The organism is Ruegeria sp. BF10 (assembly GCF_056538725.1).
The window spans coordinates 1-53144 of record NZ_JBQFTR010000003.1 but is presented as its reverse complement, the minus strand read 5'-3'; the positions used below and the strand labels follow the sequence as shown (position 1 = coordinate 53144).

The following is a 53144-nucleotide window of genomic DNA, read 5'->3' as shown; positions in this document are numbered from 1 at the left end:
CGAGGCATATCGGGCCGCAAAAACCCGTTTGCCGTCCGACCAGCAGGCGGCAAACCGAAGATAGGGTGATGCTCCGCGGTGCCTGGAAAGGGCTTCGACCCGACCGACCGCACGGGCCATTGCACCAACAGGATCGGCGTCCAGCCCTTCGCCATGAGCGATGAGAAAGATCGCCTCGCTCTCGGTTGCGCCCATACGATGTTGGTACAGGTGCGCCGGGATCATGGCATCAAGCTCTTGCCGGATTCGTTCATGACCCCCGGCCTGACCGTTATGCATGAAACTCCACCTGCCGACGCCGAAAGGGTGACAGTTGTTGCGTGAGGTCGCCGTACCCGTCGAGGCCCGTACATGGGCCAGAAACAGCCGGGATTTCGTGTGATGCGCCAATTGCTTCAGATTGGCATCAGACCACGCTGGATGGGTGTCCTTGTAAAAGCACGGCATGTCACGATCAGAATACCATGCCAGACCGAACCCATCGGCATTTACCGGTGTTTTCCCAATCAATGCGTTTCGGCTTTGAATAACAAGCGATTGTTCTTGCTCAAGGACCAGTTCGTCCAGGTATCGCTGCTGACCAACCCAAGCCAAAAAACGGCACATTTTTTTTCCCGTACATCAAATAAGATTCTCCGGGACGATACCGCCTTGGTTGTCAGGTTTCCTCCCTTACATCATCTTGATTGTCGATTTTTGTCTATCAAATGAGCTGGAATCACGAAAATTTCAGATCATTTTATTCACTGCGCACCGGATACCGGTCGCCTTTTTCGTCAATCAGGATCAACCTCTCCCCCCTGCGCACGTACAAATCGCACCGGCTGAACCCGTTGCGGTAGGCGATGCAGACACTGCCATCCTCGGCAATGGAATAGGTGCCAAAAGCAGAATCTCCGCTCGCGTATGTGTAGGAATAGGCCCCGCCCGCTGAGAATTTCGCTTGCCCATCGTCGTAAAAGGTCAGCGTCTGCCCCGCCAAAGCACCAAGCTCTGCGGCCGTAAGGGGCGTGTCCCCGGTCTTGACGGGCCAGTCGGCTGCGAAGACAGGGCCGGCGGCGATGAGGGCGGGGATCAGAAAGCGCGTCATGCACCCAGACTAGCGCGAAAAAATCCCACCCGTCATAAACTTGCAGTGAGCGAGGTCACGCGACCATCTGTTCGGCCTTCTTCAGATCGACCGAAACCAGCTGGCTGACGCCCTGTTCCTGCATGGTGACACCGAACAGGCGATCCATGCGCGCCATGGTCACCGCGTGGTGGGTGATGATCAGGAAACGCGTGTCGGTCTGGCGGCACATTTCGTCCAGCAGATCACAGAAGCGCGTTACGTTTGCGTCGTCCAGTGGCGCATCAACCTCGTCCAGCACACAGATCGGGGCTGGATTGGCGAGGAAGACGCCGAAGATCAGCGCGGTCGCCGTCAGGGTCTGCTCACCGCCCGACAACAGGCTGAGAGTCGAGAGCTTCTTGCCCGGCGGCTGGCACATGATCTCCAGACCCGCGTCCAGCGGGTCGTCACTTTCGACCATCACAAGATTGGCCTCGCCGCCACCAAAGAGATGCTTGAACAACATGGCGAAGTTGGAATTCACCTGTTCAAACGCGGTCAGCAAACGCTCGCGCCCTTCGCGGTTGAGGCTGGCGATCCCGCTGCGCAGCGCCTTGATCGCCTCTTCCAGATCGGCTTTTTCGCTGCTGAGCGTATCGAATTCTTCCTGAACTTCCTTGCTGTCTTCCTCGGCCCTCAGGTTCACGGCCCCCATCGCATCGCGCTGACGTTTGTGACGGTTCACTTCGGATTCCAGAACGTCCGCAGCTGGCATCTGGTCGGGGTTCACGTCCAGCTGGTTCAGCAATTGGTTCGGGGTCAGTTGCTGATCCTCGGCAATCCGTTCGGCCGCCGCGACAACACTTTCCTTAGCCGCGTCACAGCGCGCCTCGGCCGCGGCACGGCTTTCGCGCGCTTCTGATGCCAGACGCTCGGCTTCCCGTTCGGCCAGAACGATTTCACGGTGCATGGCCTCGGCCTCGGCCAATTTGTCGGCGGCTTCGGCGCGCCGTGCTTCGGCGGCTTCGATCAGTTCGTTCAGTTCCTCACGCGCCTCGGCGATTTCGCCGGGTACGGCCATGGCCTCGGTCAGTTCTTCTTCCGAGCTTTCCTTGCGCTCGGCAAGTTCGGAAATCCGCTTTTCAGCCGTTTCCAAGCGGTGGCGCCATCCGCTGAGATCTTTCGCAACCTCCTGGGTACGACGCGTGCGGGCGTCCCCTTCGCGGCGCAATTCGTCATGGGTCGAGCGGTGGGTCAGCATGGTGATCCGCGCCGCCTCGACGGTCTGCTTGATGTCTTCGACCTGTGCGCGGGCGCTGTCGAGATCGCCCAGACCGGCCAAAGCCGCTTCGGCCTCGCGCAGTTGCGCACGGGCGGCCATGGCATCGTCCTTGTGGCGATCAACGGCGAGGGTCAGGGTTTCCAGCTTGCCCTGCGCCAGATTGCGGTCGGCCTCGGCCCGCGACAGTGCGCGCGCGGTTTCGGCCATGCGCTGATCAGCAGCACGGCGGGCTTCTCGCGCACGGCGGTCTGCCTCGGTCACATCCGCCAATTGCTGAGACAGTGCTTCATGTGCGGCACGGGCACCGTCAGCCTGTGCTTCGGCAAGGGCAAGGTCCTGTTTCAGCGCTTCCAGCCTGTTGAGCTGCTCCAACCGCAGAGCAGCAGCACTTGGCGCGTCTTCTGCCCAGGCACGGAACCCATCCCAGCGCCACAGGTCGCCCGAGCGCGACACCAGACGCTGGCCGGGTTTCAACGACGCCTGCAACCGTGCGCCCTGATCCGCATCCACCAACCCGATCTGGGCAATTCGGCGGCTGAGACGATCCGGCCCCGACACATGAAGCGCCAGTGGTTCAGCCCCTTCAGGCAACGGCTGGTCGCTGTCATATCCAGCCACCTGCACCCAGCCGGACGGGCCGTCGCCCTCGACCAGCGGTGCGCGCAGATCGTCAGCCAGAGCAGCACCCAGAGCCTTTTCATAGCCGGGTTCGACGCGCAGCAGATCCAGCACCTGACCACCTTCCGCCGTGTCGCGTTCCACCAGCTTGGCCAGCGCCGTGGTTTCGGCCCGGATCGCCCCCAGCTCGCCTTCCGCTTCGGAACGTCGCGCCCGGGCCTCGGCTTCGCGCCCTTGTGTTTCGTTGCGCAGTTCATCCGCCGCGGCAAGTGCCTCTTCAGCGGCTTCGACCGCTTCTCGGGCTTCTTCCTCGCCCATTTGGGCTTCTGCAAACGCCTCGCTGGCGCGGATCAGGGCGGTTTTCGCCTCGTCCACGGCCTGCCGGGCTTTTTCCTCTTCACCCTCGGATCGGGCCAGCGTCTTGCGACTGTCTTCGACCAGACGCTGGGCTGACTGGTGCCGGGCGACCAGGCGGGCCATATCCTCGGTTTGCTGCGACAGGTTGTCTTCGCGTTCCTGTAGGATCGAGGCCGCCTCGCGGGCGATTTCCGCCGCCTCGGCCACTTTTTCATCGTGACCTTCAGCTGCCTTGGCCAACTCGCGCGCTTCCCATTCCAGCCGTTCAATCATTTGTCCCGCATCGCGGTTCAGACCGGCTTCGCGTTCGATATCGTTGCCCAGCTGCTGGATTCGGTTGGTCAGTGTTTCGATCGTCTGACGCGCGCGGGATTCCTGATCGGACAATTGATCGCGCTGCACCTGCTGGCGTTGCAGCACGGCGGCGGCAATGGCCTCTTCCTCGCGCAGCGGCGGAAGGGTTTCCTCGATCTCGGCACGTTTCGCGGCAGCAGCGCGGGCTTCAGCCTCGGCACGGGACGCTTCGGTGATCCGCTCACGCAGTTTTTCTTCGGCCTGCTGGCGGGCCATGTCGGCCTCTTTCCAGCGTCGATAAAGCAGCATCCCCTCGGCCTGACGCAGCTGTTCGCCAATTTCCCGATAGCGGGCCGCCTGACGGGCCTGACGCGCAAGCTGGGCCAGTTGTCCTCCCAACTGCTCCAGCACGTCATCGACGCGGGTCAGGTTGGCTTCGGTGCCTTTCAGCTTGAGCTCGGCCTCATGGCGACGCTGATACAGGCCCGAGATCCCGGCGGCCTCTTCCAGAATGCGGCGACGGGCGCGCGGCTTGGCGTTGATCAACTCGGCAATGCGGTTCTGTCCGACCAACGCGGGCGAATGCGCACCGGTCGAAGCATCGGCAAACAGCATCTGCACATCGCGCGCCCGAACGTCTTTACCATTGGTCTTGTAGGCACTGCCCACATCGCGGGTGATGCGGCGTACGATTTCCAGTTGATCGCTGTCGTTGAACCCCGACGGTGCCAGCCTTTCCGAGTTGTCCAAGGTCAGAACGACTTCGGCAAAATTGCGCGCCGGGCGTGTCGCCGCACCGGCAAAGATCACGTCTTCCATCGCGCCGCCGCGCATGGATTTGGGGCGGTTTTCCCCCATCACCCAGCGCAACGCTTCCAGAAGGTTGGATTTGCCGCAGCCATTCGGACCCACCACACCGGTCAACCCGTCCGCGATGATCAGATCGGTCGGATCAACAAAGCTTTTGAAGCCGGTCAGTTTGAGCTTGCTGAAACGCAATGGCTGCGTGTCCCATGATTCCTGTGCATTGGAAGTCTGCGCAAGGGATGGGGTCTGAGTCAACGGAGTTGCGCAGGATATGGGATATCACCCCGAGTTATCCACAACATCTTGCCGAAATGCGCAAGAATGCGCGTGTTTTAATAAGGGGTGCATTCAAAGACCTGGTAACCGAAGTCGTCACCGACATTTTCATAGGTACCATAGTCGATGCACTCGTAGTTCGGGGTCGAGACGGCCGTCAGCAACAGCCGTTCACCCGCTTCCCGGTCACACCCCAGAACGCCAACCGTGACCGCCGCATCACCCAGAACATCCAGGATCGGACAGCCTGAAACCTGCGCCATCGCCAACCCGGCCCGATCCCGGACCGGTCCCAGCCGAGGGGCGTATTGTGCGTTGATCCGCACAGCCTCGGCCAGATCGCCGCGCACGCGCACGTCGAACACACTGCCGTTTACGGCCACGCGTGTGGCAGGAACATCGCGAAAATGCGGAGTGCCGGCGGCACAGGCGGCCAGAAAGAGAGGTGCGAGAAACCTGATCATGCCGCAGAATTGCAGCATTTTGGTTAACAGAACCTTTCCGGACGTCAGGCCCGCAGCACCTCTCCCAGTCGGCGAATGCCTTCGCGGATCGTCGCCTCGTCGGAATTTGAAAAACTGAGACGGATCGTGTTTGCACCGCTGCTATCCGGGAAAAACGCCTGGCCCGGAACAAATGCCACTTTGACGGTGTCCAGCGCACGCGCCAGCAGGTCAGAGCCAATCATCCCCTCGGGCAACGTGACCCAGATGAACATTCCACCCTCGGGACGTGTCCAATCCACCCCCTCCGGCATATGCTGTTCCAACGCGTTCAGCATCACATCACGACGGGCGCGATAGACGTTTCGTACTTTCGGAATATGGGTGTCAAAACAGGCCTGCGCCACCTGATGCACGGCCATCTGGTTGATGGTCGCGGAATGAAGGTCGGCTGCCTGTTTCAGCAGTACCATCTGAGAAATGACTGGCTTGGATGCAACGACCCATCCCATGCGCAAACCCGGCGACAGCGTTTTCGAGAAACTGCCGCAATAGATCGTCCGGCAGTCCTCGATCGACCCTTTGCGGGCCTGCTCCAATGACAGTATTGGGGGGATCGGGTCCCCGTCGTAGCGCAGCGCCTGATAGGCTCCGTCCTCGATCAACGCGCAGTCCAGTTCCTCGGCCAGATCCAGCAGAGCCTCCCTGCCCTGCAAATCCACGGTTTCTCCTGTCGGGTTTGCAAAATCCGCCGACAGATAGGCAAATTTAACTGCGCCTTCGCCTGCTGCGGCCTTGTATTCCTTGGCCCCCTGATTGCCATTGAGCCGGTCAAAGCGCGGCTCATAAGCGTTGAATGCCGCCAGCGCACCCAGGTAAGTGGGCCACCCAACCAGGGCCGTATCGCCGGGGGACAGGAACAGCTTTCCCAGATAGTCCAGCGCCTGCTGCGAGCCCGAGGTGATCAGGATGTTGTCGATGTCACACTCCACCCCGATTTCGTGCATGTGCTGCACCAGCCATTGCCGCAAGGGGACATAGCCTTCGCTGACCGAGTATTGCAGCGCCTGCGCTTGCATATCCGGCCCCAGGGCCTGCTGAAACGCCTGTGCAAATGCATCGGCGGGAAACAGGGCGGGATCAGGAATCCCACCGGCAAAGGAAATGATGCCGGGTTGGTCGAGCAGCTTCAGCAATTCGCGAATCTCTGACGCTTTCATCCGCGAAGTCCGGGTGGCAAACAAAGGGTGTTGGGACATGAGGCTCCTCCGATCTCAATTCGACGCAGCTTATGCCCTCTTGTATTAAAGTCAACATTGCTGACCTTATTTTTCAGCGGATATGAACGGGGTTTCTTGAACAGCACCGGCGTCCATGGTCAAATGAATTGACCAATTTCGGAAGATGAGATGCCCTTTCACAAAGTTCAGACGGAAAAGCTGTCGCTTGCGGTCGTTCGCCAGATCGAGCTTCTGATCCTGCGTGGCATCCTGCGCCCCGGCGAGCGCCTGCCATCAGAGCGGGAGTTGGCAGAGCGCATGGGCGTTTCGCGCCCGTCCTTGCGTGATGCAATTTCCGAACTTCAGGAACAGGGGCTTTTGACCGCGAAAGCCGGATCCGGGATCTATGTGGCCGAGGTTCTGGGCTCTGCCTTTTCCCCGGCGCTGATCCGTTTGTTCGGCAGCCACGAGGAAGCGGTATTCGATTACCTGTCCTTTCGCCGTGACATGGAAGGGCTGGCGGCAGAACGGGCCGCGCGGTTGGGATCAGACAGCGACCTGAAAGTCGTTCAGGCGATCTTTGACAAGATGCAGGCGGCCCACAACCGAAACGCCGCGAATGACGAGGCGCAGCTGGACGCCGAGTTCCACATGGCCATCATCGAAGCCAGCCACAATGTGGTGATGCTGCACATGATGCGGTCGATGTATGACCTTCTGGTGCAGGGGGTGTTCTACAACCGTCAGACCATGTTCCGTCAGCGCGCCACCCGCGAGGCCATCCTGGATCAGCACCGCGCCATCAATGTGGCGCTGCAAGAGCGTGATCCTTTGGCTGCACGAAATGCAATTGAACGCCATTTGGACTTTGTGGAACGCTGTATGGCGGACCAGCAAAAGGCCGATCGAAACGAAGCTATTGCGCAACAAAGGCTGCAACACGAAACCGGGCGGACCTAAAGGCCATCCCGATTTTTAAGACAGTGCAGCGCAAGGCCGGGACTAGGCAGCCCCTGACGCGGCTGGCAGCAGATGTCGGGGGAACGGAGCGCCGCTGCCTTCTCCCAGACGGTCCTCGGTGGCCAGAGTTGTCAGCGCCGGGTCGATGAACAGCCTTGCGCCGCGATCCCTCAGACGTTTGTGCAGCATAACATGTTCGCACACCTGTTGGCCTTTTTCGTCCCGGCAAGAATAGCGCACCCCCCGCAGCGCGCGGGATTTATACAACCCGGCGCCGCCGAATGCGCTGTCGACCGGGATCAGGGGCGTGTCGGCAGGAATGTGAAACTGGCGGTCGAAAACTGCGGACTTCATGACAGACCGGCGCCACTTGCGACGCCCGAACAGCGGCCTGCGTGTGCTTTGAATGCGTTGCCACACGTCTTCATCACACCAACCCGAACACCGCAGAGCGTAGATATCGTCATACGCTGGTTTGGGGTTGGCGAAAACGCCCTCCCACAAAGGGGCGACCCGCTGCGCTGCTGTCAGAACCGCCTGAGCATCCAGGCAGGTATTCGGGCCATCCAGATCCAACACCAGCGTCAACTCCAGGTCCCTGTCCTGATCCTCGAGTTTTTTGAGAACCGCGTTTCTGGCCGCCGTGATACGCTCGACCCGGTTTGGCAATTCTGACGCCAGACCATCCAGTCGCATGATATCGACATGCCGGCTTTGGCCCGCATAGTCGGACAACACTTGATCCGTGCCATCCGTGTTGTCGTTCGTGGCAATGGTGACGGTGAACCGATGCAACTGCGCAGACAGGTTTTCGATCCTGTTGATCGTGTCGATCAGCGCCGACCCGCCATTTCGGACGACACCGACAATATTCATCGAAACTGCGTTGCCTGACACCGCCTGTCTTTCCCTGTAAATGTCACGCCCCCATCAGGGCGCTCCTATCAACCTGATCCCCGGCAGGTCGTAGGATTCGGAGTGTTTGAAACAACAGAAACAGAAGCACGACAAAAACAAAAGACCCGACAGCCAAAAGCTCTCGGGTCGTCTGTATCACTTGTCTGTCGGGGTCACCCGTCAGTGCAGCTTGGCATCCACGTCTGCAATCGATGCATCGATCAGCTTGTTGGCCTGCGCTGCGGTCATTTGCTTTGCCAGAACCGAGCTGGCCGCCGAAACCGCAACCGAAACGGCCTGATCGCGCACTTCCTTCAGTGCAGACGCTTCGGCCGAAGCGATCTGGTCCTGAGCTGCGGCAAGACGACGCTCGATCGACTTTTCCAAGTCAGCTTTCGCCTGTTCTGCCGCCAAGGCTGCGTCTTCCTTCGCTGCCGCGACAATCGCATCGGCCTGCCCCTGAACTTCACGCTGCTTGCGCTCGTACGAGGCCAGCAAACTGCGTGCTTCTTCATGCAGAGCACGGGCTTCGTCCAGTTCGGATTTGATGCCTTCGGCACGGTTGTCCAGCGCGCCGCCGATCATACCGGGGACCTTGAAGTAGAACAGGACCGCGATGAAGACGATAAAGCCCAGCAGGACGACAAAGTCGGTATTGCCAAGCGAAAAGAACGGGCCGCTTGCCGCCAGCGCGGGGCTGGCTGCACCAACGGTCAGGATAAGGGCAAGAGTGTTCCGCATGTCACTTATCCTTTCGTCTGTGCGTCTACTGCACTGTTGATGGCTTTGGCATCTGCCTCGCCGCCCAGTGCGGTGACCAGTTCAGCCGCCGTATCCTTGGCAACCACTTGAATGCTTTCCAGTGCACCGGCACGGATTTCGGCGATTGCCTTTTCCGATTCAGCCGCCTTGGCAGCGATTTCCGCATCCGCCTTGGCAATCGCGTCATCCAGTCCAGCCTGAATTTCAGCGCGTGCTTCGGCAGCGATCCGCTGCGCTTCGGCACGGGCATCGGCCAGCGCCTTGTTATAGGCCTCTTCGGCCTCGACCGCCTTGGCCTTCAGATCTTCGGCCGCAGCCAGGTCATTTGTAATGGTCCCCTGACGTTCAGCCAGGATTGCCGCGATGCGCGGCAGGGCCACGCGGGACAGGACCAGAAAGATGACGACCAGCGTAATGACCAGCCAGAAAATCTGGTTGGGGAACCAATCGAAGCAGAGCTGCGGCATCCCGATGGCAGAGCCATGCGAGTCGACGCACGAGCCAACCACTTCTTCGCTAATGGGTTCAGTCGCCATGATGTCCTCCGTCGGAACGTTGTCTTTACAACAGGTGGGCCGCTATGGCTTGGGCCCACCTGCGCGTAAGGATCAGGTTCCGCAGATCAGACGGCGAACATCAGCAGCAGCGAGACCAGGAATGCGAAGATGCCCAGCGCTTCTGCGAATGCGATACCGATGAACAGGGTCGCGGTCTGCGAAGCAGCCGCCGAAGGGTTGCGCAGGGCGCCGGCCAGGAAGTTGCCTGCTACGTTGCCCACCCCGATTGCGGCTGCGCCGGAACCGATTGCTGCCAGGCCTGCGCCGATGTGTGCGAGATCGCCTTCCATGATGTTTCTCCTTACGAATTGGAAGTTTCGATGTTGGGGTATCGGACCTTAGTGCGACGGATGCAGCGCATCTTTCAGATAAACACAGGTCAGAATGGTGAATACGTAGGCCTGAATGAAGGCCACCAGGACCTCAAGACCATACATAGCGGTGATCGCCAGAACCGACACGGGCGAGATCACGGCAATCGCGGCGAAGCCTGCGAAAACCTTGATAACCGCGTGGCCTGCCATGACGTTGCCGGCAAGACGAATGGAGTGGCTGACCGGCCGCACGAAGTACGAGATCAGCTCGATGATCGCCAGGATCGGACGCAGCGCCAGCGGCGCGCTGGACACCCAGAACAGACCCAGGAACGCGGCGCCGTTCTTGACGAAACCCAGAATGGTCACGGTCAGGAACACGGCCAGTGCCAGCGGGATGGTCACGGCGAAATGCGATGTGGTGGTGAACGAGGTCGGGATCAGACCCAGGAAGTTCGCCACGACAATGAACATGAACAGGGTCATGACATAAGGGAAGTACTTGACGCCTTCCTTGCCGCAGATGTCTTCCAGCATCTTGTAGATGAAGCCATAGGCCAGCTCGGCCACCGACTGCATACGCGTCGGCACAATGGCACGTTTGGATGTGGGCAGAACCAGCAGAGCTGTTACGGCCAGCACCGCAAAGAACAACCACAGAGTCACGTTGGTGACCGTGAACATGCCTACCGCACCGTCGCCGAACAGCGGCTTGACGATGAACTGATCCATCGGGTGGAATACCAGGCTGCTGCCTTCTGCTGCGGTGGTCTCAGTTGCCACGTTCAGTCCCTCTCGTCCTTCTCGGCAGCCGATGCCGCCGTTTGTTTATCTTGAGCCTCTTTCGCGCTGCGGAGCATAACCTTCACGCCCGCGACAAGGCCCAGCAGTGTGAACAGCACCAGAAAGATCGGGATCGTCCCGAGCAGGCTGTCCAGCCCGTATCCGATGCCAAATCCGATCCCAAGACCGGAAACCATTTCGATGACCATCCGCCAGGCAAGCTCGCCCCCGGACACGTCAGCGTCCGCACGAGGTTTTGGCGCCTTGGCCTTTTTCGCCGCCTCGATCTTGGCCTCCAGCTGCGCCATACGCTGCTTTTGGTCATCATCGGTCACGGGCGTTTCCCTCGTACAGTCTTGGGCATGGTGCTAAGGCGCGGCGCGCGCAGAGTCAACGACCTTGAATGCCCTCGTTGACGCAGCCTAAAATATTGAATTTGTTATGATTTTCACAATACCCAAGACGCGCCATTCGTTTCGATGACCGCCGTTGCACCGCCAAAGCCCTGAATCCGCATATTCAACCAAATGGTTGACCAATCCCGACGGCTATGGTTGAGCGGTCACATGTCCAACGATCTCGACACAGTCTTTGCGGCCCTCGCCGACCCCACCCGCCGCGCCATTCTGGCGATGCTGCTGGAGGATGACATGGCGGTGACGGATGTGGCCGAACCGTTCGAGATGTCGCTGGCCGCGATCTCCAAACACCTGGTCATCCTGACCAAGGCCGGTCTGATCAGTCAGGAAAAACGCGGGCGGGTAAAATGGTGCAAGCTGGAACCTGACGCCTTGCGCGCCGCCTCGGTCTGGATGCAGGGGTTCGGACAATTCGAGCCCGTCAATCTGGACGCGTTCGAGCGGTTTCTGGAAGCTGAACTGCCAAAGTCGGGCGAGGCCTAGCGCACCACAAAAACCGACATGCTGGCGTGTTTCGCCAGATACCCGGCGTGGCTGGAAAAAATATAGTCGGTGATCCGGGGCGCGTGGGTGCCGACAATGACCAGATCTGCGCCGATCTCCTCGGCAGCGCGGGTCAGATCACTGTCCACTTCCGCGGCAACGTCGACCGAATGGATTTTGCGCATGGAAACGTCGGATCCACTTTCAGCAGCCAACTGTTCGGTGAACTCTGCCAGTTCCTTGTCAATCTCGGCTTCGGTTTCCGAGGATTCGCCCATATGGGCCCCGGTGACGCTGACCAGAGTGATTTTGGCCCCCTGCCATTTCGCAACTTGTGCAGCGACATCGGCCGCTTTGCGAACCTCGGGCGGTAGATGCCGGTCAACCGGCAACATGATGTGTTTGAACATGATCTCCTCCTTTAGCCTGCTGACGAAGCTAATGGAGGTGCCGCAGGGGCGCCTTGATCTGGCTCAACAAATTCCACCTCTGGAATGCATCTTGGATCTGCCATGTATTTCCAGCGCAGATGTGGCTTATTCCCTGGCGCGACGAACTGGAACCGAGGGCGGGACTTCCTCTTTCAACAACATCAGCAGGGCGATGATTGTCAGCGCCACACCACCCAGGATCAAACCGGTTGGCACGCCTTTGCCCAGCGCAATCTCCCACAGAATGACCCAGCTGGGTACCAGATAGGTATAGGCCATGACCTTGGCCGACGGCAGCCGGAGTGAGGAAAACTGCACCAGCACGAAACTGGCTGCCGTGGCAAAGAACGAAATATAGAACAGGCCGATCCAGACAATAGCCGGAAGCGCAGCCCAATCGGTGGCCATCAGGTCGGACCAGCCGAACACGACCAACAACAGGCACCCGGCGACCAGCGTTCCGAAGGTGAACACCACGGCGGGCTCTCCTCGGTTCAGTTTGCGGATCATGGGCGTGTAGATCGCATGGGCGACGCAGCCCCAGAAATAGATGATTTCTCCGCCACCGATTTCAAAGGCGCGGAACATCTGCCAGTCGGCCCGAAAGATCACCCATAGCGCGCCCACAGCGCCAATGCTCAGGGCCAGCGCCATGCGCGGCGTGGTGATCTGACGCAACAAGACCCACCCCGCCATGGCAGAGACAACTGGTGTCAGGGTGAACACCGCCGCCGCACTGACAGGCGGGGCGGTTTGCAACCCATAAAACATCAGGACGAAATAGGTGGCGAACAAAGCCCCGAGTACCAGATAGCGCCAAGGGGCCTGCGCGGCGCTGCGCGGCAGGCCGGTTGTCGCCAGTGCGGCCAAACCAATCACGGCAGCGGCAATGGCAAAGCGCACCGCGTTCAGAGCAGCCGGGGCGATTTCGTTGGCGATCATGGACCCCAGCGAAAAGCTGCCTGCCACAAGGGCTGAAAAAGCGAGCATGGCCAGGTGGCCACGCATCTGCGGGCTCATGGCTGCCAGCCTTTGGCTTCTTCCTTCAGAAAGCTCAGGAACGCCTGTACCTTTGTGGTGCGGTGCAAATCCACGTGGGTCACCAGCCACAGATTGCCGAACCATTCCGGCAGCGGATCAATCACCTCGACCAGATTGTCGTGGCGGGCGGCCTCCCAACGGGCCATGAAGCCGATGCCGGCACCAGCCAGAACGGCCTCGCGCATGCAGAAGTTGTTGGTGCAGCGGAAAGTGATGCGTTCGGCGGGTACCGTCGCGCGCAGCCAGCGTGTGAACGGCGCGCGGCTGGTCTCATCATCGGAACTGACGAAGTGATGGCGTGTGAAATCCTCGATTCCGGATGGTTTGCCAAACCGTTCGATGTACGAGGTGCTGGCATAAAGACCAACCTCCTGCTGCCGGAAAGGCTGGACAACGTTGTCAGGTTGGTCGGGGGCCGATCCGGCGCGGATCGCCACATGCGCCTCGCCATACTCCAGCCGGAACAGCCGGTCGCCCGTCAGGTATCGCACGATCAGGTCCGGATGCATCTTTTGAAACGTGGTGAGCGTCGGCACGACCAACGGCGCAAGAGACCCCAGAGAAGTCACGACCAATTCACCCGAGACGTCGTCTCCGCGACCCTTCATCCGGCCGACAAGCTGATTGAACTGATCTTCGGTCGCCTGCGCCACACGCAGCAGATCGTCGCCTGCTTCGGTCGGCGTATACCCACGCGCGTGGCGCTGGAATAATTTGACACCCAACCGCGACTCGATCGCATCGATGTGACGGATCACGGTGGCATGGTGAACGCCCAGAACCTCTGCCGCGCCGCTGACCGTCCCCATGCGCGCCACCTGATAGGCGGTTCTCACTTCATCCCAATTGTCCATGGCAATGTCGTCACTGTGCAATTTCCAACAATAACTGTTGATATATCCGAGTTTTGTTCACCAGCGCAATAATCATATTGGGCGCAGGACAAGATTCCCGTGACCCAAAGGACCAGAACAATGGCTAAAACTATCCTTCATATCGACTCTTCCGCCCGCCGCGTGAACTCGACCACGCGCGATCTGTCTGACCGTGTGGTCAAGCAACTGGGCGCATATCGCATCATCCGTCGTGATCTGGCTACCCCCCTGCCCCTGCTGACGGAAGACTGGATCGCCGCCAATTTCACCCCCGCCGACCAGCGCGACGATCTTCAACGCGACCGGCTGGCCCTGTCGGATGAACTGGTTTCCGAATTGCAAGACGCCGACACCATCGTCATCGGCCTGCCGATCTACAACTTCTCGGTCCCCGCGGCGTTCAAGGCGTGGATCGACCTGGTTGCCCGCGCGGGTCTGACCTTTTCCTACACGGAAAACGGCCCCAAAGGCCTGCTGGAAGGAAAACGTGCCATTCTGGCCATCGCATCGGGCGGTGTTCCCGTCGGATCCGAAGCAGATTTCGCCACCAATTACGCACGCCACGTTCTGGGTTTCATCGGCATTCATGACGTCGACGTCATCGCCGCGGATCAGATGGCCGTGAACCCGGATGCGGCGCTGGAACATGCCCACAAGGCCGTAGCCGAGCTTGCTGCCTGATCGCCTCTGGCCAACAGGCGCTGAAACGTCCAGTCTGCCAGCGAGCAAACAGGCAGACTGGATGGGCCGCATGAAGAAAATCGGCATTCTGGGCGGTGTGGGCTGGGCCTCGACCGTCGATTACTACCGGGCGATTGCCGAAGGGGCTGGGCGTTGTTTCGCTGAACGTGGTCACGGCTCGCCTTTGCCAATCCCACCGATGACCATCGAATCCGTTACGCAGGCCAGAACGCGCGCCCTGCGCGGTGTCGCCGGGGATGAGGCAAGCTGGGCGGATTTTGACGCGGTGTTCCGCGACGCCCTGCTGACTCTCGAACGCGCCGGGTGCGATTTCGGCATCATCGCGTCCAACACCCCCCATGCGCGGCTTCACGCGATACGGCAGGGTGTCTCGATGCCGATCCTCAGCATCTTTGACGCGACCGCCGAAGCCACTGCAAGAACCGGCGCGTCCAAGGCTCTGGTCTTGGGAACAGCCGTGACGATGCAGGCCACCAACTATGCCGATCGTCTGGCCGCCGAAGGCATTGCCGCGAATGAACAGCTGCCCGAACCCGAGATTTCCCAGATGCAGACCATGATCGACAGTGATTTCTATGGTGGTGCGTCTGACATGGCCCGCGCCCGACTTCTGGCGTTTTGCGACAAGCATGCCAGCCCCGGAACCGCGATCCTGCTGGCCTGTACCGAGCTTCCACTGGCTTTTCCGAACCACCTGGACGATCCGGTGTTCGAGGCTGACGGACACCTGTTCGTCAACCCGTCAGCCGCGCATGTCGCCGCCGCATTGAAAGAGGCATTGACGTAATCAGGGCAACCAGGTGATCTCGCACCCGATGCGATCGAAGAAGGCCATCATATCGGCCCGCGTCAGGGCCACGGTGCGGTCATTGACAAGGGGGTGCATGTAAATCACCTCGGCCTGCTGCGCCGCCGCATCCATGAAGAACCGTACATCATTCTGAACACCGTTGATCATCGCCAGCGGACTGACCGCGCCGGGGCGTATGCCGAGGTTCTGCAACAGCCGGTCCGCCGAGCCGAAGGACAGGTTGCCTAGGCCCAACTCGGCCCCCAAAGCTTTGAGATCAATCTCGCGGCTTTGTTCCAAGGTCACCAGATAGTTGCGCTTTTTCTTGTCGCGCAGATACAGATTCTTGACCCGCAGCGCGTTCTCTCCCGGCACCTTGAACTGGTCTTCGACGGCCTTGGCATCCTCAACCGTACGCAAAGGCACATGGGTATGCAGGCGATAGGCCAGCCCCCAATCTTCCATCTGCGTCAACAATGCGTCGGAGCTCAGCGGTAGTGTGTCCTGATAGGCGGATGAAGCGTCCATGAAACCCTCCTGTTTGGACTGCTCATCGCGCACCAAGGCTTGGAATTCAAGCGCGGGACATACAATCGCCCGGGTGATATCCTGCCCGAATGAAAGTCGCGCGCAACACACCCCAACAGCTGATCCTCAGCGATACCCCTTGGTTCTTCGGAATTCTGTTTGCTTTGAACACCCTGATTTTCGCAGCGCTTGGCCTGTTGCTGACATGGGCTGGCGGGTCGGCTTTCTGGTACGGGTTGAGCATGATCATCTTTGGTGGCGCTATGGGTTTATGGAGCTTTCACCTGCTGGTGAGACGCGTTCAGGTAATATTTGACCGGACCAAGGGCACGTTGGTGATCCGTCAGAAATCCATTTTCGGATATGAAGCCATAGAGCACGCTCTGTCCGACCTGTCCCATGCAGAAGTAGAAACCATACTGAACAAGCCCGCATGGTTGTTCGCAAGCCGTCATCGTCCGGTTCTGTTGCTGGACAAGGGTATGAGTGCGGGTCGTCATCCGATCATCCAAGCTTTTTCGACCGGAACCTGTGCCGAACGCATTACCGGCACGGTCAATGACTGGCTTGCTGCGCGTGGAAGTGACCCCGGCAACCGCTCTGCCTGAAATCAACGAGATGCGGTCTTTTTGCCTGCCTGTTTTTGCCTGCCTGTTTGCAATTCCATTCCCGCAAGGCGCGGGCAAATCAAACTGGAACAGGGTGTTGGAACAGTGCTAGCGTACCGCCATGAAAGTGACCCGAGACACCCCGAACCAACTGATCATCGCCAATACGCCCTGGTTCATCGGTATCATGCTGGTCATTTTCATTCTGGCCTTTGTCGGCCCCGGGATTTTCCTGATGAGCACGGGCGGCGAAGGCATCTGGTTCGGCCTGATCTTCGCCCTTGGCGGAGGTGGTCTTGGCTTTGGTGCGTTTTGCGTTTTCGTAAGGCGGGTTCAGATCATCCTGGATCGGCACAAGGACAGTATCCTGATCCGCCGCCAATCCGTTTTCGGGTATGAAGCGGTTGAACACAAACTGTCCAACCTGTCCCACGCTGAAGTCGAAAGTACGACATCCCGCGGCAAAAACGGCACCTCGACGCTGTATCGCCCGGTCCTTGTTCTTGAGAAAGGCATGAGTGCGGGTCGCCATCCCATTGTCGAAGCGTTTTCCAGCGGCTCCGGCTCTCACCGGTTGGCCGAGGCGGTGAATGACTGGCTTCCATCGAAGCCTGCCCAAGACCATCGCGAAGCCGGGACGGATTAAGCGGCCAGGCCGCGTTCCAGCCACAAGCGTTCTTCGGCTGAGACCAGCTGGGACATGCAGGCGTCATATCGCGCCATGTCCTGCTCGGTCAGCTTGCCCTCCCACTTGTTGCTTGTGCCCGAAAAGAAGAACTGCGCAAAGTCGTGAAAACCACTGGTGAATCCGGGGGTTTGCTTTAGACGAATGGCATTGTTTTTCATCGATCCGAAACTGCCGGCTTCGGCGATATCCTTGACCAGGTCCGCGTCAATTTCGATGTCCATGATCCGTGCAAGCCGCGCGACCTGTCCCGGAAGATCCCGGCTGAGCTCGGCATAGTGCAGAAAATGGATGTTGGGCAGGTCGCGATACACCCAAAAGGAATGGAAGTGATGAATGATCGATCTGAGGGTCAGGTCATCTGTGCCCTTGGACGACGCGGGCCGGGTCAAAAACATGTCGAAAGCTTCCGACAGATCTTCGGGGAAGAGGTAATCAAGCCAGTCATGCTTCATATTCTCGACATGGCGGCGCAGGGAAAAATGAATGTCAACCGGATGACGGTGAACAACCAGATATTGCGCATTTGGCGAGAACACGATGCCATCAAGCGGGGTATGTGTCTTGATACAGCGCCGATGGCTTTGCGCACTCAGGTCATCCGCCTGCGCGACCCGATCGCGAAAACTGCAATCAAGCCACGGTGAGACTTTGTTGTCGTACACGCCGGGGTCGGCCGTTTCGGTGATGAGCATGCGCACCAGTGTTTGCGTCCAAGTGGTGCCGCATTTGGGCGGTGTGCACACAAAGACGTCGCTGGGCCGTATCTCGAATCCGGACCAGATATCGGTGTTGGTGACTTCGCCGACATAGTCGGTCGTCTTTCGCGGCGGACCGTTCTTCATTGCCCCCTCCCTCTGCTGCATTCACGCAGAATAACCCGCAATGTGACACCCATACAGCTTATCTTGACTCACGCGGCCCAGAGGCGTAGATGACGCCCCAACATCCGGAAGCGTTTGATCTTCCGGTCCCTCGAGTCGTTCAGGGATCGCCCCCCACCAGCGAGTTTCGCCCGTGGGGGCGTTTGTGCATTGACCCGTCTGCCCTTATCTATGGGGCGCCAAATCAGAACCGGCTAAGGAGGCCGCAGGCATGTTTGAAAATCTATCCGAACGCCTCTCTGGCGTCTTCGACCGGTTGACCAAACAGGGCGCCCTGTCTGAAGAAGACGTCAAAACCGCCCTGCGCGAGGTCCGCGTTGCCCTGCTTGAGGCCGACGTCTCGCTGCCGGTTGCCCGGGAATTCGTCAAGAAGGTGCAGGAACAGGCGACCGGTCAGGCGGTCACCAAGTCGATCACACCCGGCCAGCAGGTCGTCAAGATCGTGCATGACGCTTTGGTTGACACCCTGCGTGGCGAGGAAGACCCCGGTGCGTTGAAGATCGACAACCCGCCTGCCCCGATCCTGATGGTCGGCTTGCAGGGCTCGGGCAAGACGACGACCACCGGCAAGCTGGCGAAACGTCTGAAAGAGAAAGAGGGCAAGAAGGTCCTGATGGCCTCGCTGGACGTCTACCGCCCGGCGGCGATGGATCAGCTGGCGGTTCTGGGCACGCAGGTTGGTGTGGACACTCTGCCGATCGTGCCGGGCCAGAAACCGGTCGATATTGCCAAACGCGCCAAGCAACAGGCAACGCTGGGCGGCTATGACGTCTATATGCTGGACACCGCGGGTCGTCTGCATATCGACGAGGTTCTGATGGACGAGGTCGAGCAGGTCCGCAACGCCGTTGACCCGCGCGAGACGCTGCTGGTGGTTGACGGCCTGACCGGTCAGGTCGCCGTCGAGGTGGCCGAGGAGTTCGACGCCAAGGTCGGCATCTCGGGCGTGGTCCTGACCCGGATGGACGGTGACGGGCGCGGCGGTGCGGCCCTGTCGATGCGCGCCGTGACCGGCAAGCCGATCCGCTTTGTTGGTCTGGGCGAGAAGATGGACGCGCTCGAAACTTTCGAGCCGGACCGGATCGCCGGTCGTATTCTGGGCATGGGCGACATCGTTGCCCTGGTCGAAAAGGCCCAGGAAACGATGGAGATGGAACAGACCGAGCGCATGATGAAGCGCATGGTCAAGGGTCAGTTCAACATGAACGACCTGAAGATGCAGCTTGAACAGATGATCCAGATGGGCGGCATGCAGGGCATGATGGGCATGATGCCGGGCATGGGCAAGATGGCCAAGCAGATGGATCAGGCCGGTCTGGACGACAGGATTCTGCGCCAGCAGATCGCCATGATCCAGTCGATGACCAAGCGCGAACGCGCGAACCCGCAGATCCTTCAGGCCAGCCGCAAAAAGCGTATCGCAGCGGGGTCCGGGATGGAGGTCAGCGACCTCAACAAGCTGCTCAAGATGCACCGGCAGATGTCGGACATGATGAAGAAGATGGGCAAGATGGGCAAAGGCAAGATGCTGAAACAGGCCATGAAAGGCATGTTCGGCAAAGGCGGCCCCAGCCCCGAGGACATGGCCGCAGGCATGGATCCCAAGGCGCTGGAACAGGCGGCCAAGGCCATGGGCGGCAAGATGCCCGGTCTGGGTGGCGGCATGGGTCTGCCACCGGGCCTGAGCGGGTTCGGAAAGAAAAAGTGACGCCAGCACGCTGCACCCAGCCCCCGTCCGGAAAGGCGGCGATGGCAGCAGCGCAATACCGCGCAGCTCTGCCGGTCATTCAGACCCGGCGGCTGGTTCTGCGTGCGCCCACTCTGGACGACCTGCCGGTGTGGACGTCGATCTGCAAAGACAGCTTTGGCGATTCCGACCGAGAAGCCTGGACCGAGTTTTCCTATTATACCTCGGGCTGGCTTCTGCATGGTCACGGGCTGTTCTCGGTCACGCTCAGGGATGATGATCGGGCAATTGGCTTCGTCGTTCTGGGCCTGGAATGGGACGATCACGAACCGGAACTTGGCTATATGTTCAGCGCTGAAAACCGCATGCAGGGCTATGCCACCGAAGCTTGCGCCGCCGTGCGTGATTTCGGATTTGACCTGCTCGGATCGGGGCAGTTCGTAAGCTACGTTTCACAATCCAACACCCGTTCGAACGCACTTGCACAACGACTGGGCGCAGCGCGTGATGCCAACGCAGAAAGCGCCTTTGGACCAACCCAGCATGTCTGGCGGTACAGCGAGGTGCAGGAATGACATTCGCGATGCCAATCCCGACGCTGGAAACCGAACGTCTGATCATGCGTGCGCCGTCCGAGGCTGATGTCAGCGCGGACACTACCTTCTTTGCCAGCGACGCCGCGAAGTTCGTCGGCGGTCCCCTGCGCAAGGATGAGGTATGGCGGGTGGTTGCCTCTCTGCTGGGCCACTGGGCCCTGCGCGGCTATGGGTATTGGAGCGTCGATGAAAAGGACACCGGCACCTATGTCGGGCGGATCGGGCTTTGGTTTCCCGAAGGCTGGCCGGAACCCGAGGTCGGCTGGACCCTGTTGAACCACGCCACAGGCAAGGGCTATGCGACCGAGGCCGCGCTGACTGCACGCGCCTACGCCTATGATGTACTGGGTTGGGAAACCGCGATTTCACTGATCGACCAGGACAATCACGCCAGCAAGGCCGTGGCCAAGCGTCTGGGCGCACAGTTCGAGCATCACTATGACCACCCCAAATTCGGAAAGTCCGAAATCTGGCGGCACCCGGCACCCTCGGATCTGGTGAATGGCGGAGTGGAGGCTTACGCATGACCTCTTTCACCATCCCCACGCTCGAGACCGAACGCCTGATCCTGCGCGCGCCGCATCTGGATGACCTGCCGGCGATGACCGCATTCTTCGCGACCGCGCGCAGCCAAATGGTGGGCGGCCCCAGGGATGCGTTCGAATGCTGGAACTCGTTGTCGAACCGGCTGGGTCATTGGGCGCTGCGGGGTTACGGCCTTTGGCACCTGACCGAAAAGGCCGGCGGCACATTCGTCGGCTGGGCCGGAATGATCTACGTGCCGGGCTGGGCCGAACCGGAACTGGGTTGGACCCTGATGGAAGAAGCCGAAGGCAAGGGGCTGGCCTTTGAAGCTGCATCGGCTGCGCGTGACCATGCCGCCCGGCACCAAGGCCTGAACGGTGTGATCTCGTACATCGCCCATGCAAATGATCGTTCGCGCGCTTTGGCTGAACGGCTTGGTGCAACGCTTGAGCTTGAGAATGCCGAACTTCTGGGCAAGCACGCTCAGATCTGGCGCCACCCGCAGATAGACTTGACCACCGAGAGGACCGGCCAATGACCAACCCCGTGACACAGGCTGCCACGCTGTTGAAAGAGCATCGCGAAAGCATCGACCGGCTGGACGCGATCCTCGTCTATACGCTGGGCGAGCGGTTCAAGCACACGCAGGCCGTTGGCAAGCTCAAGGCCGAACACGACCTTCCCCCGTCCGATCCCTCGCGCGAAGCTGCGCAGATCGCACGGTTAGAAGACCTGGCGAATGAGGCCGATCTGGACCCCGATTTCGCCAAGGCTTTCCTGAATTTCATCATTCAGGAAGTCATCCGACACCACCGGAAGCATCAAGAGTGAACCTCCGGTTCAACAAACACCAGAACTAACCGGCACCCACGCCGGATACGCCATTCAAAGGAGATACCACCATGGCAATGAAAATTCGTCTCGCCCGCGGCGGCTCGAAAAAGCGTCCCTTCTACCGCATCGTGGCTGCTGACAGCCGCATGCCGCGCGATGGCCGTTTCATCGAGAAACTGGGCACCTACAACCCGCTGCTGCCGAAAGACAGCGAAGAGCGCGTGAAAATGAACATGGAGCGCATCCAGTACTGGCTGGACCAGGGCGCACAGCCCACCGACCGTATCGCGCGTATGCTGGAAGCGGCCGGTGCCCGTGACAAGGCCGAGCGCAACAACCCCAACAAGGGCACCCCGGGCAAGAAAGCCCAGGAGCGCGCCGAAGAGAAAGCCGCCAAGGCTGCTGAAGCAGCCGAAGCCGCTGCTGCTCCGGCAGAAGAAGCCGCAGCAGAAGAATAAGCAGGCGCACGCGTGCGGGATCACCCCTTTACAGACGATTTTCGCACGCAGTTCGACCTGTTGTTGCGGCTCCGGCGGGATGTGCGCCGGTTCCGCACCGATGCGATTGACGAGGCAGTGCTGGCGCGCTGCCTCGACGCATTTCGACTGGCCCCTTCAGTGGGGCTCAGCGAACCCTGGCGCGTGATCCGCGTCGAAAGCGAAGCGGCAAGAGCCGCAGCGCTGAAGAATTTTCGCACCGCCAATGACCACGCTTTGGCGGGCTACTCGGGTGACAAGGCGCAGCTGTACAGCAGCCTGAAGCTGTCCGGGATGCAGGAAGCGCCCGTGCAACTGGCCGTCTTCTGCGACGACAGCACCGAAAAAGGGCTAAGACTTGGCGCCGGTACGATGCCCGAGATGCGGCGCTATTCTGTCGTGTCCGCGATCACTTTGTTCTGGCTTGCACTTCGGGTCGAAGGTCTGGGGCTGGGCTGGGTTTCCATTCTGGACCCCGACAAGATGAAGCGCGATCTGAATGTTCCTGAAACCTGGCGCCTGATCGGCTATTTCTGTGTCGGCCGGCCGGAACAGATGTCGGATACGCCTGAACTGGAACAGGTCGGCTGGGAAACCCGGGCGCAGGGCCTGGCGATCGAAACACGGTAAGACCTCATGTTCGGATTGATACGACTTCCCATTCTGCTGCTGATCGCCTTTATTGTGGGCGTGTTCTTCGAGCGCAACAACCAGCGCGAAGCCTGCAACGGGCTTGGCGAATGGAGAAACGGGATATGTTTGACGACTGGGGCAGCCAATGAGTGATCTGATCTGCGTCGGCAGCATTGCCGGGGCTTACGGTGTGCGAGGCGAGGTGAGGCTGAAAAGCTTTTGCGCCGTTCCCGAAGATATCGAGACCTATTCGCCGCTGACCGATGAAGCGGGCAAAGAGCGTTATCCGGTGGTATTGACGCGCACCATCAAGAACGGATTCGCGGCCCGCCTTGGTGGCGTTGAAACCAAGGAACAAGCGGATGCCCTGAATGGTTTGCGCCTTTATGCAAGGCGCGATCAGCTGCCTTCGCTGCCCGATGATGAGTTCTACCACAACGATCTGATCGGGCTGGATGTCTATGACACCGGAGGCACCCTGCTGGGCAAGGTCAAATCGGTGCAGAACCACGGGGCCGCGGACTTGTTGGAATTGCACGGGCCGGGCCTGAAGACCACGGTTTTTCTGCCTTTCACGATGCAAGTTGTACCCACGGTGGATCTGGAACAAGGCAGTATCGTGGCCGACCCGCCCGAAGGCCTGATCTGATGCGTCGGGTCCTGCTGCATCTGGGCCTGCACAAGACAGGCATGACCGCAGCACAGTCCTTCCTCCACGAAAACCGGAAACTGATCTGGCCACGCTTCGCATTGGTTCTGCCCTACAAGACGCGCAACAGCGGCTTGAGCGAGGCGGCCACGCGTCACTCGCTTTACCGGCTGGATTCCACATTGGCGGGTTTTGGAAGCCACCTGCACGCGTTTCTGGACGATCTGGATTTCGGCGCACGCCGGGGGTTGATCCTGAGCGAAGAGAATTTCGCAGGCTTGCGCCCCAGCAGAAACAAGCGTGAAGGTTACGGCGCCGCACCGGAACTGGCGGAAACTCTGGTCAGCGTCGTGCGGCGGCGGTTCCTGGGCAATCAGACCGATATCACGATCTACATATCCTTGCGCGCCCGCGATCAATGGCTGCGGAGCCTGTGGGCCCATGACTTGCAGAAATCACGCATGGTGCAGGATTTGGACGCCTTTTCTTCCGACCTTGCCCATCTGCCATCCCTTCACGAAACCGCTGACGCCGTCCGAAGCCGGCTGCCATCCGTTACCGTCAGAACGGAATGGATGGAGGCGTTGCAGAATCACCGCCTTGGTGCGGGTGCGCCGTTGGCCGAATTTCTGAACCTGCCGCCCGAGCTTTCGTCACAGCTTGTCGGGCCCGCTCAGGGCACGCCTGCATTTTCAGACGATGTGCTACAGGAAATCCTGGCGCTGAACCGATCCTCGCTGGACGACGCCGCCATGATCGCCCAGAAGAAAGCACTGATTCACTCCGCACAGAACGAACTGGCCCGCCAGATATGACAGAGAAACCCAGCAGATCCCATGGCCGCAAGGCGATCCGTCCTGCCCTGAAACCACGCGAGCTGATGACGCCGAGCCCTGACCTGCACGGGGTCTGGAAAGCCAAGATCATCACTCTGTTCCCGTCCGCCTTTCCCGGTGTTCTTGGCGAAAGCCTGACAGGCAAGGCCTTGCAGGAAGGGCTCTGGCAACTGGAAACAGTGGATTTGCGACAGTTCGGTATAGGCAAACACCGCAACGTTGATGACACCCCGGCCGGGGGTGGCGCCGGCATGGTTCTGCGGGCCGATGTTCTGGGTGACGCGATCGAGCATGCGATGGCAGGCGTTCAAGGGAACTGGCCGCTGATCTACCTCAGCCCGCGCGGGCGCCGCATGGATCAGCGCATGATGCAGAATCTTGCCCGTTGTGACGGCATGACCCTTCTGTGCGGTCGTTTTGAAGGCGTGGACGAGCGCGTTTTGGAACATTATGGCGTGCAAGAGGTGTCGTTGGGTGATTTCGTCATGACCGGCGGCGAAATCGCGGCACAAGCCCTGATCGATGCCACAGTACGGCTAATTCCCGGAGTGCTTGGAAATCAGGCTTCGACCGAAGAGGAAAGCTTTGCCTCGGGTCTGCTGGAGCACCCCCAGTATACCCGCCCCGCAGATTGGAAAGGGCGTCCGATCCCCGAGGTTCTGATGTCGGGCCATCATGGCCGGATCGCGGAATGGCGGCATAAAATGGCACAAGACATCACGCGCGAACGGCGTCCTGATATCTGGGCGGAATATGTCAAAGCCACATCGGAAACCCAGGACTAGACCCACTTGTTGTGGCCGGGATGCCTCAGTTTCGATGTTTGTCAGAATGCCATTTGAAGTTGAACGTACCTGAACTTATTCACCTCCAGGTCCCATAGGTTTTTTTGGGCAACAAGAAGTGAAACAGAAGGCATTATGAAAAAGCTATTTCTTGGCATGTTACTGGTTGCCTCCGCCTGCACCACCAAACCGCTCGGGATGTCCGTTCCGACGCAAGCCGGTCACAATCTGCATTCTGCGAAGGTTGCCGTTGATTCCTGTTCTCAGGAAGCTGACGAGGGCGGCAACAGCGCCGTAATCGGTGGATATGCAACCAATATCCTGCTTTGGGGCATCGTCATCGGGCCTGCGGTCACCGCACCGTTTCAGGACGAGTTGCGCGCGCAGGGTGAAATCGATCAGGTTGACCGCTGCCTGCGTGCACGCGGTTTCGAACGACGCGAACTGACCGCGGGTGAGTCGTTCTGGGTGCGCAATGCTTTCGGTGACGAACGCGAACGGCGGCTGGACCACCTGGTCGGGGGCGGCACTATTGAAACCTACGGAACACCGAACTCCTAACGCCGTGCTTTCCAACTGGCCCAAGTCTCTGGGGTGCCGTTGAACGTGTTGATGTCCACCCGGCCCTGTACCCCCGGCACCAGACCGGTGCCGGTGTATTGCCAAAACCGCCAGACCGTGCGGGGATAGACCTGACGCGGATGGCCCGCGACGGATCGCAACCAGAACTCGGTTTTGGGCAAACGCCCGATATCCGTATCCGCGAAGAAATCCACTGTCGTATAGACGATGGGACGCCGGCCATAGTGTCGTTCGAGAATGTCCAGAAAGCGCTGCGCTTCGGCGCGGATGGTTCTGCCATCGGGCCGCAACGTGCAGGTCTTGGAATGCGGTGTCCACTCCATGTCAAGCACATGCGGCAGGTCTGCCCCTTTCGGCACGTTCTGAATGAACCAACGCGCCTGTTCCCGGGCCGATCGGCAGAAATAATAGTAGTGATACGCCCCCCAGGGTACGCCCGCCGCCTGCGCACCGCGCCTGTGGTCGTCGAACATCGGATCCGCCACATCGCCTCCTTCGGTCGCTTTCAGAAACGCAAAGCTCACGCCCGAAGCTTTGGCCGTGCGCCAGTCTATCGGTCCCTGCCAGCGCGAGACGTCAAGCCCATGGATCGGATACAATCCGGGATGACGACCGTCCCAATCATGCGGATCGGCGTCACCAAAATCAGGGTAGATTACGGACGGTGCTGTCCTGTCCACGCCCGGCGTGGGTTCCACGACCTGCGGTTTCGGGCCGCCGCGTCCGCACGACACAAGCAAAGCGGCTGCAATCGTCAGCGTAAGTGCAATTCGCATCATTGGGTCCTGACTGAAATTTCTGCTCTTTCAATTTTCTTCAGAATGCCTGATCTGACCGCTGTGGCAACGGTGTGATTTTCGAAAGGCGGATTCCCACTGCCCTGCCACACGATTTGTCCTTGATCCCGGCACATAATACCCTTAAACGACCCCAATCCGGTGCCGCATTCTGCGACTCCGGTGTTTTGGTTTGATTGGTGGCTTGAAGCCCGGCTTTCTTCGGCGGGGATGTGTCAGATCAGACCAGACCAAAGGAACATTCGATCTGACCTCTGGCGGGCTGCGTGCAGGACCCGGTGAAGACCAAGAGCTCTCAGGCCGTGCCCAAACTTCGTGGACCAACCACGAGCAGATAGGAGAACCTGCGATGGACCTGATCGCACAGCTTGAGGCGGAACAGATTGCCGCCCTGGGGAAAGACATCCCCGACTTCAAAGCCGGTGACACCATCCGTGTCGGCTATAAGGTGACCGAAGGGTCGCGCACCCGTGTGCAGAACTACGAAGGCGTCTGCATCGCGCGCAACAACGGCAATGGCATTGCCGGGTCGTTCACCGTTCGCAAGATTTCGTTTGGCGAAGGCGTGGAGCGTGTGTTCCCGCTGTATTCGACCAACATCGACAGCATCACCGTTGTCCGCCGTGGCCGCGTTCGTCGCGCCAAACTGTACTATCTGCGCACCCGCCGCGGTAAATCCGCGCGTATCGCAGAAGTCACCAACTACAAGCCCAAGGCTGGCGCCGAAGCGTAAGGAACGGAAAGATGAAAAAAGAAATCCATCCCGATTATCACGTCATCGACGTCAAAATGACCGATGGCACCGTGGTTCAGATGAAGTCCACCTGGGGCGCCGAAGGCGATCAGCTGGCTCTGGAAATCGACCCCTCCGTGCACCCTGCATGGACTGGTGGCTCGTCGCGCCTGATGGACGCCGGCGGCCGCGTGTCGAAGTTCAAAAAGAAATACGAAGGTCTGGGCTTCTAAGTCTGACTGGTTTCGCATTCGAAAGGCCGTCCCTTGGGGGCGGCCTTTTTCTTGGAAGCTTCCATGTGTCTTATGGACGCGACAGCGGACAAGATGCGTTTTGGCACAGGCCCAGTGATGCTACACTCCGGGTGACCAACGCCCAGCTTCCACGGAGACCCGGACATGCCCCAGTACAACGACATGATCGAGCTATCGGTCGAGGATATGGATCTGATTGAAACGGCATTGCGCGGGTCGATCGCGACGTTGTCACAAGCTGCACCGGACGAACCAGAGAACAGCAGGACCAGCCGGGAAGACACATTGCGGCGCATTCACGAACTTCTGGGCAAGCTGCACGATCAGAAGGTCTTTTTTCGTCCTCAAAAGGGGGTGTACCTCGGCGGTTAGGGACAAGGTTATCGCGGTTTGCGGGTCAAGTCCGCCGCACTGTGTACGGGCGGAACCGGCCCACGCAACAACATCAGTGCCAGAGCCATCCCGGCCAGCGCCGCAATCGCGGCAACCAACATGGCATTGTCAAAGGCGTTGTCCTGCATATCCCGCAGGGCCTTCGCCAATGTATTTCCCGTTGCCGGATCCATCCCCGAGATCAATTGCTGTATCTGGCTCGGTGTTCCATGTGTCAGCGCATGGGCCAGATCCTCGCGCTGGGTTGACCCGGCAGGCAACGCGTCGATCACCTCGGACAGACCACGGCGTTTCGTGATTGCTTCAGCCAGGCCTCCGACCACGGCGCCAAGTGTTGCTCCGAAATAGAGACAGGCATTTATGACCCCCGAACCCTGCCCGACGTGTTGCTCGGGCAGCAGGCGCAGACCAAGACGAGGCAACAGCGAAAAGCAGATGCCCAGCCCGACCCCGACGATCAGCAGCTTCCACCAGATTTCGGAAAACTGCGTGGTGTTCGTGGTTGCCATCAACAGCAGGAACCCGCAGGCCATTGCCCCCAGGCCAATGGCGATCGGCCACTGAAAGCTGTAGGGGGCAAGAAAGCGGGGCGCGGTGACCGATATCACAAACATGCTGAGGCTGAGCGGCATGATCGCCAGCCCCGCACCGATGGACGAAAACCCAAAAGCATCGGGCGATTGGACGAATGTGTTGAAATAGACAAAGAAGCAGAACAGCGTAAAGCCGGTAAAGAACATCCCCGCCGCCGCCATCAGATAACGCGGATGGCGAAAGTACCGAAGCTCGATCAGGGGGTCGTCGCTGTGGCGGGATACGATGACAAGGGCAATTGCCGACACGGTCGCCACGCCCAGAGGCACCAGTGTCAGAGGCGAAGTCCACCCGCCGCTTTCACCGTTGCTGAGCGCAAAGGATAAGGGCCCGAGGAAAAACAATATGACAACGGCCCCCGCAAAATCGAACTTTGCCCCGGCAAGGCGGGTATCGGGAACATATTTCCGTTTGCTGACATGCAGCCCGATGGCAAAGGCCACAGCCAGCAGAACCAGGTCGGCTGCAAAAACCGCGCGCCAACTTACATAATGGCCGAATGCGCCGCCGACGACAGGCCCGACACCAATCGCCAGTCCGACAATCGCCCCCCAGATGCCGGTGACGCTGGCGCGCTGCTCCTCGGGCGTGGCTGCCGTCAACAATGACAAAGAGGTGCCAAACAACGCCGCCGCGCCTGCACCTTGCGCGCAGCGCCCGACGAGCAGCATGGCCCCATCCTGCGCCAACAGGGCCGAGGCTGACCCGATTGCAAAGACGATCATGCCAATGAAGAAAACACCCATCTTGCCGGTGATGTCCCCCAACCGGCTAACGATACAGACAAGCGTCGCGCTGGTCACGGAATACGCGGCCATCACCCATTGCACTCCTGAAGGGGTCAAATCGAACTCGGCCTTGAGGTTGGGCAAGATGGTGGTCACAGCAGTGGTGTTGAACCCCACGACCATCATGCAGATGGCCGTCATGGCCAGCACCACGCGGGCGCGGGACTGCGGAGATACATTCGCCGAGCTCTCGTCGCCCATAAAACACCCACTGACCAAGACTGTTGAATACAATCAACATCAGTTTAACGATTTCTGGCCTTGCGCATAGGGGTGCGTCAGATCCAGTAAGACAGCGCAACGGGCAGCACCAGGACGGTGCTGAGCGTCGAGACAAGAATGAACCCGGCCACATCTGGCCCGTATTCCGGAACATGCTGGTCGACGAACAGATAAGTCGCCACGGATGAAGGCATCAGGCAACACAGAATCAGCGCGCCCCGCTCGGTTCCCGTGAAACCAAACAACCAGATCAGAACACTGGCAATTGCAACGGCCATCGCCAGATGCAGGGCCGTCAGCAGAACCGCACGACCCAGGCTTTTCACACGCAGCGTCGCGAGCGTATGCCCCAGTGTCAGCAGCATAAGCGGAATCGACAATCCACCCAAGATGTCAAAGGACTTCGCGACCGGTTGCGGCAGGCTCTGCCCCGTTGCCATCAGGATCAGAGCGAGGCCCACAGCGTAGATAATCGGGGACGTCGCCAGTTTCCTGGGCGAGAATTCTCCGGCCGGGATCCACATGCCGACGGTAAAGATGCTGATCAGCACCACCACCACGAACGCCATGGTATAGGCCATACCTGCATCGCCCAGCGCCAGCAAAGTGATTGGCAGGCCGATATTGCCGACATTCCCGTGCATCAACGGCGTCAGAAATGCCCTCACCGGCAAGCGAAGAACCTTGAGCCCGACATATCCCAAAACCCCGAAACCGGCCACCGCAAGGGCAGCGGCGGTCATCATGTCAAGAAACGTGCCCACGGCCAGTTTGGTGTTCGACAGATGAGAAATGATCAATGTCGGATAGCCGACTTTTGAGACGATCCCGCCAATGACCCTGTTGTCGAAAGGCGCCTGAATCACGGCCAGAGCATAGCCAATTCCAGCGCAGATCAGAACTGGCAAAACCACGTTCAGTACGTTCAGGAACAGGTGCTCCAAACAGAATTCTCCTTGCTGAAACCGTTTTTCGACAGTGAATCAGCGCCATTGCAATGGCAAGCACCCTGTGTAACCCGTGCACGGCGTTGGGTTTTCCCGATTAGAGTCTGATAATGCCCGAAAGCGCCGCTTGAGGTTCTTTCCTTCGCCGCCGACACAACATATAGTGGCTGACAACAACGTGTAGTGAAGCACGGCGAGACTTGGGAATACAAGCATGGCACATATCATTGTGGTCGGGAACGAAAAGGGTGGCGCAGGCAAATCGACCGTGTCGATGCATGTGGCGACCGCGCTGGCCCGATTGGGACACAAGGTCAGCACGTTGGATCTGGACCTGCGCCAGCGCAGTCTGGGACGATACTTCGAGAACCGCAACAACTTCCTCAAAAGCTCGGACCTGACTCTGCCCAGCCCGCGCCACCATGACCTGCCCGAGATCGACGCCGCAACGTTGAAACCGGGCGAGAACATCTATGACCATCGACTGTCTGCTGCCGTATCCCAACTGGAAAGCGACAGCGACTTTATTCTGATCGACTGCCCGGGGTCTCATACCCGTCTGAGTCAGGTGGCGCATTCACTGGCCGACACGCTGATCACCCCGTTGAACGACAGCTTCATTGACTTCGACCTTTTGGCGCGGATCGACTCGAAGGGAGAGAAGATCCTTGGCCCGTCCGTCTATTCCGAAATGGTCTGGAATGCTCGTCAACTGCGGGCACAGGCCGGGCTGAAGCCGATCGACTGGGTCGTCGTTCGCAACCGGGTCGGTACGCAGCGCATGGTCAACAAGGAAAAGATGCAGCGCGCGATCGAGATGCTGTCCCAGCGCATCGGCTTTCGGGTCGCCTCGGGCTTTTCCGAGCGGGTTATCTTCCGCGAACTGTTCCCGCGCGGCCTGACCCTGCTGGACCTGAAGGACATCGGCGTCAAACAGCTGAACATCTCGAACATCGCCGCCCGGCAGGAACTGCGTGACATGATGAAAGAGCTGAACCTGCCGGGTGTGGAGATTGATTTCTGATCTGTTGTTTCGGCGGCCGCTCTGCGGACAAAGCTGCCGTTCCGTTTGGAGGGCCGTATGTCCGTTTAGCTGAGGGTCAGTAAGCTTTGCTTCAAAGTCCCATACTCATCTCATGCCAAGCCATTCCTCCGTGGTCGGAAGCAGACCGTCTCAGGTAGCTATAGCCGAACTTCTCATAGAGCGACACATGATGCTCTTTGCACATCAGATGGATCGTTGCCTTGTTCATCTGCTGCATGCGCCTGACAAACTCATCCATCAGAGACCTTGAATAACCCTTGCCTTGTTCGGTCGGGTCTACGACGACGGACATGATGACCACATTGGGCGCGTCAGGGTCGTGGCCGATAAGTTCCTTGAACTCCTCGTTAGACATTTCAACCACATGAGCGCATCCGCAGTTGATAAAGCCAACGACCGTTCCATCCACTTCAAGGATCAGAAAGCCATCGGGGTAGGTCTCGATCCGTTTGCAGATTTTGGCGTGTGTCGCAGCCTCTTCACCTTCGTAAGCCGCGGTCTCGATTTCGAAGCAGCGATCCGCATCGGCGGCTTGGGCATTTCTAAACTCGCGCATACAGTTCTCCTATGTCTTATGGAGAAATATAGCCCAAGAAACCCGAAGCTGTCTCGCGGCCGGCAAAGCGTATCGATAACCAGACAAAGGCGCGAATTGCGGCCTCTGCCGATTTGGCTCGAACTGTTCATCTGACGGTTTCTGTAGGTCATCCGCTCGGTTCAGGCGAAATCAAAATCCGGCGAGCGGGACAAAGATGCCAGTCGGTGCACGCGCATAATCACAAAGAATTTGCAAAAGTCAGAAGCGAACGGCCGAAACGATGACGGACGGAGCCGGGACCAGAAAACCGCCATTGTGTTTCATACCTTGAGAGCGAGTATGTGCCGCCAGATCAGAGCGAATTGCGTCTCGCTTTATGACTGGCTGCGCTCCCAAAAGCGATGCTGCGCATGTCTGACATCCGCTCTCATGGAACAGAATAGGTTGATTGCGTAGCGGAGGATTTCAGGCTCATCGTAACCATTAGATAGTGGAGATGAGAATGAAGTCCGGGAAACACAAAGTACCGGCAGAGAGGGTCGTCAAAGACATCCGCAGGAAGACGCGGCGACAACATTCAGCAGAGGAAAAGATCCGCATTGTTTTGGATGGGCTTCGTGGTGAGGACAGCATAGCGGAGTTGTGTCGCCGCGAAAGAATAGCCACGAGCCTGTATTACAGTTGGTCGAAAGAGTTCCTTGAGGCTGGCAAGAAGCGGTTAGCTGGATTGGCCCGGCCTTCGCGCTCCATCTTCTCAAAATCATTGAGGTCGGTCATGCATCCTCAAAAACAGGCCAGCGTAGCATCAGCAATTTTCTGAAGCCAATGGAAGCGCTCTTTGCGCAGGACGATAGCCTCCCGGCAGTCTTGCCACGACCTCCGCTGGAAGCTCAAACCAGCTATTGGATTAAAGTCGCATTTTTCTTGAACATTCGGGCTAACCCGCCGCTCGTGTCCAGCTGAACCGAGAAGTGCCATCACGTCTTTCAGCTTCGGTACCGCTGAACGAAATAACCGCAGTTTCACTTGGTTTCTGATGGCCCGCCGGGACTGTATACCGTAAACAGCTCCTTCGGCTCATTCACACCGCGAAGCATGTAGCGGCCGACCGAGACAAGTTCCTGCGCGCAGCGCTGTGCAGCGCGGGCGACGTCGTCCGAGATCAGGATCCTCTGACCCAAAGACCGGTGCATTCCCGCGATGCGGGCGGCCTGGTTGACAGCCGGGCCGATCACGGTGAAATCCAGCCGCGTTTCGGACCCGATATTGCCATAGAGAATCTCGCCCGAATGCAGGGCCAGCGTGTAGTTGACCACCGGCAGACCTTGCGCGCGGCGTCTTGCGTTCAATTCATCCATGCGGGACTGCAACAAGGGCACGGCATCAAGCGCGGCACGGGCGTCTTCGTCGATCTCTCCGACATCGAACATTGCCATCAGCCCGTCACCCATGAATTTCAGGATGTTACCGCCCTTGTCATGCACCACACCCACGGCAACGGCCAGATAGTCGTTCAGCATGTCGATGATCTCATGGCCCGGCAGGTCTTCGGACAGCGTGGTGAAGCCTTCGAGGTCGAAATTCCAGATCACCGCATCGATTTGCTGCAAGGACCCGCGCCGAATTTCACCCGACAGAACCCGGCGACCGGCATCCCGGCCCAGGTAGACCCGCATCAGGTCCTTGGCCAGATCGTGGTTCTTGGCGGATTTGAGCGCCAGCCCCAGATGCGGCAGTACAGTTTGTATTCGGTTCAGATCACTGTCTTCGAATCCGTTCGGCGCGTCGCTGGTCCAGGACATCAGAACGCCATCGCTGACCTTTTTCGTGCCGTCCGGGCGCAGCTGTTTCGCCCCTTCATATGACAGGCCCGTGGCATAATAATCGGTTGCTCCGACTTCGCGCAGATCGTTCAGCAGGGGAAAGCGGCTGGGTTCGTTGTGCTCGACCAGTTTGACCCGGATTTCATCCAGATCTTCATTCAGCAGCGCATAGAGAGGGCTTTGCTGCCAAACTTCGCTGGGCGTGTCCGTGTATTCAAACGTCTCGGATTCGCCACCCGCGCCGTTGTACCAGCTGTAACCGGTGCCGCCGTAAACCGGATGCAGGGTCGATTGCGCCGCATGAAAGCGCATCAACGGAACACCCATATCTACCAATCGGGTACAAAACCCTTCCAACAACTCTTCTTGCCCGGCGCCCTCAAGCCCCTTGTTGACCAGCCAATCGATCAGAGAATCTGTGGAAGCCGAAGCGGAATCTAGCGAGGTCATTTTAATGTCCGTATCAAGCATGATCCCCATTTGGGGGCTACACGCATCAATTGCCATAGGTCAGTCCAAACCGGACAACCTTTGCAGCATTTGACGCAACAACGCGGCCTCTTCCGGTTTGAACAGGCCTGACAGTTTCGCATCGTACTTGGCAGCAACACCGCGCAGGTCACGATACACAGCCTGTCCTGCCGGTGTCAGTGTCAGCCATTCCGCCCGCCGATCCGCTTCGTCCCGCGTGCGTTTCAGATATCGACGCTCTTCCAGCTTGGCGACCGCACGGCTGATCTTGGTTTTGTGCATTCTGGCACGCGCGCCGATTTCCTTGGCGGTCATCTCGCCAAACAGCCCCAGATGGAACAACACCCGCCATTCGGTTCTGAGCATCCCATAGCGGCCCTTGTAAACGGCCTGAAACTCAAGCGAAGCCCGCTCGGCCGCCTGATTCAGCAGGAAGGGCAGAAAATTCTGCAAATCAAAGTCATCATTTTTTTCGGATTCATCGTGTGTCATGCTTGTTAGTTACAAAATCAACTATTAACCGACAAGCAGCAAACGGAGGAAAACGCAATGAATCGTCCGACTGATCCGCATACGCTGACACAGGCTGCGACGCCTGTCGGAACTCATGCAGGCTATATGCCAGGCTTTGGGAACGACTTTGAAACCGAGGCCCTGCCCGAGGCCCTGCCGCAAGGCATGAACAGCCCGCAACGGTGCAACTATGGTCTTTACGGAGAGCAGCTGAGTGGCACGGCCTTTACCGCCAACCCACCCGAGCGCACCTGGTGCTATCGTATTCGCCCATCCGTAAAGCATTCACATCGTTATGAAAAAATCGATCTGCCCTACTGGAAATCGGCCCCCTGCATTGATCCGGATGTGATCAGCCTTGGCCAGTACCGCTGGGATCCCATCCCGCATTCCGACGAAGGTCTGAACTGGATGACGGGTATGCGGACCATGACGACCGCAGGTGACGTGAACACGCAGGTCGGCATGGCAAGCCACATCTATCTGGTCACGGAATCCATGGTGGATGACTATTTCTTCTCGGCTGATTCCGAATTGCTGGTTGTGCCACAGGAAGGGCGCCTGCGATTTGCGACAGAACTGGGAATCATCGACTTGGAACCCAAGGAAATCGCGATCATTCCACGCGGTTTGCTGTACCGGGTCGAGGTTCTGGAAGGCCCTGCGCGCGGCTTTGTCTGCGAGAATTACGGTCAGAAGTTTGAACTGCCGGGTCGCGGACCAATCGGTGCCAACTGCATGGCCAACCCGCGCGACTTCAAGGCACCGGTGGCCGCTTATGAGGATCGTGAAACCCCTTCTACCGTGACAATCAAATGGTGCGGGCAATTCCACACAACCAAGATCGGCCACAGTCCACTGGATGTCGTGGCATGGCACGGCAACTATGCGCCCTATAAATACGACCTGCGCAACTATTGCCCCGTCGGCGCGATCCTGTTTGACCATCCCGACCCGTCGATCTTTACCGTTCTGACGGCTCCGTCCGGCCAGCCCGGCACGGCCAATATCGACTTTGTCCTGTTCCGCGAACGCTGGATGGTGATGGAAGACACGTTCCGCCCGCCGTGGTACCACAAGAACATCATGTCCGAGCTGATGGGCAACATCTACGGCCAGTACGACGCGAAACCTCAGGGCTTTGTTCCCGGCGGCACAAGCCTGCACAACATGATGATCCCGCATGGCCCCGACAGGGAAGCCTTCGACAAGGCGTCATACTCCAATCTGGGGCCGGACAAGCTGGACCAGACAATGTCGTTCATGTTCGAAACCCGTTTCCCGCAGCACCTGACCCCGTTTGCCGCCACCGAGGCGCCGTTGCAGGATGATTACATCGACTGCTGGACATCGCTTGAGAAGAAGTTCGACGGAACGCCGGGCAAGAAATGAACCGCCATTGGTTCAGTTTCATTGCCGTCGTCCTGCCCGCGCTGAACATGCCGGAGTTGAACCGGTTGCCGACCCGACACGCCTCGGCAACCGGTGTGCAGCGATGCCTCGTGCATATGACATGCCACAACCGCGGCGGCTTCGTGCTATTGCTATCTCCGTTCCAAAGCCAAAATCCTTCCGAACCTCTTAGAACATAACAAAATAGGGGCAAGACATGCCTTTGATGACTTCCTGGGTTGCGTCGGCCAATGACGCGACACATCCGTTCCCACTGAACAACCTGCCTTATGGTGTCTTCTCGACCGAAGGCGATGATCCGCGCTGCGGCGTGGCCATCGGTGACATGATCCTCGACGTCACCGCCGCCGAAGCCGAGGGGTTGATCTCCCTGACCGATGAGCCTCTGTTCGACATGCCGTTCTGGAACCCCCTCATGGAAGAAGGTCCGGCCGTCTGGACCGCGCTGCGCGAACGGCTGATCAGCCTTCTGGCCGAAGGTTCAGATGAACAAGCCAAGGTCGAGCCGCTGCTTGTCAAACAAGAAGATGCGGAAATGCATCTGCCCTTTGCGGTCAGCGAATACACCGACTTTTATGCGGGTCGAAACCATGCCTTCAACGTGGGCACCATGTTCCGGGGGCCGGAAAACGCCCTGCCGCCGAACTGGCTGCACATTCCCATTGGTTACAACGGACGTGCATCTTCGGTCGTGGTATCGGGCACGGATATTCGCCGCCCCTGGGGTCAGCTGAAAGCCCCCGATCAGGACTTGCCCGCCTTCCTGCCCAGCCGTCGCTTTGACATCGAGCTTGAGATGGGCGCGATTGTCGGAACACCCTCAGATGGTCCGATCACCGTGCAGGAAGCGGATGACAATATTTTCGGCTACGTGCTTCTGAATGACTGGTCCGCACGGGACATCCAGGCATGGGAATATCAGCCGCTGGGCCCGTTTCAGGCAAAGGCCACGGCAACCTCGATCAGCCCGTGGATCGTGACCAGGGCGGCGCTCGAGCCATTCCGCTGTGACACGCCGCCCCGCGAAATCGAACTGCTGGATCACCTCAAGGATTGCGGCCCGATGCTCTATGACATCGATCTGGCGATCACCATGGCACCTGCCGGGCAACCCGCCACGACGATTGCCCGGACCAACTACAACCAGATGTACTATTCCGCTGCGCAGCAATTGGCGCATCACACCACATCAGGATGCCCGATGAACACGGGCGACCTGCTGGGGTCGGGCACGATCTCGGGGCCGACGAAGGACAGCCGCGGTTCGCTTCTGGAACTCAGTTGGGGCGGCAAGGAACCGATCACACTGGATACCGGCGAATCCCGCAGCTTCATCGAGGACGGCGATACCCTGACCCTTAAAGGGGCTGCCAAGGGCGATGGCTACACGATCGGCTTCGGCGACTGTGTGGGCAAGCTGCTGCCCGCGCTCGAGAACCCTTACGAAAGATGACGCACTGATCTTCATTTTTTCCAAATACTCCCGCCGGAGGCATCCAACCTCTGCCTTCCGCGCAACCGCAAAAGGACAAAACCAAGATGGCCAAAGCATTCGCGTCCCAGGGGGACATGTCGGAAAAAAAGATCAGCTTCACTGAAGTCGGAGAAGGGCTCTATGCCTTTACCGCCGAAGGCGACCCGAACTCGGGTGTGATCATCGGTGACGACAGCGTGATGATCGTCGAGGCGCAGGCGACTCCGCGTCTGGCAAACAAGGTGATCGAATGCGTGCGTTCCGTCACCGACAAACCGATCACGCATGTGGCCCTGACCCACTACCACGCAGTACGTGTTCTGGGCGCAAGCGCGTTCGGCGCGCAGCAGATCCTGATGTCGGACATGGCCCGCGCCATGGTCGTCGAGCGGGGTCAGGAAGACTGGGACAGCGAATTCCAGCGCTTCCCGCGCCTGTTCGAAGGGCATGAAAGCATCCCCGGCCTGACCTGGCCCACCACCACCTTCAGCGATACGATGACGGTGTATCTGGGCAACCGCCGGATCGACCTGATGCATCTGGGTCGCGCGCATACGGCAGGCGACATCGTCATCCATGTGCCGGATCAGAACGTTATGTTCACCGGCGATATCGTCGAATATCACTCGGCCTGCTATTGCGGCGATGGTCATTTCAGCGACTGGAGTGACACGCTGGACGAGATCAAGTGGTTCGATGTCGACGCCATTGCACCGGGGCGCGGCGATGCGCTGGTCGGCAAGGATATGGTGAATGCGGCCATCGAGAACACCCGCGATTTTGTCGAAAGCACATACCGGCCGGCGGCGAAGGTCGCGGCGCGCGGCGGCTCCCTGAAAGAGGCCTGGGACGCAGTCCGCGCTGAATGTGACCCCAAATTTGCCGATTACGCGATCTACGAGCACTGCCTGCCGTTCAACGTGGCCCGCGCCTATGACGAAGCGCGCGGCATTGACACGCCCCGCATCTGGACCGCCCAGCGCGACCTCGAGATGTGGGAAGCGCTGCAAGGCTGACGAAAAACGGTCGAGTTTGATCCAGATCGTTTTGTGCGGCGGGATTCGATGAAACCATAATCTAAGACCTCCGGCGCCCGTCGCCGGGGGACAGGACATGCAGCACATCGGTGCATCTGTTTTGGGGGGGAGCCCATGAACAAGATCTTTGAAACGCCGCTTTACGGATATGAACGCAGCCCGGATCAGGACAGACCGACGCCCGTCAGGCACAAGGTCATCGTGATCGGTGCAGGGCCGGTTGGTCTGGCCGCCGCCATCGACCTGGCCCAGCAAGGGGTCGAAGTTGTGGTTCTAGACGAAAATGACAAGGTCAGCTTTGGCAGCCGCGCCATCTGTTTTTCCCAACGCACGCTGGAAATTGCAGACCGGCTGGGCTGCGGCCAGCGATTGGTCGACAAAGGCGTTCTATGGGACCGCGGCAAGGTCTTTTTCGATGATCGTCAGGTCTATGAATTCAACCTGCAACCGGACGAAGGTTACGCCAACCCGGCCTTCATCAACTTGCAGCAATACCATTTTGAAAACTTCTTTGTGGAACGCGTGCGCGAGTTGCAGGCAGACGGCGCACCGATCGAGATTCGCGGGCGCAACAAGGTTGATGCAATCGGTACGCACGAAGATCACGTTCGGCTGGAGGTCGAAACCCCCGAAGGCCCTTACACACTCGAGGCCGAGTGGCTGATCGCCTGCGATGGTGCCGCGTCGCCCACCCGGCGGATGCTGGGCATCGATTTCGAAGGGCGTGTTTTCGAAGACAATTTCCTGATCGCGGACGTGATCATGGATGCCGATTTCCCCTCGGAACGCTGGTTCTGGTTTGACCCTCCGTTCAATCGCGGGCAATCCGCGCTTTTGCACAAACAGCCCGACAATGTCTGGCGTATCGACCTGCAACTGGGTTGGGACATCGACAAGGAACGCGAAAAGCGCCCCGAGAATGTGATCCCGCGCCTCAAGGCGATGCTGGGCGACGACGTCGAGTTTCAGCTGGAGTGGGTCTCGATTTATACCTTCCAGTGCCGCCGCATGGAAAGCTTCCGCAAAGGACGGGTCCTTTTCGCAGGCGACAGCGCGCATCAGGTCAGCCCCTTTGGCGCGCGCGGCGCCAATTCCGGCCTGCAAGACACTGACAACCTGTGCTGGAAACTGAAACTGGTGCTGGATGGGAAAGCCCCCGAAAGCCTGCTGGACAGCTACGACGCGGAACGCGTGCACGGGGCTGATGAGAACATCCAGAAATCCAGCCGGTCCACCGATTTCATTACTCCGAAATCCGAAATGTCGCGGGTTCTGCGGGATGCGGTTCTGGACCTGAGCGAGCAGTACGAGTTTGCCCGTCCGTTGGTGAATTCAGGACGCCTGAGTCAACCTTGCACCTATGACGGCTCGACCCTGAATTCTGCCGACGCGCTGGATGGCCCAGCCGAGACGCGCCCCGGCTCGGCCTGCCCGGACGCGCCGCTGGGTGATGCGTTCCTGTTGCCCAAACTGGCAGGCAAATTCACCCTTCTGACGATTGACGCGGATGCCCCGGAGGTGCTGGAAGAAGACGGGGTCGAGGTCACGCGGTTGGCGCTGTCGGTCAAGGATGATCTGACCCTGGCGCTGAAACGTCGCTATCTGGGCGACGCAACCAGCGCCGTTTATCTGATCCGCCCCGATCAGCACGTGGCGGCGCGGCGGGACAGCTATGAAGAAAACAGTTTCCGCCATGCGATCCGCAGAGCCTGCGGCAAGGAGTAAGCGCGATGTCTGACCTGATCCTATCCCCGAATATCGACGATGCCGACGACTTCTATGCCGAGCTGCTGGCCGCGCATGAAGGGCTTGATAAAGCCGACAGTGACGCGCTGAACGCCCGGCTGGTTCTGGTGCTGGCCAATCACATCGGCGACAAGGCGGTGTTGTCTGACGCCATTCGCGCCGCCACCCTGGCCGACAAGTGACGGATTCGAATGTGAGCAAAACCGTCCTTTATGACTATTGGCGCTCCTCGGCCAGCTATCGGGTGCGGATCGCCCTGAATCTGGCCGGAATCGACTATCGCGCGGTTGTCGTCGACCTGGTGGATGGCGAACACAAGGGCGATGCACATATTGCCCGAAACCCACAAGGGTTCGTTCCGGTTCTGGATATTGACGGGCTGCGGCTGACGCAATCTCTGGCCATTCTCGACTATCTGGACAAGACACGTGAATTGAACCTTCTGCCCGACGATGCAGCAGGGCGCGCGCGCGTGCAGGCGCTGGCCTATGCGATTGCGGTGGACATTCACCCTGTTTGCAACCTTTCAGTTGCACGTCATGCGACCGCCCTCAGCAAAGACCCATCCGACATGCCCGGAGAGTGGATGCGGCACTTCATCCGGCCGGGGTTGCAGGCCTTCGAGACCATGTTGGGTGAGTTTGAACAAACCCCCTATTGCGTCGGTTCACAGCCCGGCCTCGCCGACATCTGCCTGATCCCGCAGATCTACAATGCGCGCCGGTGGAAGGTCGACTTGTCGGACATGCCGCGTCTGCTGGGTGTCGAAAAGGCCTGCGCCGGTCACTCGGCATTTGTCGCGGCGCATCCTGACAGGCACGCACCCCAATAAGCTTGCACAGGCCCTGTGTGCCTGTGTGCCTAGGCGTCTGGCCCGATCGGACTTAGCTTTGTTTCATCAAAGCAAAAGAGGTTCTGATGCCCCAGATCACCGGATACCACGCCCATGTCTATTTTGACGCCGACACGCAGAACACGGCACAACAGGTCTGCGAAGAGGCCGCCCGTCTGTTCCCCGTGCGGATGGGACGCATGCATAGCCGCAATGTCGGCCCCCACCCGCGCTGGAGCTGCCAGTTGAGCTTTGCGGCTGATGCCTTCGACCAGGTCACACCGTGGTTGATGCTGAACCGGAGGGGCCTTACGGTATTCACCCACCCGGAAACCGGCGACCATCTGGCCGATCACCGCGATCGCGCGATTTGGATGGGTGAAATGCTGGATCTGGACCTGTCGGTCTTTGATACGCTTCAGCCCAGCGCCCGCGCCTGATCCCGCAGAACGAATTTCTGCACCTTGCCGGTTGACGTTTTCGGCAGGGTGCCAAACACCACGGTCTTGGGCGCTTTGAAATGGGCCATGTTGTCCCGGCAAAAGGCAATCAGCTCTGCCTCGGTCGCGGTTGCGTCAGGCTTCAGCTCGACAAAGGCGCAGGGGGTTTCGCCCCATTTCTCGTCTGGCCGGGCCACAACCGCCGCTTCCATGACTGCCGGGTGTTTGTAGAGGATACCCTCGACCTCGACGGACGAGATATTCTCGCCGCCTGAAATGATGATGTCCTTGGACCGGTCTTTGAGCGCGATATAGCCATCCGGATGCATGACGCCCAAATCGCCGGATGCAAACCAGCCGCCCTTGAAGGCCCCATCGGTGGCATCAGGGTTCTTGAGATACCCTTTCATCACCACGTTGCCCTGCATAAAGATCTCGCCCATGGTTTCGCCATCCGCGGGCACGGGCTCCATCGTTTCGGGATCGGCCACCATCAGACCAGACAGCGCCGTATACCGCACGCCCTGCCTTACTTTCAGGGCAGCACGGTCTTCGGGTCCCTTGTCGTTCCATTCATCCTTCCAGGCACAAACGACCGAAGGCCCATAGGTCTCGGTCAGGCCATAAACGTGCGTGACTTCGACCCCCATCGCCTCCATCGCTTCGATCACGGCGGCCGGCGGCGGAGCGCCCGCGGTCATCACCTTGATCTGATGGTCAAAGTCCTTCAGTTCATCCGGCGCGTGGGCCAACATGTTCAAAACGATGGGAGCGCCACAGAAATGGGTGACTTTCTCATCCCGGAATGCCGCATAGATCGGCTCGGCGCGCACGGCGCGCAGACAGACGGACACGCCCGCATTGGCGGCCATGGCCCAGGGGAAGCACCAGCCATTGCAGTGAAACATCGGCAAGGTCCACAGATAGATCGAATGCTTGGGCATATCCCAGTCCAGCAAATCCGATTGTGCATTCAGGGTGGCGCCGCGGTGGTGATAGACCACGCCCTTGGGATTGCCCGTTGTGCCGGACGTATAGTTCAGCGTGATCGCGTCCCATTCATCCTCGGGCAGTGACCAGTCAAATTCCGGGTCTCCCTCTGAAATCAGGGCGTCATAGGTCAGGCTGCCCAGCCTTTCACCGCCTTCAAAGCTGGGATCCTCGATGTCGATTACCAGAATGTCATGATCAACCTGCTCCAGCGCCTCTTTCACGACACCGGAAAACTCGGGGTCAACCAACAACGCCTTGGCTTCGGCGTGGTTCAGGATGAAAGCGACTATCGGCGCATCCAGGCGCGTGTTGATGGCGTTCAATACGGCGCCCGCCATGGGCACACCAAAATGCGCTTCGTACAGTTCGGGGATGTTTGCAGCGATAACTGATACGGTATCACCCTTTCCGATACCCCGCGCATTCAGGGCACCTGCCAGCCGGCGGCACCGGGCATAGGTTTCAGCCCAGGTATACCGCCGCTCGCCATAAACGACCGACGGGTAATCGGGATAAACCTGCGCCGTGCGCTCGATGAACGAGAGGGGCGACAAGGGTGTGTAATTCGCCCGGCATTTGTCCAAATGACGCTCATAGATATTGGTCGCTGCCAACTGCTGATCCTCCCTGCACTCGATTTGCGCGACTTGAGCACAAACTTGGTGCTCTGACAAATCCGTAGTATTACGATGCCCTAATTGACTGGCAATACGGGATGGTGCGATCTGGCCCTACTTAGATCCGGCCATTCGCGGTGATCTGAAGCATCTTAAACATATGCCGGGGCACACCATTTCCGCACCCCGTGCACCGCACCTCACTGAAAGGACTTGTCATGGACGGCACGTTCAACGAAAACGATCTTTCCCGCGTGGTCGAGGCCGACCGCGCCCATATCTGGCATCATCTGATCCAGCACAAACCCTTTGAAACCAATGACCCCCGCATCATTGTCGAAGGCAAGGGCATGCGCGTCTGGGACCAGAAAGGCAAAGAGCATCTGGATGCGGTTTCCGGCGGTGTCTGGACCGTCAACGTCGGCTATGGCCGCGAATCGATCTGCAAGGCCGTTTACGACCAGCTGATGAAGCTGTGCTATTTCGCCAATTCGGCCGGCTCGATCCCCGGCGCGATCTTTGCCGAGCAACTGATCGACAAGATGCCCGGCATGAGCCGCGTGTATTACACCAACTCAGGGAGCGAGGCGAACGAGAAAGCCTTCAAGATGGTGCGCCAGATCGCGCACAAGAAGTACGGCGGCAAAAAGACCAAGATTCTGTATCGTGACCGCGATTATCACGGCTCGACGCTGGCAACCATGTCGGCAGGCGGTCAGGACGAGCGCACCGCACAATACGGCCCCTTTGCACCTGATTTCGTGCGCGTGCCCCACTGCATGGAATATCGCAAGCACGAACTGGACGGTGCCCCCGAAGAGAATTTCGGCGAATGGGCGGCAGACCAGATCGAACAGGTCATCCTGCGCGAAGGCCCCGACACCGTTGGCGCGCTGTGCCTTGAGCCGGTGACCGCAGGTGGCGGCGTGATCGAAGCGCCCGAGGGTTACTGGCAGCGCGTGCAGGAGATCTGCAAGAAATACGACGTGCTGCTGCATATCGACGAGGTTGTCTGCGGCGTGGGCCGCACCGGCACATGGTTCGGTTATCAGCAATACGGCATCAAGCCGGATTTCGTGACCATGGCCAAGGGCGTGGCCTCGGGCTATGCCGCGATTGCCTGCATGGTCACCACCGAGGAGGTCTTTGACATGTTCAAGGATGATGCTTCGGACCCGATGAGCTATTTCCGCGACATCTCGACCTTTGGTGGCTGCACTGCCGGTCCGGCTGCTGCGATCGAAAACATGCGCATCATCGAGGATGAAAACCTGCTGGGCAATTGCGCGGCCATGGGTGACCGCATGATGGGCAACCTTCAGGCACTGATGGAAAAGCACAAGGTCATCGGCGACGTGCGCGGCAAGGGCCTGTTCCTGGGTGCCGAGCTGGTTGCAGACCGTGCCAGCAAAGAGCCTGTGGACGAGAAACTGGCACAGGCGGTAGTGGCCGACTGTATGAACCAGGGCGTGATCATCGGTGTCACAAACCGCTCGATCCCAAGCCGCAACAACACGCTTTGCTTCTCGCCCGCCCTGATCGCGACGGCGGATGACATCGACCAGATCACCGACGCTGTGGATGGCGCGCTGGGGCGTGTGTTCGGGTAAGTTCGCCAAACTTGGCAAGTAAAACTGAAACCGGCGCATTTCGCGCCGGTTTTTTTGTCGGGTGTCCGGTCTTGAATCTGTACGGCCCCGTCGCGGTTATTCGGCCGCAACGCCAACTTTTTCGTCCGTTCCGATCAAGCTGTCCGGCAGAATGAATGCAACCAGAACGAAAACGGCCCCCAGAGCGATACCGAGAATGTCGCCAGATACTGACAAGACGCCCTCGTAAGCTGACCCCGGAACTGTACCGAGGGTAACTTTGCCACCCGCAATTCCATCGAGAAGGCCCGTGGCCTTCCAGGCCGGATATGTCGCCATATAGGCCGCGGCCCCGAGCAGACCTCCGAAGATGAAGAACAAGGCGTCACGGCGACCCGAGGCCGCTGCGCAAACCCCTGTTCCTGGGCAGTACCCCGATGCAGCCCAGCCCGCACCCAGCAACAACCCGCCGATGAAGACGCCGACATATGCCGACTTCACCGACATGTGGCCGACATCCACAAAACCAAGCATCTGCCCGCCAAACATCAGGATCGAACCGGTTCCGATTGCAAGGAGGATAGTTTTCATCAAGTGGAGCCGCCGCAGCGTCAACATGCCGACAATCCAATTTGGGTTTGCCGCGCCGACCCGGTCGAGAACGGCTCCGAAAGCGGCACCAATGATGATCGCAAGAATGATTTCCATCGCCTTATCCTTTCCGATAGACCAGCATTGCTGTGGGAATTGCCGCCGCAAATGCCCCAGCTGCAAAGATATATCCGGACAGTGCCGTCTGCATCATGCCGGACATCATGTGACCGGATGTGCACCCTCCGGCCAACCTGGCCCCATACAGAACGACGAAGCCGCCCAGAAGCGCGACCGCGTATCGGGCCCAAGGGGTATTGCCATAGTTTTCGCGCCAGACCTTGGGCAGCTTGCTTTCTTCGGGTTCCAGACCGCCACGGGCCCTGACCGACAAGAATGCCCCCACAGCCATCGCCAGAACGAAGACAAAGCTGTAGTTCAACGGATTGGATACGTGTTTGGCGTATTTTCCATTGGATTTCGCCAAGTAGGCATTGGTTGAACTGTAGCCGTCATCCGTCTGAGTTACGAATTCCGGATTGACGGCATCCGCGATGATCCCGTCGAGAATGACGAATTGGGTCGAAACACCGATTGGCTTGACCAGAAGAACGGCTCCGAAGAACACGAGCCCCAGCAGCACACCTCCAATTTTCCAGTTTAGTGTCATGATTTCACCTTTCCCCTAAACATTCAAAAAATCATATACATCATCTTGGAGTAATAACTGCATGATCTAGATCAAACCGCGCATGCATGAAGAATGTTGGGCAAACGTCGATGCGACAAGGCGGGATCATTCTGGTCCAACAAGCGCACGGATTACGCCGCTGGCCACAAGAAAAAGGCCGCCCCAAAATGGGACGGCCTTTCTTTCACTGTCTCTCGAAAGAGGATCAGGCTGTCAGAGCAGCCTGAGCTTTGGCGACGATCGCGCCGAACGCTTCCGGTTCGTGCACGGCCAGGTCGGCCAGAACTTTGCGGTCCACTTCGATACCGGCCAGGTTCAGGCCGTTGATGAAGCGGGAATATGTCAGTGCTTCGTCATGCGAACGCACAGCAGCGTTGATCCGCTGGATCCACAGTGCGCGGAAGTTGCGCTTGCGGTTCTTACGGTCGCGGGTTGCATACTGGTTGGCCTTGTCGACGGCCTGACGGGCAACCTTGAAGGTGTTCTTGCGGCGGCCATAGTAACCTTTGGCGGCCTTGATGACCTTCTTGTGACGGGCGTGAGTTACGGTTCCACCTTTAACGCGGGACATGTCTTAATCTCCTCTTAGCGGTCGTAGGGCATGTAGCCCTTGACGATCTTGGCGTCGGGGGCGGACAGGGTGGTGTTGCCACGGGCGTCGCGGATGAATTTCTTGGTCCGCTTGATCATGCCGTGACGTTTGCCGGCCTGGCCAGCAAGGACCTTACCGGTCGCAGTCACCTTGAAGCGCTTCTTGGCGCTCGACTTTGTCTTCATCTTAGGCATTTCCGTCTCCTTTTTCGGGTTCGGTTCCAGACGCGACTCGGCATGCCATCTCGGCCGGTCACGCGATCAGAAGCGCCGTTTACGCAAGTTCGGTCATACTGGCAAGGGGGTTTGGATCAGATTCTGCGCTTTTTGCAGGCTGATCGGGCACTGGGGCGACAGAAGTCGCCCCAGTGATTGGATTTAGTGTTCGAATTTGCGGATTTCACCGGTTTTCAAACGCTCGGAGTACGAGGCCAGCTCCTGACGCACCACTTTCATCAGGAAGTAGAGCGCAAAGACGTTGACCACCGCCATCGCAAAGATCGCCGCATCCGAGAAGTCGATGACCGGGCCAAGGTTGGCTGCGGCGCCGATGACGACGAAGATGCAGAAGATGATCTTGAAGATCAGCTCTTTGGTGTGGCCCTCACCGAACAGGTAGGTCCAGGCCTTGAGGCCATAGTAGGACCAGCTGATCATGGTCGAGAAGGCAAACAGAATCACCGCAACCGCCAGGATATACGGGAAGAAACCGAATGCGCTGCCGAAGGCGGCAGAGGTCAGGCTGACACCCGAGTTGCCGTCCACAGTGGCAATCGCCGTACCGGCCTCATTCAGCATGTAGTTGCCGGTTTCCGGATCGATGATCAATTGCTGGGTGATGATGATGACCAGAGCGGTCATTGTGCAGATCACCACGGTGTCGATGAACGGTTCCAGCAAGGAAACGAAGCCTTCGGTGATCGGCTCCTTGGTCCGAACAGCCGAGTGTGCAATCGCTGCCGAGCCAACACCCGCTTCGTTCGAAAACGCCGCACGTTTGAAGCCCTGGATCAGCGCGCCGACCATGCCGCCTGCAACACCCAGACCGGTGAAGGCGCCGGCGAAGATCTGGCCAAAGGCCCAGCCGATCATATCCGCATTCATCAGGATGATGACCAGAGCAGTCAGAACATAGAGAACGCCCATGAACGGTACGACCTTTTCAGTCACCCGTGCGATGGACTTCAGGCCGCCGACGATGACCATGAAAACAACCGCTGCAAAGACCAGCCCGGTAATCCAGCCCGGATAATCGCCCACGATGCCTGCGATCTGCTGATGCGCCTGATTGGCCTGGAACATGTTGCCCCCACCCAGCGCGCCAAGGATACAGAAGATCGAGAACAAAACCGCAAGGATCTTGCCACCCGGCAAGCCCAATTCGTTGAACCCTTTGGACATATAGTACATCGGGCCACCCGAAACGGTGCCATCTTCGTACTCGTTGCGGTATTTCACACCCAGCGTACATTCGGTGAATTTCGACGCCATCCCCAGAAGACCCGCCAGGATCATCCAGAAGGTTGCACCCGGTCCGCCGATGCCGACGGCAACAGCGACACCCGCGATATTCCCCAGGCCGACTGTGCCCGAAAGCGCCGTGGCCAGAGCCTGAAAGTGGCTGACCTCGCCTGCATCGTTGGGGTCGGAATAGTCACCTTTGACAAGACTGATTGCGTGACTGAAGAACCGCATCTGCACAAAAGCAAAGTACAGAGTGAAGACCGTCGCAGCGATGACCAGCCACATCACGATCCACGGGAAGCTGGTCCCGGGGAATGGTGCGAAGATGAAGCTGACGAATGGGCCGGTCAGGTCAGCGAAAGCCTGGTTGATTTTTTCATCAAGCCCCGGAGCATCTTGCGCAAAGGCAGGGCTGGCGACAATAGCGGCGGCCGTTGAGGCGCCGAGTTGTTTAAGCATTCTCATTTTGTCCCTCCCTTCAGTTCACAACCGTGACCGGAACATCGGCATGCATCACAAGGTTCTGGGTCGAACTGCCGAAGATACGTTTCTTGATCCCGTCTGCCGAAGACCGGCCGACAACGATCTGCGAGCCGCCCATTTCCATTGTAATGGCGTTCAAGGTCTCCGCCACGTCGCCATGACGAACAACACCCTGCGCTTCGAAACCAGCCTCTCTGAGGGCCTCAACGGCAGGCGTCACGATACGCGACGTTGCCAGATCAACCTCTTCTTCCCTTCGCTTGTGACGCTGCGCGTTTTCTTCCGGTGTCTGAAAGGTGTAAGGGGACCATTCGATCACATAAGCGACCACCAGTTCACACGAGCCGATCAACCTTGCCAAATCCTTGGCAAAGGCAATCACGCGCTCACCGGTCTCTGTCCCGTCGAGTCCTATGACAATCTTTGTTGTCATGTCGTTCCTCCATTTTTTTCATTTGGCCGGGGCCCGTGCCCCCGGCAGGGCAGCCGGAACTTGGAACTTTCAATAAGACCGCCCTTTGGTAAGTATCAGGAATTTTCACTAGGAATTGGGGATTTTTTTGGCCTATACTCAGTGTAAATTATCGTTCTGCACTAAAAAAACAGGAAGATTTACTGATTAGTAGAGAATTGGACAATATCGATCAGCGCATCCTGCACGAGCTTGAAGCCAATGGCCGGCTCTCAATAGTTGAGCTTGCGGCGCGCGTAAACCTTACAAACACGCCCTGTTCCGAACGCGTGAAACGGCTGGAAAAGAACGGCTATATCAAGGGCTACAGCGCCATCGTCGACAAAGAGAGAATGGGGCTGGCCCTTCTGACCGTCGTACAGGTGTCGCTGACCGCAACGGCCGAGCAATCCCTGGATAAATTCAACGAGGCCGTACGCGATGTGCCGGAAATCGAAAGCTGCCTGATGGTGGCGGGGTCGTTCGATTACCTGCTGACTGTCCGCACCCGCGATATCGCGCATTTCCGGATGATACTGGGTGAGAAAATCAACAAGCTGCCCGGGATTCACCAAACCAGCTCTTTCACGGTCATGGAAGCCGTGAAAGAGCCTGTTGGCCAACGGGTGTCAGGGCTTTGATACCCGTTCTGATTATTCGGGATCCGTGCTGTAGATCAGTCGCTCGTCACACGGGGCCACGCGCAGAATGTTGGTCGTGCCCGGCACGTTGAACGGCACGCCGGCAGTGACAACAATCTGATCGGTCTCGGTTGCAAATCCCCCTGCCCTTGCGGCGCGCGCTGCGTTTACAACCGCGCTTTTGAACCGTTCAAGCTCGGGCGTCATGACGCAGTTGCAACCCCAGGTCAGGCAAAGTCTGCGCGCCGTTCCCATCAGCGACGTCATTGCGATAATCGGAACACCGGGACGTTCGCGCGCGGTCAATGCGGCTGTCGTGCCACTTTGCGTAAAACAGCAGATCGCCTTGATTTCGGTTTTCTCGGCTATTTCGCGCGCCGCGGCAACGATCCCGTCCGCAACGGTGGTTCCCTTGGCGGTACGCGAGGCGGCGATGATCTGCGTATATGTCGGGTCGGCTTCGACTTCGATGGCAACCTTGTTCATCGTCTGCACCGCTTCGATCGGATAGGCACCGGCTGCCGATTCCGCGCTGAGCATGATGGCATCCGTTCCCTCGTAGATCGCCGTCGCAACGTCCGACACTTCGGCACGGGTCGGCATCGGGCTTTCGATCATGCTTTCCAGCATCTGGGTGGCGACGATGACGGGTTTGGCTGCCCCACGGCATTTTCGAACCAGGCGTTTCTGGATCGGAGGCACGGCAGATACAGGCAGTTCCACACCCAGGTCGCCGCGGGCCACCATGATCCCGTCCGACGCATCAAGGATGTCGTCAAACGCCTCTACTGCCGCAGGTTTTTCAATCTTGGACAGAATCGCCGCGCGGCCATCGGCCAGCGCGCGCGCCTCGAAAACGTCCTTGGCGCGCTGCACGAAGCTCAGCGCCAACCAGTCCACACCCAGTTGGCAGACAAACTCCAGATCATCTCGGTCCTTGGCCGACAAAGCCGCCAGCGGCAGCACCACGTCAGGAACGTTGACGCCCTTGCGGTTCGAGATCGTGCCACCCACCTCAACCACGCAATTTGCATAATCCTGTCCGCAGTCCTGAACGATCAGACGGATCTTGCCATCATTCACCAGCAGGCGCGCGCCCGGTTCCAGCGCCGCAAAGATCTCGGGATGCGGCAGGCAGACCCGGTTGACGTCGCCAGCATCAGTGTTGAGGTCGAGCCGGAAAGCTGCACCTTCTTCCAGTTCCTCGGCCTCGTTGGCAAAGACACCAACGCGCAGCTTGGGCCCCTGAAGGTCGGCCAGAATGGCAATCGGGCTGTCCAGGTCCTTTTCCACCTGCCGAATGATTTTGTGCCGTTCGCGGATCTCATCATGGCTGCCATGGCTCATGTTCAGACGAAAGACATCCGCACCAGCCTCGTGCAGGGCACGAATCGTGTCATAGTCATTTGACGCTGGCCCCAGCGTCGCCACGATTTTCACATTTCTCAGGCGTCGCATTAGCAAAGACCTCCTTACGTCATCTCAGGTTTGCAGATCAGCTTCCGCAAAATGTTACCGCAAACATCATTTCGGTGCTTATTGCGCAATTCCCTTTTCAAAGCAACTGCCCTACACCTGCGGCAAACTAGATGACAGGCTCATGACATACACTCCGTTTTTCGTCCACGGTGCGGATCGCCCGTCGCGCTGGCTGATCACATGCGACCACGCAACCAATACTGTTCCCCCAGACGTAAATGGCGGCGACCTCGGTCTGCCACGCGAGGATATGGAACGCCACATCGCCTATGATGTCGGCGCGTATGAGGTGTCGAAACACTTGGGTGAGATCCTGAACGCGCCGGTGATTGCCGCCAACTTCTCGCGGTTGGTCATCGACCCGAACCGGGGTGAAGACGATCCGACGCTGTTGATGAAGCTCTATGACGGGTCAATCATCCCGGGAAATCGCCATGCAGATGATGCCGAACGCGAACGTCGCCTGAATATGTGTTACCGCCCCTACCACGAGGCACTGGCGCAAATGGCGGCCCTGCCCCATGCGGTGATCGTTTCGATGCATTCCTTCACCCGCCAACTGCGCGGTCGTGAACCGCGCCCATGGCATATTGGCGTGCTGCACACCTTGGACCAGCGGTTCTCGCGCCCTCTGATCGAAAGGCTTCAGGCCGAGGATGATCTGTGCGTTGGCGTCAACGAGCCGTATACCGGAATATTGCCGGGGGATGCGATCGACAAACACTGTACCGCGTTCGGACGCCCAAACGCACTGATCGAGCTGCGCAACGACTTGATCGCAGACCATGCGGGGCAAAGGGAATGGGCCGAGCGATTGGCTCCGATCCTGGAAGATGCATTGGAAGCCAGCGACCTTTGACCGCAAGTCTTTCGCGTGCTTTACCGCGCATCACGCTGTTGTGAGCACGGCCTTCATTCCCCATATAAACTGGGAAAGGGGGTCATCATGACACAAGAGTTTTTGACGACGTTTTTTGGTTGGATGGCCGTGCTCAATATAGCGGTGCTTCTGTTTACCACCCTGATGGTTCTGCTATTGCAGGATTGGATTGCCGACATTCACGGCAGGATGTTTCGGATGGAACGCCCCGACGTGAAACGCGCCTATTTCAGGTATCTTGCGAACTACAAAATCCTGACGCTGGTTTTCTGCATCGTGCCGTGGCTGGCATTGAAACTGATGTGAAAAGGCGCTTCGGCACGTCTGATTCTTGTAACGGGTCCACTGGATTGTTAGGTCAGAAGCAACTCAATCGCCATCCGGAGCCACTTCATGGACAAGCAAACCGAAATTGAACTTCAGGCTGCCGCATTTCGCCGGTTGCAAAAGCACCTGATGGAAGACCGCACGGACGTTCAGAACATCGACATGATGAACCTCGCCGGGTTTTGCCGCAACTGTCTGTCGCGCTGGTATCAGGAAGCGGCAAACGAAAAGGGAATCGAACTGGGCAAGGATGAAGCCCGCGAGATTTTCTACGGCATGACGATGGACGAATGGAAGTCGAAGTACCAAACCGAGGCTAGCCCCGAGAAACAGGCGGCCTTCAAGGTTGCGTTCGAAGAAAACGTCGGCAGGAAAGACTGACTGGGGTGCCCCTGTTGCGCATTCATCACAGGGTGAATTGCGTCCTAATGCTTCCACAGCGCTTCCAGTTGTGTTGGCACAAATGGAGACACCGCCGTGAGGCGGTGCGTAACATACTGTTTTATGTTTGTATTTTTTGGTTGCGGGAGTAGGATTTGAACCTACGACCTTCAGGTTATGAGCCTGACGAGCTACCGGGCTGCTCCATCCCGCGACACTTTGGTGGTCTACCGCCT

The 53144-nt window shown here is 58.8% G+C and carries 64 protein-coding genes, 1 tRNA gene and 1 pseudogene (1 of these 66 running past the window's edge); 35 read left to right on the top strand and 31 right to left on the bottom strand.

Going from position 1 to position 53144, the window contains the following annotated elements; genetic code table 11:
- The 5 genes from ACR0DJ_RS13235 to ACR0DJ_RS13215 all read right to left on the bottom strand — a co-directional run.
- Window positions 1–606, bottom strand: partial view of a class II glutamine amidotransferase gene (locus ACR0DJ_RS13235; RefSeq protein WP_257600110.1) — the 5' portion only. The gene continues 192 nt to the left of window position 1, outside the view; 606 of the gene's 798 nt are visible here — the first part of the coding sequence; it begins with the start codon at window positions 604–606; its stop codon lies off the left edge, out of view.
- 133 nt (window positions 607–739) lie between these two features.
- Window positions 740–1090 carry a hypothetical protein gene (locus ACR0DJ_RS13230; protein ID WP_480685267.1) on the bottom strand — a complete coding sequence of 117 codons (351 nt, stop codon included), beginning with the start codon at window positions 1088–1090 and terminating at the stop codon, window positions 740–742.
- A 55-nt stretch (window positions 1091–1145) separates the two neighbouring features.
- Window positions 1146–4601 (bottom strand): chromosome segregation SMC family protein, encoded by a 3456-nt coding sequence (locus ACR0DJ_RS13225; protein ID WP_480685266.1) that lies wholly within the window; start codon window positions 4599–4601, stop codon window positions 1146–1148.
- Between the two features lie 140 nt (window positions 4602–4741).
- Entirely contained in the window at window positions 4742–5149 is a 408-nt protein-coding gene (locus tag ACR0DJ_RS13220) for a hypothetical protein (RefSeq protein WP_257600107.1), read from the bottom strand.
- A 44-nt stretch (window positions 5150–5193) separates the two neighbouring features.
- The gene (locus tag ACR0DJ_RS13215; protein WP_480685265.1) at window positions 5194–6387 is read right to left on the bottom strand and encodes an aminotransferase-like domain-containing protein; all 1194 of its coding nucleotides are present in this window, start codon (window positions 6385–6387) and stop codon (window positions 5194–5196) included.
- A 150-nt stretch (window positions 6388–6537) separates the two neighbouring features.
- Between ACR0DJ_RS13215 and ACR0DJ_RS13210 the strand changes: the two genes are divergently transcribed.
- On the top strand, window positions 6538–7308 hold the full coding sequence (locus tag ACR0DJ_RS13210) for a FadR/GntR family transcriptional regulator (protein ID WP_257600105.1): 771 nt from the start codon (window positions 6538–6540) through the stop codon (window positions 7306–7308).
- A gap of 42 nt (window positions 7309–7350) precedes the next feature.
- Here ACR0DJ_RS13210 and ACR0DJ_RS13205 read toward each other — a convergent pair whose 3' ends face one another.
- The 6 genes from ACR0DJ_RS13205 to ACR0DJ_RS13180 all read right to left on the bottom strand — a co-directional run bounded on the left by ACR0DJ_RS13205 (window position 7351) and on the right by ACR0DJ_RS13180 (window position 10956).
- A complete protein-coding gene (locus ACR0DJ_RS13205) occupies window positions 7351–8184 on the bottom strand; it encodes a hypothetical protein (RefSeq protein ID WP_480685263.1) in 834 nt (277 codons plus the stop codon).
- A 201-nt stretch (window positions 8185–8385) separates the two neighbouring features.
- Window positions 8386–8946: a F0F1 ATP synthase subunit B gene (locus ACR0DJ_RS13200; protein ID WP_170344804.1), complete on the bottom strand. Its 561-nt coding sequence runs from the start codon at window positions 8944–8946 to the stop codon at window positions 8386–8388.
- Window positions 8947–8951: 5 nt separating this feature from the next.
- Window positions 8952–9503 carry a F0F1 ATP synthase subunit B' gene (locus tag ACR0DJ_RS13195; RefSeq protein WP_171205726.1) on the bottom strand — a complete coding sequence of 184 codons (552 nt, stop codon included), beginning with the start codon at window positions 9501–9503 and terminating at the stop codon, window positions 8952–8954.
- Window positions 9504–9589: 86 nt separating this feature from the next.
- Complete coding sequence (locus ACR0DJ_RS13190) at window positions 9590–9814, bottom strand: F0F1 ATP synthase subunit C (RefSeq protein WP_005981269.1); 225 nt, start codon at window positions 9812–9814, stop codon at window positions 9590–9592.
- A gap of 48 nt (window positions 9815–9862) precedes the next feature.
- Window positions 9863–10621 carry a F0F1 ATP synthase subunit A gene (locus tag ACR0DJ_RS13185; protein ID WP_171205725.1) on the bottom strand — a complete coding sequence of 253 codons (759 nt, stop codon included), beginning with the start codon at window positions 10619–10621 and terminating at the stop codon, window positions 9863–9865.
- A gap of 2 nt (window positions 10622–10623) precedes the next feature.
- Entirely contained in the window at window positions 10624–10956 is a 333-nt protein-coding gene (locus ACR0DJ_RS13180; protein ID WP_170344799.1) for an AtpZ/AtpI family protein, read from the bottom strand.
- A gap of 231 nt (window positions 10957–11187) precedes the next feature.
- Here ACR0DJ_RS13180 and ACR0DJ_RS13175 point away from each other — a divergent pair, with 231 nt between their 5' ends.
- Entirely contained in the window at window positions 11188–11523 is a 336-nt protein-coding gene (locus ACR0DJ_RS13175) for an ArsR/SmtB family transcription factor (protein WP_170344797.1), read from the top strand.
- Here the strand turns inward: ACR0DJ_RS13175 and ACR0DJ_RS13170 are convergent.
- The 3 genes from ACR0DJ_RS13170 to ACR0DJ_RS13160 all read right to left on the bottom strand — a co-directional run bounded on the left by ACR0DJ_RS13170 (window position 11520) and on the right by ACR0DJ_RS13160 (window position 13849).
- Entirely contained in the window at window positions 11520–11933 is a 414-nt protein-coding gene (locus ACR0DJ_RS13170) for a universal stress protein (RefSeq protein ID WP_170344796.1), read from the bottom strand. The genes ACR0DJ_RS13175 and ACR0DJ_RS13170 overlap by 4 nt on opposite strands.
- Window positions 11934–12059: 126 nt before the next feature.
- A complete protein-coding gene (locus tag ACR0DJ_RS13165; protein ID WP_425080182.1) occupies window positions 12060–12974 on the bottom strand; it encodes a DMT family transporter in 915 nt (304 codons plus the stop codon).
- Window positions 12971–13849, bottom strand: a complete 879-nt coding sequence (locus tag ACR0DJ_RS13160) for a LysR family transcriptional regulator (RefSeq protein ID WP_425080183.1) — start codon at window positions 13847–13849, stop codon at window positions 12971–12973. The genes ACR0DJ_RS13165 and ACR0DJ_RS13160 overlap by 4 nt, the downstream gene beginning before the upstream one ends.
- 120 nt (window positions 13850–13969) lie before the next feature.
- Between ACR0DJ_RS13160 and ACR0DJ_RS13155 the strand changes: the two genes are divergently transcribed.
- Both ACR0DJ_RS13155 and ACR0DJ_RS13150 read left to right on the top strand, forming a co-directional pair.
- Window positions 13970–14551: an FMN-dependent NADH-azoreductase gene (locus ACR0DJ_RS13155; RefSeq protein WP_257600101.1), complete on the top strand. Its 582-nt coding sequence runs from the start codon at window positions 13970–13972 to the stop codon at window positions 14549–14551.
- 70 nt (window positions 14552–14621) lie between these two features.
- A complete protein-coding gene (locus tag ACR0DJ_RS13150; protein WP_257600100.1) occupies window positions 14622–15359 on the top strand; it encodes an aspartate/glutamate racemase family protein in 738 nt (245 codons plus the stop codon).
- On the opposite strand, the gene ACR0DJ_RS13145 is transcribed toward ACR0DJ_RS13150, so the two are convergent.
- On the bottom strand, window positions 15360–15890 hold the full coding sequence (locus ACR0DJ_RS13145) for a prolyl-tRNA synthetase associated domain-containing protein (RefSeq protein WP_425080185.1): 531 nt from the start codon (window positions 15888–15890) through the stop codon (window positions 15360–15362).
- Window positions 15891–15979: 89 nt separating this feature from the next.
- Here ACR0DJ_RS13145 and ACR0DJ_RS13140 point away from each other — a divergent pair, with 89 nt between their 5' ends.
- Together ACR0DJ_RS13140 and ACR0DJ_RS13135 are read left to right on the top strand one after the other, a co-directional pair.
- The gene (locus ACR0DJ_RS13140) at window positions 15980–16498 is read left to right on the top strand and encodes a hypothetical protein (RefSeq protein ID WP_257600098.1); all 519 of its coding nucleotides are present in this window, start codon (window positions 15980–15982) and stop codon (window positions 16496–16498) included.
- Window positions 16499–16619: 121 nt separating this feature from the next.
- On the top strand, window positions 16620–17144 hold the full coding sequence (locus ACR0DJ_RS13135; protein WP_480685262.1) for a hypothetical protein: 525 nt from the start codon (window positions 16620–16622) through the stop codon (window positions 17142–17144).
- Here the strand turns inward: ACR0DJ_RS13135 and ACR0DJ_RS13130 are convergent.
- On the bottom strand, window positions 17141–18028 hold the full coding sequence (locus ACR0DJ_RS13130) for a sulfotransferase domain-containing protein (protein WP_480685261.1): 888 nt from the start codon (window positions 18026–18028) through the stop codon (window positions 17141–17143). The two genes, ACR0DJ_RS13135 and ACR0DJ_RS13130, sit on opposite strands and share 4 nt — an antisense overlap.
- A 250-nt stretch (window positions 18029–18278) precedes the next feature.
- Here ACR0DJ_RS13130 and ffh point away from each other — a divergent pair, with 250 nt between their 5' ends.
- The 12 genes from ffh to ACR0DJ_RS13070 all read left to right on the top strand — a co-directional run bounded on the left by ffh (window position 18279) and on the right by ACR0DJ_RS13070 (window position 25649).
- Window positions 18279–19775: a signal recognition particle protein gene (ffh, locus tag ACR0DJ_RS13125; RefSeq protein ID WP_170344787.1), complete on the top strand. Its 1497-nt coding sequence runs from the start codon at window positions 18279–18281 to the stop codon at window positions 19773–19775.
- Window positions 19776–19816: 41 nt separating this feature from the next.
- On the top strand, window positions 19817–20329 hold the full coding sequence (locus ACR0DJ_RS13120) for a GNAT family N-acetyltransferase (protein ID WP_480686275.1): 513 nt from the start codon (window positions 19817–19819) through the stop codon (window positions 20327–20329).
- The gene (locus ACR0DJ_RS13115; protein WP_257600095.1) at window positions 20326–20877 is read left to right on the top strand and encodes a GNAT family N-acetyltransferase; all 552 of its coding nucleotides are present in this window, start codon (window positions 20326–20328) and stop codon (window positions 20875–20877) included. The genes ACR0DJ_RS13120 and ACR0DJ_RS13115 overlap by 4 nt, the downstream gene beginning before the upstream one ends.
- Window positions 20874–21413 (top strand): GNAT family N-acetyltransferase, encoded by a 540-nt coding sequence (locus ACR0DJ_RS13110; RefSeq protein WP_480685259.1) that lies wholly within the window; start codon window positions 20874–20876, stop codon window positions 21411–21413. The genes ACR0DJ_RS13115 and ACR0DJ_RS13110 overlap by 4 nt, the downstream gene beginning before the upstream one ends.
- Window positions 21410–21706 carry a chorismate mutase gene (locus ACR0DJ_RS13105; protein WP_170344783.1) on the top strand — a complete coding sequence of 99 codons (297 nt, stop codon included), beginning with the start codon at window positions 21410–21412 and terminating at the stop codon, window positions 21704–21706. Before ACR0DJ_RS13110 ends, ACR0DJ_RS13105 begins: the two co-directional genes overlap by 4 nt.
- Window positions 21707–21777: 71 nt before the next feature.
- Complete coding sequence (gene rpsP / locus ACR0DJ_RS13100; protein WP_010437590.1) at window positions 21778–22167, top strand: 30S ribosomal protein S16; 390 nt, start codon at window positions 21778–21780, stop codon at window positions 22165–22167.
- A 12-nt stretch (window positions 22168–22179) separates the two neighbouring features.
- Complete coding sequence (gene bluB, locus ACR0DJ_RS13095; RefSeq protein WP_480685258.1) at window positions 22180–22815, top strand: 5,6-dimethylbenzimidazole synthase; 636 nt, start codon at window positions 22180–22182, stop codon at window positions 22813–22815.
- A 6-nt stretch (window positions 22816–22821) separates the two neighbouring features.
- The gene (locus tag ACR0DJ_RS13090) at window positions 22822–22971 is read left to right on the top strand and encodes a hypothetical protein (protein ID WP_162896811.1); all 150 of its coding nucleotides are present in this window, start codon (window positions 22822–22824) and stop codon (window positions 22969–22971) included.
- Window positions 22964–23467 (top strand): ribosome maturation factor RimM, encoded by a 504-nt coding sequence (gene rimM, locus ACR0DJ_RS13085; protein WP_480685257.1) that lies wholly within the window; start codon window positions 22964–22966, stop codon window positions 23465–23467. Before ACR0DJ_RS13090 ends, rimM begins: the two co-directional genes overlap by 8 nt.
- Window positions 23467–24282, top strand: coding sequence for a hypothetical protein (locus ACR0DJ_RS13080; RefSeq protein ID WP_480685256.1), 816 nt, complete (start codon window positions 23467–23469; stop codon window positions 24280–24282). Before rimM ends, ACR0DJ_RS13080 begins: the two co-directional genes overlap by 1 nt.
- A complete protein-coding gene (gene trmD, locus ACR0DJ_RS13075; RefSeq protein WP_480685255.1) occupies window positions 24279–25088 on the top strand; it encodes a tRNA (guanosine(37)-N1)-methyltransferase TrmD in 810 nt (269 codons plus the stop codon). Before ACR0DJ_RS13080 ends, trmD begins: the two co-directional genes overlap by 4 nt.
- A gap of 135 nt (window positions 25089–25223) precedes the next feature.
- Window positions 25224–25649, top strand: coding sequence for a hypothetical protein (locus tag ACR0DJ_RS13070; protein ID WP_257600088.1), 426 nt, complete (start codon window positions 25224–25226; stop codon window positions 25647–25649).
- Here ACR0DJ_RS13070 and ACR0DJ_RS13065 read toward each other — a convergent pair.
- Window positions 25646–26446 carry a glycoside hydrolase family 25 protein gene (locus ACR0DJ_RS13065; RefSeq protein ID WP_170344776.1) on the bottom strand — a complete coding sequence of 267 codons (801 nt, stop codon included), beginning with the start codon at window positions 26444–26446 and terminating at the stop codon, window positions 25646–25648. The two genes, ACR0DJ_RS13070 and ACR0DJ_RS13065, sit on opposite strands and share 4 nt — an antisense overlap.
- A gap of 370 nt (window positions 26447–26816) precedes the next feature.
- Here ACR0DJ_RS13065 and rplS point away from each other — a divergent pair, with 370 nt between their 5' ends.
- From rplS to ACR0DJ_RS13050, 3 genes are all read left to right on the top strand, one after another.
- Window positions 26817–27200, top strand: coding sequence for a 50S ribosomal protein L19 (rplS, locus tag ACR0DJ_RS13060; RefSeq protein ID WP_152457026.1), 384 nt, complete (start codon window positions 26817–26819; stop codon window positions 27198–27200).
- 11 nt (window positions 27201–27211) lie between these two features.
- The gene (gene rpmE / locus ACR0DJ_RS13055) at window positions 27212–27433 is read left to right on the top strand and encodes a 50S ribosomal protein L31 (RefSeq protein WP_480685254.1); all 222 of its coding nucleotides are present in this window, start codon (window positions 27212–27214) and stop codon (window positions 27431–27433) included.
- 165 nt (window positions 27434–27598) lie between these two features.
- Entirely contained in the window at window positions 27599–27826 is a 228-nt protein-coding gene (locus ACR0DJ_RS13050) for a hypothetical protein (RefSeq protein WP_480685253.1), read from the top strand.
- 8 nt (window positions 27827–27834) lie between these two features.
- On the opposite strand, the gene ACR0DJ_RS13045 is transcribed toward ACR0DJ_RS13050, so the two are convergent.
- Together ACR0DJ_RS13045 and ACR0DJ_RS13040 are read right to left on the bottom strand one after the other, a co-directional pair.
- On the bottom strand, window positions 27835–29430 hold the full coding sequence (locus tag ACR0DJ_RS13045; RefSeq protein WP_480685252.1) for an MFS transporter: 1596 nt from the start codon (window positions 29428–29430) through the stop codon (window positions 27835–27837).
- 77 nt (window positions 29431–29507) lie between these two features.
- Window positions 29508–30395, bottom strand: a complete 888-nt coding sequence (locus ACR0DJ_RS13040; RefSeq protein ID WP_480685251.1) for an AEC family transporter — start codon at window positions 30393–30395, stop codon at window positions 29508–29510.
- A gap of 217 nt (window positions 30396–30612) precedes the next feature.
- Between ACR0DJ_RS13040 and ACR0DJ_RS13035 the strand changes: the two genes are divergently transcribed.
- Window positions 30613–31422 (top strand): division plane positioning ATPase MipZ, encoded by an 810-nt coding sequence (locus ACR0DJ_RS13035; RefSeq protein ID WP_152457022.1) that lies wholly within the window; start codon window positions 30613–30615, stop codon window positions 31420–31422.
- A gap of 91 nt (window positions 31423–31513) precedes the next feature.
- Here the strand turns inward: ACR0DJ_RS13035 and ACR0DJ_RS13030 are convergent, their stop codons facing one another.
- Complete coding sequence (locus ACR0DJ_RS13030; protein ID WP_170344772.1) at window positions 31514–31999, bottom strand: GNAT family N-acetyltransferase; 486 nt, start codon at window positions 31997–31999, stop codon at window positions 31514–31516.
- A gap of 478 nt (window positions 32000–32477) precedes the next feature.
- On the opposite strand from ACR0DJ_RS13030, the pseudogene ACR0DJ_RS13025 reads away from it, so the two are divergent.
- A pseudogene (locus tag ACR0DJ_RS13025) lies at window positions 32478–32718 on the top strand (transposase); the annotation flags it as partial.
- 285 nt (window positions 32719–33003) lie between these two features.
- On the opposite strand, the gene ACR0DJ_RS13020 reads toward ACR0DJ_RS13025, so the two are convergent.
- Window positions 33004–34254, bottom strand: coding sequence for an adenylate/guanylate cyclase domain-containing protein (locus tag ACR0DJ_RS13020; protein WP_257600083.1), 1251 nt, complete (start codon window positions 34252–34254; stop codon window positions 33004–33006).
- A 60-nt stretch (window positions 34255–34314) separates the two neighbouring features.
- A complete protein-coding gene (locus ACR0DJ_RS13015) occupies window positions 34315–34767 on the bottom strand; it encodes a MarR family winged helix-turn-helix transcriptional regulator (protein ID WP_170344770.1) in 453 nt (150 codons plus the stop codon).
- A 57-nt stretch (window positions 34768–34824) separates the two neighbouring features.
- Here ACR0DJ_RS13015 and hmgA point away from each other — a divergent pair, with 57 nt between their 5' ends.
- The 7 genes from hmgA (at window position 34825) to ACR0DJ_RS12980 (ending at window position 41730) form a co-directional block, all read left to right on the top strand.
- Window positions 34825–36180: a homogentisate 1,2-dioxygenase gene (gene hmgA / locus ACR0DJ_RS13010; protein ID WP_152457011.1), complete on the top strand. Its 1356-nt coding sequence runs from the start codon at window positions 34825–34827 to the stop codon at window positions 36178–36180.
- A gap of 217 nt (window positions 36181–36397) precedes the next feature.
- Window positions 36398–37654 carry a fumarylacetoacetase gene (gene fahA / locus ACR0DJ_RS13005; RefSeq protein ID WP_170344768.1) on the top strand — a complete coding sequence of 419 codons (1257 nt, stop codon included), beginning with the start codon at window positions 36398–36400 and terminating at the stop codon, window positions 37652–37654.
- 86 nt (window positions 37655–37740) lie between these two features.
- Window positions 37741–38691, top strand: coding sequence for an MBL fold metallo-hydrolase (locus ACR0DJ_RS13000; RefSeq protein ID WP_480685250.1), 951 nt, complete (start codon window positions 37741–37743; stop codon window positions 38689–38691).
- 135 nt (window positions 38692–38826) lie between these two features.
- Window positions 38827–40437 carry an FAD-dependent oxidoreductase gene (locus ACR0DJ_RS12995; RefSeq protein ID WP_425080197.1) on the top strand — a complete coding sequence of 537 codons (1611 nt, stop codon included), beginning with the start codon at window positions 38827–38829 and terminating at the stop codon, window positions 40435–40437.
- Window positions 40438–40442: 5 nt separating this feature from the next.
- Complete coding sequence (locus ACR0DJ_RS12990; protein WP_170344766.1) at window positions 40443–40640, top strand: DUF2783 domain-containing protein; 198 nt, start codon at window positions 40443–40445, stop codon at window positions 40638–40640.
- Between the two features lie 11 nt (window positions 40641–40651).
- Window positions 40652–41290: a maleylacetoacetate isomerase gene (gene maiA, locus ACR0DJ_RS12985; protein ID WP_170344765.1), complete on the top strand. Its 639-nt coding sequence runs from the start codon at window positions 40652–40654 to the stop codon at window positions 41288–41290.
- 86 nt (window positions 41291–41376) lie between these two features.
- On the top strand, window positions 41377–41730 hold the full coding sequence (locus tag ACR0DJ_RS12980; RefSeq protein WP_425080198.1) for a DOPA 4,5-dioxygenase family protein: 354 nt from the start codon (window positions 41377–41379) through the stop codon (window positions 41728–41730).
- On the opposite strand, the gene ACR0DJ_RS12975 is transcribed toward ACR0DJ_RS12980, so the two are convergent.
- Window positions 41709–43337 carry an acyl-CoA synthetase gene (locus tag ACR0DJ_RS12975; RefSeq protein WP_425080199.1) on the bottom strand — a complete coding sequence of 543 codons (1629 nt, stop codon included), beginning with the start codon at window positions 43335–43337 and terminating at the stop codon, window positions 41709–41711. The two genes, ACR0DJ_RS12980 and ACR0DJ_RS12975, sit on opposite strands and share 22 nt — an antisense overlap.
- A gap of 221 nt (window positions 43338–43558) precedes the next feature.
- On the opposite strand from ACR0DJ_RS12975, the gene ACR0DJ_RS12970 reads away from it, so the two are divergent.
- Window positions 43559–44950, top strand: coding sequence for an aminotransferase family protein (locus ACR0DJ_RS12970; RefSeq protein WP_152457003.1), 1392 nt, complete (start codon window positions 43559–43561; stop codon window positions 44948–44950).
- A gap of 96 nt (window positions 44951–45046) precedes the next feature.
- On the opposite strand, the gene ACR0DJ_RS12965 is transcribed toward ACR0DJ_RS12970, so the two are convergent.
- The 6 genes from ACR0DJ_RS12965 to ACR0DJ_RS12940 form a co-directional block, all read right to left on the bottom strand.
- Window positions 45047–45637, bottom strand: coding sequence for a YeeE/YedE thiosulfate transporter family protein (locus ACR0DJ_RS12965; protein WP_170344762.1), 591 nt, complete (start codon window positions 45635–45637; stop codon window positions 45047–45049).
- A gap of 4 nt (window positions 45638–45641) precedes the next feature.
- On the bottom strand, window positions 45642–46190 hold the full coding sequence (locus ACR0DJ_RS12960; protein WP_480685248.1) for a YeeE/YedE thiosulfate transporter family protein: 549 nt from the start codon (window positions 46188–46190) through the stop codon (window positions 45642–45644).
- A 226-nt stretch (window positions 46191–46416) separates the two neighbouring features.
- A complete protein-coding gene (gene rplT, locus ACR0DJ_RS12955) occupies window positions 46417–46782 on the bottom strand; it encodes a 50S ribosomal protein L20 (protein WP_170344760.1) in 366 nt (121 codons plus the stop codon).
- 14 nt (window positions 46783–46796) lie between these two features.
- Complete coding sequence (rpmI, locus tag ACR0DJ_RS12950; RefSeq protein WP_010443552.1) at window positions 46797–46997, bottom strand: 50S ribosomal protein L35; 201 nt, start codon at window positions 46995–46997, stop codon at window positions 46797–46799.
- A 183-nt stretch (window positions 46998–47180) separates the two neighbouring features.
- Window positions 47181–48731, bottom strand: a complete 1551-nt coding sequence (locus ACR0DJ_RS12945) for an alanine/glycine:cation symporter family protein (RefSeq protein WP_170344759.1) — start codon at window positions 48729–48731, stop codon at window positions 47181–47183.
- Window positions 48732–48744: 13 nt separating this feature from the next.
- Window positions 48745–49182, bottom strand: coding sequence for a universal stress protein (locus ACR0DJ_RS12940; protein ID WP_170344758.1), 438 nt, complete (start codon window positions 49180–49182; stop codon window positions 48745–48747).
- A gap of 197 nt (window positions 49183–49379) precedes the next feature.
- On the opposite strand from ACR0DJ_RS12940, the gene ACR0DJ_RS12935 reads away from it, so the two are divergent.
- The gene (locus tag ACR0DJ_RS12935) at window positions 49380–49841 is read left to right on the top strand and encodes an Lrp/AsnC family transcriptional regulator (protein ID WP_174818381.1); all 462 of its coding nucleotides are present in this window, start codon (window positions 49380–49382) and stop codon (window positions 49839–49841) included.
- Window positions 49842–49853: 12 nt separating this feature from the next.
- Here ACR0DJ_RS12935 and pyk read toward each other — a convergent pair whose 3' ends face one another.
- Entirely contained in the window at window positions 49854–51299 is a 1446-nt protein-coding gene (gene pyk / locus ACR0DJ_RS12930; RefSeq protein ID WP_170344757.1) for a pyruvate kinase, read from the bottom strand.
- Between the two features lie 142 nt (window positions 51300–51441).
- On the opposite strand from pyk, the gene ACR0DJ_RS12925 reads away from it, so the two are divergent.
- The 3 genes from ACR0DJ_RS12925 to ACR0DJ_RS12915 all read left to right on the top strand — a co-directional run bounded on the left by ACR0DJ_RS12925 (window position 51442) and on the right by ACR0DJ_RS12915 (window position 52908).
- Window positions 51442–52179 carry an N-formylglutamate amidohydrolase gene (locus ACR0DJ_RS12925; RefSeq protein ID WP_425080201.1) on the top strand — a complete coding sequence of 246 codons (738 nt, stop codon included), beginning with the start codon at window positions 51442–51444 and terminating at the stop codon, window positions 52177–52179.
- A gap of 87 nt (window positions 52180–52266) precedes the next feature.
- Window positions 52267–52506 carry a DUF6868 family protein gene (locus ACR0DJ_RS12920; RefSeq protein ID WP_152456995.1) on the top strand — a complete coding sequence of 80 codons (240 nt, stop codon included), beginning with the start codon at window positions 52267–52269 and terminating at the stop codon, window positions 52504–52506.
- 87 nt (window positions 52507–52593) lie between these two features.
- Window positions 52594–52908, top strand: a complete 315-nt coding sequence (locus ACR0DJ_RS12915; RefSeq protein WP_480685246.1) for a DUF1244 domain-containing protein — start codon at window positions 52594–52596, stop codon at window positions 52906–52908.
- Window positions 52909–53045: 137 nt separating this feature from the next.
- Here the strand turns inward: ACR0DJ_RS12915 and ACR0DJ_RS12910 are convergent.
- Window positions 53046–53122: transfer RNA gene (locus tag ACR0DJ_RS12910), tRNA-Met, on the bottom strand.
- Between the last annotated feature and the right edge of the window lie 22 nt (window positions 53123–53144).

Excerpts from the sequence above, each read along its gene's own strand:
- ACR0DJ_RS12980 (WP_425080198.1), top strand. The coding sequence starts at position 41,377 with ATGCCCCAGATCACCGGATACCACGCCCATGTCTATTTTGACGCCGAC.
- ACR0DJ_RS13030 (WP_170344772.1), bottom strand. The coding sequence starts at position 31,999 with ATGCGCGAGTTTAGAAATGCCCAAGCCGCCGATGCGGATCGCTGCTTC.
- rimM (WP_480685257.1), top strand. The coding sequence starts at position 22,964 with ATGAGTGATCTGATCTGCGTCGGCAGCATTGCCGGGGCTTACGGTGTG.
- ACR0DJ_RS12995 (WP_425080197.1), top strand. The coding sequence starts at position 38,827 with ATGAACAAGATCTTTGAAACGCCGCTTTACGGATATGAACGCAGCCCG.
- ACR0DJ_RS13230 (WP_480685267.1), bottom strand. The coding sequence starts at position 1,090 with ATGACGCGCTTTCTGATCCCCGCCCTCATCGCCGCCGGCCCTGTCTTC.
- rpmI (WP_010443552.1), bottom strand. The coding sequence starts at position 46,997 with ATGCCTAAGATGAAGACAAAGTCGAGCGCCAAGAAGCGCTTCAAGGTG.
- ACR0DJ_RS13120 (WP_480686275.1), top strand. The coding sequence starts at position 19,817 with ATGGCAGCAGCGCAATACCGCGCAGCTCTGCCGGTCATTCAGACCCGG.
- ACR0DJ_RS13045 (WP_480685252.1), bottom strand. The coding sequence starts at position 29,430 with ATGGGCGACGAGAGCTCGGCGAATGTATCTCCGCAGTCCCGCGCCCGC.
- ACR0DJ_RS13070 (WP_257600088.1), top strand. The coding sequence starts at position 25,224 with ATGAAAAAGCTATTTCTTGGCATGTTACTGGTTGCCTCCGCCTGCACC.
- ACR0DJ_RS13190 (WP_005981269.1), bottom strand. The coding sequence starts at position 9,814 with ATGGAAGGCGATCTCGCACACATCGGCGCAGGCCTGGCAGCAATCGGT.
- ACR0DJ_RS13090 (WP_162896811.1), top strand. The coding sequence starts at position 22,822 with ATGTTCGGATTGATACGACTTCCCATTCTGCTGCTGATCGCCTTTATT.
- ACR0DJ_RS13015 (WP_170344770.1), bottom strand. The coding sequence starts at position 34,767 with ATGACACACGATGAATCCGAAAAAAATGATGACTTTGATTTGCAGAAT.
- ACR0DJ_RS13155 (WP_257600101.1), top strand. The coding sequence starts at position 13,970 with ATGGCTAAAACTATCCTTCATATCGACTCTTCCGCCCGCCGCGTGAAC.
- ACR0DJ_RS13105 (WP_170344783.1), top strand. The coding sequence starts at position 21,410 with ATGACCAACCCCGTGACACAGGCTGCCACGCTGTTGAAAGAGCATCGC.
- ACR0DJ_RS13195 (WP_171205726.1), bottom strand. The coding sequence starts at position 9,503 with ATGGCGACTGAACCCATTAGCGAAGAAGTGGTTGGCTCGTGCGTCGAC.
- ACR0DJ_RS13175 (WP_170344797.1), top strand. The coding sequence starts at position 11,188 with ATGTCCAACGATCTCGACACAGTCTTTGCGGCCCTCGCCGACCCCACC.
- hmgA (WP_152457011.1), top strand. The coding sequence starts at position 34,825 with ATGAATCGTCCGACTGATCCGCATACGCTGACACAGGCTGCGACGCCT.
- ACR0DJ_RS13165 (WP_425080182.1), bottom strand. The coding sequence starts at position 12,974 with ATGAGCCCGCAGATGCGTGGCCACCTGGCCATGCTCGCTTTTTCAGCC.
- ACR0DJ_RS13035 (WP_152457022.1), top strand. The coding sequence starts at position 30,613 with ATGGCACATATCATTGTGGTCGGGAACGAAAAGGGTGGCGCAGGCAAA.
- ACR0DJ_RS12970 (WP_152457003.1), top strand. The coding sequence starts at position 43,559 with ATGGACGGCACGTTCAACGAAAACGATCTTTCCCGCGTGGTCGAGGCC.
- ACR0DJ_RS13065 (WP_170344776.1), bottom strand. The coding sequence starts at position 26,446 with ATGCGAATTGCACTTACGCTGACGATTGCAGCCGCTTTGCTTGTGTCG.
- ACR0DJ_RS13115 (WP_257600095.1), top strand. The coding sequence starts at position 20,326 with ATGACATTCGCGATGCCAATCCCGACGCTGGAAACCGAACGTCTGATC.
- pyk (WP_170344757.1), bottom strand. The coding sequence starts at position 51,299 with ATGCGACGCCTGAGAAATGTGAAAATCGTGGCGACGCTGGGGCCAGCG.
- ACR0DJ_RS13200 (WP_170344804.1), bottom strand. The coding sequence starts at position 8,946 with ATGCGGAACACTCTTGCCCTTATCCTGACCGTTGGTGCAGCCAGCCCC.
- ACR0DJ_RS13135 (WP_480685262.1), top strand. The coding sequence starts at position 16,620 with ATGAAAGTGACCCGAGACACCCCGAACCAACTGATCATCGCCAATACG.
- rpmE (WP_480685254.1), top strand. The coding sequence starts at position 27,212 with ATGAAAAAAGAAATCCATCCCGATTATCACGTCATCGACGTCAAAATG.
- ACR0DJ_RS13205 (WP_480685263.1), bottom strand. The coding sequence starts at position 8,184 with ATGAATATTGTCGGTGTCGTCCGAAATGGCGGGTCGGCGCTGATCGAC.
- ACR0DJ_RS12925 (WP_425080201.1), top strand. The coding sequence starts at position 51,442 with ATGACATACACTCCGTTTTTCGTCCACGGTGCGGATCGCCCGTCGCGC.
- rplS (WP_152457026.1), top strand. The coding sequence starts at position 26,817 with ATGGACCTGATCGCACAGCTTGAGGCGGAACAGATTGCCGCCCTGGGG.
- ACR0DJ_RS12915 (WP_480685246.1), top strand. The coding sequence starts at position 52,594 with ATGGACAAGCAAACCGAAATTGAACTTCAGGCTGCCGCATTTCGCCGG.
- ACR0DJ_RS13160 (WP_425080183.1), bottom strand. The coding sequence starts at position 13,849 with ATGGACAATTGGGATGAAGTGAGAACCGCCTATCAGGTGGCGCGCATG.
- ACR0DJ_RS13215 (WP_480685265.1), bottom strand. The coding sequence starts at position 6,387 with ATGTCCCAACACCCTTTGTTTGCCACCCGGACTTCGCGGATGAAAGCG.
- ACR0DJ_RS13080 (WP_480685256.1), top strand. The coding sequence starts at position 23,467 with ATGCGTCGGGTCCTGCTGCATCTGGGCCTGCACAAGACAGGCATGACC.
- ACR0DJ_RS13220 (WP_257600107.1), bottom strand. The coding sequence starts at position 5,149 with ATGATCAGGTTTCTCGCACCTCTCTTTCTGGCCGCCTGTGCCGCCGGC.
- ACR0DJ_RS13000 (WP_480685250.1), top strand. The coding sequence starts at position 37,741 with ATGGCCAAAGCATTCGCGTCCCAGGGGGACATGTCGGAAAAAAAGATC.
- ACR0DJ_RS13140 (WP_257600098.1), top strand. The coding sequence starts at position 15,980 with ATGAAAGTCGCGCGCAACACACCCCAACAGCTGATCCTCAGCGATACC.
- ACR0DJ_RS12940 (WP_170344758.1), bottom strand. The coding sequence starts at position 49,182 with ATGACAACAAAGATTGTCATAGGACTCGACGGGACAGAGACCGGTGAG.
- ACR0DJ_RS13145 (WP_425080185.1), bottom strand. The coding sequence starts at position 15,890 with ATGGACGCTTCATCCGCCTATCAGGACACACTACCGCTGAGCTCCGAC.
- ACR0DJ_RS12990 (WP_170344766.1), top strand. The coding sequence starts at position 40,443 with ATGTCTGACCTGATCCTATCCCCGAATATCGACGATGCCGACGACTTC.
- rplT (WP_170344760.1), bottom strand. The coding sequence starts at position 46,782 with ATGTCCCGCGTTAAAGGTGGAACCGTAACTCACGCCCGTCACAAGAAG.
- ACR0DJ_RS12920 (WP_152456995.1), top strand. The coding sequence starts at position 52,267 with ATGACACAAGAGTTTTTGACGACGTTTTTTGGTTGGATGGCCGTGCTC.
- ACR0DJ_RS12965 (WP_170344762.1), bottom strand. The coding sequence starts at position 45,637 with ATGGAAATCATTCTTGCGATCATCATTGGTGCCGCTTTCGGAGCCGTT.
- rpsP (WP_010437590.1), top strand. The coding sequence starts at position 21,778 with ATGGCAATGAAAATTCGTCTCGCCCGCGGCGGCTCGAAAAAGCGTCCC.
- ACR0DJ_RS13150 (WP_257600100.1), top strand. The coding sequence starts at position 14,622 with ATGAAGAAAATCGGCATTCTGGGCGGTGTGGGCTGGGCCTCGACCGTC.
- ACR0DJ_RS13020 (WP_257600083.1), bottom strand. The coding sequence starts at position 34,254 with ATGACCTCGCTAGATTCCGCTTCGGCTTCCACAGATTCTCTGATCGAT.
- ACR0DJ_RS12945 (WP_170344759.1), bottom strand. The coding sequence starts at position 48,731 with ATGAGAATGCTTAAACAACTCGGCGCCTCAACGGCCGCCGCTATTGTC.
- ACR0DJ_RS13210 (WP_257600105.1), top strand. The coding sequence starts at position 6,538 with ATGCCCTTTCACAAAGTTCAGACGGAAAAGCTGTCGCTTGCGGTCGTT.
- ACR0DJ_RS13130 (WP_480685261.1), bottom strand. The coding sequence starts at position 18,028 with ATGAAGAACGGTCCGCCGCGAAAGACGACCGACTATGTCGGCGAAGTC.
- trmD (WP_480685255.1), top strand. The coding sequence starts at position 24,279 with ATGACAGAGAAACCCAGCAGATCCCATGGCCGCAAGGCGATCCGTCCT.
- ACR0DJ_RS13110 (WP_480685259.1), top strand. The coding sequence starts at position 20,874 with ATGACCTCTTTCACCATCCCCACGCTCGAGACCGAACGCCTGATCCTG.
- ACR0DJ_RS13050 (WP_480685253.1), top strand. The coding sequence starts at position 27,599 with ATGCCCCAGTACAACGACATGATCGAGCTATCGGTCGAGGATATGGAT.
- ffh (WP_170344787.1), top strand. The coding sequence starts at position 18,279 with ATGTTTGAAAATCTATCCGAACGCCTCTCTGGCGTCTTCGACCGGTTG.
- fahA (WP_170344768.1), top strand. The coding sequence starts at position 36,398 with ATGCCTTTGATGACTTCCTGGGTTGCGTCGGCCAATGACGCGACACAT.
- ACR0DJ_RS13170 (WP_170344796.1), bottom strand. The coding sequence starts at position 11,933 with ATGTTCAAACACATCATGTTGCCGGTTGACCGGCATCTACCGCCCGAG.
- ACR0DJ_RS12960 (WP_480685248.1), bottom strand. The coding sequence starts at position 46,190 with ATGACACTAAACTGGAAAATTGGAGGTGTGCTGCTGGGGCTCGTGTTC.